The sequence below is a fragment of the Pseudotabrizicola sediminis genome (assembly GCF_004745575.1).
GTDB classification, from domain to species: Bacteria; Pseudomonadota; Alphaproteobacteria; order Rhodobacterales; family Rhodobacteraceae; genus Pseudotabrizicola; species Pseudotabrizicola sediminis.
On the sequence record NZ_RPEM01000002.1, the window covers coordinates 391,964 to 449,634 of the forward strand.

The 57,671-nt window shown below is 63.9% G+C and carries 46 protein-coding genes, 1 tRNA gene and 2 pseudogenes (1 of these 49 cut by a window edge); 20 read left to right on the forward strand and 29 right to left on the reverse strand.

Annotated features, from left to right (window positions below; translation table 11 throughout):
* From EEB11_RS04580 to EEB11_RS04595, 4 genes are all read right to left on the reverse strand, one after another.
* Positions 1–469: the 5' portion of a cob(I)yrinic acid a,c-diamide adenosyltransferase gene (locus tag EEB11_RS04580; RefSeq protein WP_135429229.1), read on the reverse strand. The gene continues 104 nt to the left of window position 1, outside the view; 469 of the gene's 573 nt are visible here — the first part of the coding sequence; the start codon lies at positions 467–469; the stop codon falls past the left edge of the window.
* A 3-nt stretch (positions 470–472) separates the two neighbouring features.
* Positions 473–679: a twin transmembrane helix small protein gene (locus EEB11_RS04585; protein ID WP_135429230.1), complete on the reverse strand. Its 207-nt coding sequence runs from the start codon at positions 677–679 to the stop codon at positions 473–475.
* Positions 680–968: 289 nt separating this feature from the next.
* Entirely contained in the window at positions 969–1,793 is an 825-nt protein-coding gene (locus tag EEB11_RS04590; protein WP_135429231.1) for an SDR family NAD(P)-dependent oxidoreductase, read from the reverse strand.
* A 91-nt stretch (positions 1,794–1,884) separates the two neighbouring features.
* On the reverse strand, positions 1,885–2,397 hold the full coding sequence (locus EEB11_RS04595) for an SH3 domain-containing protein (protein ID WP_135429232.1): 513 nt from the start codon (positions 2,395–2,397) through the stop codon (positions 1,885–1,887).
* Positions 2,398–2,592: 195 nt separating this feature from the next.
* Here EEB11_RS04595 and parC point away from each other — a divergent pair, with 195 nt between their 5' ends.
* Positions 2,593–4,896, forward strand: a complete 2,304-nt coding sequence (parC, locus tag EEB11_RS04600; protein ID WP_135429233.1) for a DNA topoisomerase IV subunit A — start codon at positions 2,593–2,595, stop codon at positions 4,894–4,896.
* Here the strand turns inward: parC and bhcR are convergent.
* Positions 4,889–5,716, reverse strand: coding sequence for an HTH-type transcriptional regulator BhcR (bhcR, locus tag EEB11_RS04605; RefSeq protein ID WP_135429234.1), 828 nt, complete (start codon positions 5,714–5,716; stop codon positions 4,889–4,891). The two genes, parC and bhcR, sit on opposite strands and share 8 nt — an antisense overlap.
* Before the next feature lie 154 nt (positions 5,717–5,870).
* Between bhcR and bhcA the strand changes: the two genes are divergently transcribed.
* From bhcA to EEB11_RS04630, 5 genes are all read left to right on the forward strand, one after another.
* Positions 5,871–7,061: an L-aspartate--glyoxylate aminotransferase BhcA gene (gene bhcA / locus EEB11_RS04610; RefSeq protein WP_135429235.1), complete on the forward strand. Its 1,191-nt coding sequence runs from the start codon at positions 5,871–5,873 to the stop codon at positions 7,059–7,061.
* A 73-nt stretch (positions 7,062–7,134) separates the two neighbouring features.
* Entirely contained in the window at positions 7,135–8,106 is a 972-nt protein-coding gene (gene bhcB, locus EEB11_RS04615; RefSeq protein WP_135429236.1) for a beta-hydroxyaspartate dehydratase BhcB, read from the forward strand.
* Between the two features lie 4 nt (positions 8,107–8,110).
* Positions 8,111–9,274 (forward strand): 3-hydroxy-D-aspartate aldolase BhcC, encoded by a 1,164-nt coding sequence (bhcC, locus tag EEB11_RS04620; RefSeq protein ID WP_135429237.1) that lies wholly within the window; start codon positions 8,111–8,113, stop codon positions 9,272–9,274.
* 93 nt (positions 9,275–9,367) lie between these two features.
* A complete protein-coding gene (gene bhcD / locus EEB11_RS04625) occupies positions 9,368–10,327 on the forward strand; it encodes an iminosuccinate reductase BhcD (RefSeq protein WP_135429238.1) in 960 nt (319 codons plus the stop codon).
* Positions 10,328–10,425: 98 nt separating this feature from the next.
* Positions 10,426–11,400 carry a type I glyceraldehyde-3-phosphate dehydrogenase gene (locus EEB11_RS04630; protein ID WP_135429239.1) on the forward strand — a complete coding sequence of 325 codons (975 nt, stop codon included), beginning with the start codon at positions 10,426–10,428 and terminating at the stop codon, positions 11,398–11,400.
* Positions 11,401–11,544: 144 nt separating this feature from the next.
* On the opposite strand, the gene EEB11_RS04635 is transcribed toward EEB11_RS04630, so the two are convergent.
* From EEB11_RS04635 to puuE, 5 genes are all read right to left on the reverse strand, one after another.
* Positions 11,545–12,780 (reverse strand): Coenzyme F420 hydrogenase/dehydrogenase, beta subunit C-terminal domain, encoded by a 1,236-nt coding sequence (locus tag EEB11_RS04635; protein ID WP_135429240.1) that lies wholly within the window; start codon positions 12,778–12,780, stop codon positions 11,545–11,547.
* A gap of 378 nt (positions 12,781–13,158) precedes the next feature.
* Complete coding sequence (locus EEB11_RS04645; RefSeq protein WP_135429241.1) at positions 13,159–14,574, reverse strand: uracil-xanthine permease family protein; 1,416 nt, start codon at positions 14,572–14,574, stop codon at positions 13,159–13,161.
* A 76-nt stretch (positions 14,575–14,650) separates the two neighbouring features.
* Entirely contained in the window at positions 14,651–15,127 is a 477-nt protein-coding gene (locus EEB11_RS04650) for an ureidoglycolate lyase (RefSeq protein WP_135429242.1), read from the reverse strand.
* A gap of 92 nt (positions 15,128–15,219) precedes the next feature.
* Positions 15,220–16,062: a bifunctional allantoicase/(S)-ureidoglycine aminohydrolase gene (locus EEB11_RS04655; RefSeq protein ID WP_135429243.1), complete on the reverse strand. Its 843-nt coding sequence runs from the start codon at positions 16,060–16,062 to the stop codon at positions 15,220–15,222.
* Positions 16,059–17,474 carry an allantoinase PuuE gene (gene puuE, locus EEB11_RS04660; RefSeq protein ID WP_135429244.1) on the reverse strand — a complete coding sequence of 472 codons (1,416 nt, stop codon included), beginning with the start codon at positions 17,472–17,474 and terminating at the stop codon, positions 16,059–16,061. The genes EEB11_RS04655 and puuE overlap by 4 nt, the downstream gene beginning before the upstream one ends.
* A gap of 154 nt (positions 17,475–17,628) precedes the next feature.
* Between puuE and uraH the strand changes: the two genes are divergently transcribed.
* Complete coding sequence (gene uraH / locus EEB11_RS04665) at positions 17,629–17,982, forward strand: hydroxyisourate hydrolase (RefSeq protein WP_135429245.1); 354 nt, start codon at positions 17,629–17,631, stop codon at positions 17,980–17,982.
* An 86-nt stretch (positions 17,983–18,068) separates the two neighbouring features.
* Complete coding sequence (locus EEB11_RS04670; protein ID WP_135429246.1) at positions 18,069–19,535, forward strand: hypothetical protein; 1,467 nt, start codon at positions 18,069–18,071, stop codon at positions 19,533–19,535.
* Positions 19,536–19,558: 23 nt separating this feature from the next.
* On the opposite strand, the gene EEB11_RS04675 is transcribed toward EEB11_RS04670, so the two are convergent.
* Positions 19,559–20,536 carry a LysR family transcriptional regulator gene (locus tag EEB11_RS04675; RefSeq protein ID WP_135429247.1) on the reverse strand — a complete coding sequence of 326 codons (978 nt, stop codon included), beginning with the start codon at positions 20,534–20,536 and terminating at the stop codon, positions 19,559–19,561.
* A gap of 115 nt (positions 20,537–20,651) precedes the next feature.
* Between EEB11_RS04675 and EEB11_RS04680 the strand changes: the two genes are divergently transcribed.
* Entirely contained in the window at positions 20,652–21,890 is a 1,239-nt protein-coding gene (locus EEB11_RS04680) for a urate hydroxylase PuuD (protein ID WP_135429248.1), read from the forward strand.
* Positions 21,891–21,942: 52 nt separating this feature from the next.
* Here EEB11_RS04680 and EEB11_RS04685 read toward each other — a convergent pair whose 3' ends face one another.
* On the reverse strand, positions 21,943–22,989 hold the full coding sequence (locus tag EEB11_RS04685; RefSeq protein ID WP_135429249.1) for a zinc ABC transporter substrate-binding protein: 1,047 nt from the start codon (positions 22,987–22,989) through the stop codon (positions 21,943–21,945).
* A 77-nt stretch (positions 22,990–23,066) separates the two neighbouring features.
* Between EEB11_RS04685 and EEB11_RS04690 the strand changes: the two genes are divergently transcribed.
* The 3 genes from EEB11_RS04690 to EEB11_RS04700 are packed head-to-tail and all read left to right on the forward strand — an operon-like array spanning position 23,067 to position 25,133.
* Positions 23,067–23,588 carry a Fur family transcriptional regulator gene (locus EEB11_RS04690; protein WP_135429250.1) on the forward strand — a complete coding sequence of 174 codons (522 nt, stop codon included), beginning with the start codon at positions 23,067–23,069 and terminating at the stop codon, positions 23,586–23,588.
* Positions 23,585–24,349 (forward strand): metal ABC transporter ATP-binding protein, encoded by a 765-nt coding sequence (locus tag EEB11_RS04695; protein ID WP_135429251.1) that lies wholly within the window; start codon positions 23,585–23,587, stop codon positions 24,347–24,349. The genes EEB11_RS04690 and EEB11_RS04695 overlap by 4 nt, the downstream gene beginning before the upstream one ends.
* The gene (locus EEB11_RS04700) at positions 24,342–25,133 is read left to right on the forward strand and encodes an iron chelate uptake ABC transporter family permease subunit (protein ID WP_135429307.1); all 792 of its coding nucleotides are present in this window, start codon (positions 24,342–24,344) and stop codon (positions 25,131–25,133) included. Before EEB11_RS04695 ends, EEB11_RS04700 begins: the two co-directional genes overlap by 8 nt.
* Positions 25,134–25,212: 79 nt before the next feature.
* Here EEB11_RS04700 and EEB11_RS04705 read toward each other — a convergent pair whose 3' ends face one another.
* Entirely contained in the window at positions 25,213–26,193 is a 981-nt protein-coding gene (locus tag EEB11_RS04705) for a PRC-barrel domain-containing protein (protein WP_135429252.1), read from the reverse strand.
* Positions 26,194–26,635: 442 nt separating this feature from the next.
* Between EEB11_RS04705 and EEB11_RS04710 the strand changes: the two genes are divergently transcribed.
* Positions 26,636–29,134 (forward strand): GcvT family protein, encoded by a 2,499-nt coding sequence (locus EEB11_RS04710; RefSeq protein ID WP_135429253.1) that lies wholly within the window; start codon positions 26,636–26,638, stop codon positions 29,132–29,134.
* 30 nt (positions 29,135–29,164) lie between these two features.
* Here EEB11_RS04710 and EEB11_RS04715 read toward each other — a convergent pair whose 3' ends face one another.
* From EEB11_RS04715 to xdhA, 9 genes are all read right to left on the reverse strand, one after another.
* Positions 29,165–29,971, reverse strand: a complete 807-nt coding sequence (locus EEB11_RS04715) for a GH25 family lysozyme (RefSeq protein ID WP_135429254.1) — start codon at positions 29,969–29,971, stop codon at positions 29,165–29,167.
* A 94-nt stretch (positions 29,972–30,065) separates the two neighbouring features.
* Positions 30,066–31,142: an NAD(P)/FAD-dependent oxidoreductase gene (locus tag EEB11_RS04720; protein ID WP_135429255.1), complete on the reverse strand. Its 1,077-nt coding sequence runs from the start codon at positions 31,140–31,142 to the stop codon at positions 30,066–30,068.
* A 134-nt stretch (positions 31,143–31,276) separates the two neighbouring features.
* A complete protein-coding gene (locus EEB11_RS04725; RefSeq protein WP_135429256.1) occupies positions 31,277–32,368 on the reverse strand; it encodes a BMP family ABC transporter substrate-binding protein in 1,092 nt (363 codons plus the stop codon).
* A gap of 51 nt (positions 32,369–32,419) precedes the next feature.
* The gene (locus EEB11_RS04730; protein ID WP_135429257.1) at positions 32,420–33,349 is read right to left on the reverse strand and encodes an ABC transporter permease; all 930 of its coding nucleotides are present in this window, start codon (positions 33,347–33,349) and stop codon (positions 32,420–32,422) included.
* Positions 33,349–34,437 (reverse strand): ABC transporter permease, encoded by a 1,089-nt coding sequence (locus tag EEB11_RS04735; protein ID WP_135429258.1) that lies wholly within the window; start codon positions 34,435–34,437, stop codon positions 33,349–33,351. The genes EEB11_RS04730 and EEB11_RS04735 overlap by 1 nt, the downstream gene beginning before the upstream one ends.
* Before the next feature lie 59 nt (positions 34,438–34,496).
* Positions 34,497–36,023, reverse strand: coding sequence for an ABC transporter ATP-binding protein (locus EEB11_RS04740; RefSeq protein ID WP_135429259.1), 1,527 nt, complete (start codon positions 36,021–36,023; stop codon positions 34,497–34,499).
* Positions 36,020–36,952, reverse strand: coding sequence for a xanthine dehydrogenase accessory protein XdhC (xdhC, locus tag EEB11_RS04745; RefSeq protein ID WP_135429260.1), 933 nt, complete (start codon positions 36,950–36,952; stop codon positions 36,020–36,022). The genes EEB11_RS04740 and xdhC overlap by 4 nt, the downstream gene beginning before the upstream one ends.
* Positions 36,945–39,395 carry a xanthine dehydrogenase molybdopterin binding subunit gene (gene xdhB / locus EEB11_RS04750; RefSeq protein WP_135429261.1) on the reverse strand — a complete coding sequence of 817 codons (2,451 nt, stop codon included), beginning with the start codon at positions 39,393–39,395 and terminating at the stop codon, positions 36,945–36,947. Before xdhB ends, xdhC begins: the two co-directional genes overlap by 8 nt.
* Positions 39,392–40,807 carry a xanthine dehydrogenase small subunit gene (gene xdhA, locus EEB11_RS04755; protein ID WP_135429262.1) on the reverse strand — a complete coding sequence of 472 codons (1,416 nt, stop codon included), beginning with the start codon at positions 40,805–40,807 and terminating at the stop codon, positions 39,392–39,394. The genes xdhB and xdhA overlap by 4 nt, the downstream gene beginning before the upstream one ends.
* Positions 40,808–41,030: 223 nt before the next feature.
* Between xdhA and dnaE the strand changes: the two genes are divergently transcribed.
* Positions 41,031–44,462, forward strand: a complete 3,432-nt coding sequence (dnaE, locus tag EEB11_RS04760; protein ID WP_135429263.1) for a DNA polymerase III subunit alpha — start codon at positions 41,031–41,033, stop codon at positions 44,460–44,462.
* Positions 44,463–44,578: 116 nt separating this feature from the next.
* On the opposite strand, the gene EEB11_RS04765 is transcribed toward dnaE, so the two are convergent.
* Positions 44,579–44,956 (reverse strand): ACT domain-containing protein, encoded by a 378-nt coding sequence (locus tag EEB11_RS04765; RefSeq protein WP_245298771.1) that lies wholly within the window; start codon positions 44,954–44,956, stop codon positions 44,579–44,581.
* Between the two features lie 192 nt (positions 44,957–45,148).
* Positions 45,149–45,580, reverse strand: coding sequence for a DUF1489 family protein (locus EEB11_RS04770; protein ID WP_135429265.1), 432 nt, complete (start codon positions 45,578–45,580; stop codon positions 45,149–45,151).
* 126 nt (positions 45,581–45,706) lie between these two features.
* Between EEB11_RS04770 and EEB11_RS19490 the strand changes: the two genes are divergently transcribed.
* Both EEB11_RS19490 and EEB11_RS04775 read left to right on the forward strand, forming a co-directional pair.
* A tRNA-OTHER gene (locus EEB11_RS19490) sits at positions 45,707–45,818 on the forward strand.
* Positions 45,819–45,859: 41 nt separating this feature from the next.
* Entirely contained in the window at positions 45,860–48,133 is a 2,274-nt protein-coding gene (locus EEB11_RS04775; protein WP_135429266.1) for an adenosylcobalamin-dependent ribonucleoside-diphosphate reductase, read from the forward strand.
* 156 nt (positions 48,134–48,289) lie between these two features.
* Here the strand turns inward: EEB11_RS04775 and EEB11_RS04780 are convergent, their stop codons facing one another.
* Together EEB11_RS04780 and EEB11_RS04785 are read right to left on the reverse strand one after the other, a co-directional pair.
* Positions 48,290–48,853 (reverse strand): transposase, encoded by a 564-nt coding sequence (locus EEB11_RS04780; protein WP_135429267.1) that lies wholly within the window; start codon positions 48,851–48,853, stop codon positions 48,290–48,292.
* Between the two features lie 244 nt (positions 48,854–49,097).
* Positions 49,098–49,460 carry a bactofilin family protein gene (locus EEB11_RS04785; protein WP_135429268.1) on the reverse strand — a complete coding sequence of 121 codons (363 nt, stop codon included), beginning with the start codon at positions 49,458–49,460 and terminating at the stop codon, positions 49,098–49,100.
* A 307-nt stretch (positions 49,461–49,767) separates the two neighbouring features.
* On the opposite strand from EEB11_RS04785, the pseudogene EEB11_RS04790 reads away from it, so the two are divergent.
* The 3 genes and pseudogenes from EEB11_RS04790 to EEB11_RS04800 all read left to right on the forward strand — a co-directional run bounded on the left by EEB11_RS04790 (position 49,768) and on the right by EEB11_RS04800 (position 53,124).
* Positions 49,768–50,969 (forward strand): annotated as a pseudogene (locus EEB11_RS04790) (MFS transporter).
* A gap of 305 nt (positions 50,970–51,274) precedes the next feature.
* Positions 51,275–51,484, forward strand: coding sequence for a hypothetical protein (locus EEB11_RS04795; protein ID WP_210134373.1), 210 nt, complete (start codon positions 51,275–51,277; stop codon positions 51,482–51,484).
* A gap of 377 nt (positions 51,485–51,861) precedes the next feature.
* Positions 51,862–53,124, forward strand: coding sequence for an autotransporter outer membrane beta-barrel domain-containing protein (locus tag EEB11_RS04800; RefSeq protein WP_135429270.1), 1,263 nt, complete (start codon positions 51,862–51,864; stop codon positions 53,122–53,124).
* A gap of 136 nt (positions 53,125–53,260) precedes the next feature.
* Here the strand turns inward: EEB11_RS04800 and EEB11_RS04805 are convergent.
* Positions 53,261–54,413, reverse strand: a pseudogene (locus EEB11_RS04805) (IS3 family transposase).
* A 485-nt stretch (positions 54,414–54,898) separates the two neighbouring features.
* Positions 54,899–55,990, reverse strand: a complete 1,092-nt coding sequence (locus tag EEB11_RS04810) for a HupE/UreJ family protein (RefSeq protein ID WP_245298774.1) — start codon at positions 55,988–55,990, stop codon at positions 54,899–54,901.
* Between the two features lie 58 nt (positions 55,991–56,048).
* On the opposite strand from EEB11_RS04810, the gene EEB11_RS04815 reads away from it, so the two are divergent.
* Positions 56,049–56,858 carry a DUF4198 domain-containing protein gene (locus tag EEB11_RS04815; RefSeq protein WP_135429309.1) on the forward strand — a complete coding sequence of 270 codons (810 nt, stop codon included), beginning with the start codon at positions 56,049–56,051 and terminating at the stop codon, positions 56,856–56,858.
* Positions 56,859–57,075: 217 nt separating this feature from the next.
* Here the strand turns inward: EEB11_RS04815 and EEB11_RS04820 are convergent, their stop codons facing one another.
* Entirely contained in the window at positions 57,076–57,558 is a 483-nt protein-coding gene (locus tag EEB11_RS04820; RefSeq protein WP_135429271.1) for a fasciclin domain-containing protein, read from the reverse strand.
* Positions 57,559–57,671 lie beyond the last annotated feature (113 nt).

Genomic DNA, 57,671 nt, shown 5'->3' on the forward strand with positions numbered 1-57,671 from the left:
CCGCTTCGGCGTTCACCTCTTCCAGCGTGCCCAGTTCCACCACCAGCCGCTCTGCCCGCCGACAGATGGTGCGGCACAGGTGCAGCTGGGCGGCCAAAGCACTGCCGCCCGGCAGGATGAAGCTGCGCAGCGGTGTCAGGCGGGCATTATAGGCGTCAATTTCATGCTCCAGCCGGGTGACCTGGCTCTCGATCATCCGCAGTGGCGTGTAGGACAGATCCTTGTCCTTGTGCATGTCGGGCGTGCACAGGTCGGCCCCCAGATCGAACAGGTCGTTGGAAATCCGGGCCAGCGCCGCATCCATGTCGGCATCCGCGTGCAGGCGGGCAAGGCCGACGGTGGCATTGGTTTCATCCACCGTACCATAGGCCGACACCCGCAAACTGTGCTTGGCGACCCGCGCGCCATTGCCCAGCGCAGTTTCCCCGGCATCGCCGGTCTTTGTGTAGATTTTCGACAGAACGACCAATGCCTAGCTCCCTTTGCTGCGCAGATAGGCGAACCCGACAATCAGCAAAACCGCAACCGCCTGCGCCGCGATACGATAGCGCATCAGCCGGTTGGCATGTTTGCGGTTGAAATCACCGCCTTTGGCAAAGCCTCCGATCCCGATCATCAGAATGATCAGAACCCCAAGGCTGGCAAAGGCGGCCAGAATGAACAGCGGATCATCAAGCATGGGTATCCCCTTCCTGTCCGCATGACTTAGGCGTCAATCGCGCAAAAGCGAAGGCCAATTTTGCACGCGGGGCCACCCGCAGTGACACTCTGCAGAAAGTATCCGGAAAAGGTTCACCGGCAAAGGCCCGTAACCTGTATTGGCAGCTTTCAAAATACGCCCCGCGGAGCATCCGCCGTCACAGCCGCGTCACGCCAAAGACCTGTCACCGACCTCCCCCGCATTCCGTGGCAACGCCACCGAGCGGGGGCTCGATGCCCCCCGAGGTGGCCCCTTTGCCCCGGTCACATCACCCTTTGGCAATCAGCCAGTCCAGCGCGCGGGTTGGCAGCACCCGCCGCAAGAACCCCATCAGATGGGTCGGCGTTGTGACATAATACCGCGCCCGGGGGCGGGGGCTTTCCAGCGCGTGGATCAGTTTTTTCGTCACCGCACTGGCGGGCAGCTCAAACCGGTCTGGCCCCCGGTCTTCATACAATCGCCCGCGCAGGCCCGTGTATTCCGCCGCGCGCGCCGAGTTTTCCCAGTCGATCCATTTTTCGAAATGCGCAATCGCATTGGTGCGGATCCGGCTTGTCACCGGGCCAGGTTCGATCAGGCTGATTGAAATGCCGGTGCCCTGCATCTCGATGCGCAACACATCGGTCAATCCTTCCAACGCGAATTTGGTCGAAACATAAGCCCCGCGCCATTTCATCCCGACCAGCCCCAGCACGGACGAGCAATTCACGATCCGCCCATGCCCTTGCGCCCGCATCACCGGAATCACCCGGCGGGTCAGGTCGTGGGTGCCGAACAGATTGGTCTCGAAAATCTCGCGCAGCGCGCCGCGCGGCAGGTCTTCCACTGCCCCGGGGCAGGCAAAGGCCCCGTTGTTGTAAAGCGCATCCAGCGTGCCGCCCGTCGCTTCCAGCACCTGCGCCAGCGCGGTCTCGATGCTGGCCTCATCGGCATAGTCCAGCCGGGGGCTGTCAAACCCTTCGGCGCGCAGCAGGTCGCAATCGGCCTGCTGCCGGCAACTGGCAAACACCCGCCAGCCCCGCGCCCGCAGCCCGCGCGCTGCATCCAGCCCGATGCCCGAAGAACATCCGGTGATAAGAATTGATTGTCCCATGCTCTGCCCGTTCGTTTTTTCCCTGCTTAGGGCGAAACGACCGGTCCGCAAAGCGGTATTGCGGATAGGTTTTGCTGACTGGGACCAGAGTCTATGGCGCGCTGTCGCTCAGGAACGACATCGACATGAACCCGTCGACGCCATCGCCTTCCAGCCGCACACGTGCCCAGCCATTGTCTTCGACCGCAACCACGGTCACGGCTTCCCCGCGGGTCAACCGGCCCAGGACATCATCCCGGGTCGACGGGCCGATGCGTACGTTCACCGATCGCCCGGTCACATACCACACCGCGCCGTCTGGGGCGGTCTCGGCCCCGGTCACGGGTGCGGCCTGCCGCATGATCGGCTGTGCCGCGCCAAACGACGCAAGCACCATTGCCTCTTCCGGGGCAGGGACGGTCTGGGGGGCACTGGCCACCGGTGCTGCAAAAGCAGCCCCTGACGGCGCATCCATCGCCATCGTTTCATCCGCAACCGGCACCACAACCCTTGCCGGTGTCCGCGCCGCCTCTGTCAGGCCAAAGCGCATTTGCCCCTTGTCCTGCCCCCCGATCTGAAGGGTCAGGAAAAGCCCCGCGCAGAGCAGCAACAGCATTCGGATCATTCGGGCACCTGAAATTCTTGGGGCAAAAAGCTGTGTGAAGGCCATCTTCACACGTCATCACACCGCCTCAACCCGCTGTGATGCAAAAAGTTCCCGACATTTCTGATATCCCCCGACGTCCCGATCCGAGAACCCCTGACATGCCGCCCGCATTTCGGTCTGGACCGGCAGCGCACTGCAGATTACACCACGCCCATGTCAGACAACACCGATCCGCCCAAGACCGAACCTGTCGAAATGGCCGAGCCGCTGAGCCGCGCCATTGGCGAGCGGTATCTGACCTATGCGCTGTCCACCATCATGCACCGTGCGCTGCCCGATGCGCGTGACGGGCTCAAACCCGTCCACCGGCGCATCCTGTTTGCCATGCGCGAACTGCGGCTTTCGGCCACCAGCGCTTTCCGCAAATCGGCCAAGATCGCTGGCGACGTGATGGGCAATTACCACCCTCACGGCGACGCCGCGATCTATGACGCGATGGCGCGTCTGGCGCAGGATTTCAACGTCCGCTACCCGCTGGTGAATGGTCAGGGCAACTTCGGCAACATCGACGGCGATAACCCCGCCGCCGCGCGTTATACCGAGGCGCGGCTGACCGCGATTGCCGAAACCCTGATGGAAGGGCTGGCCGAAAACGCGGTCGACTATCGCCCCAACTATGATGGCACGCTGGAAGAGCCTGTCGTCATGCCCGCCGCCTTTCCGAACCTGCTGGCCAATGGGTCCAGCGGTATTGCCGTCGGCATGGCCACCAACATCCCGCCGCACAATCTGGACGAGCTGATTCAGGGCTGCCACGCGATGCTGCGCAACCCCGACATCACCACGACGGAGCTGGTCGATCTGATCCCCGGCCCCGATTTCCCGACCGGCGGCGTGATGGTGGAACCGCGTTCGGTGATGCTGGATGCCTATGAGACGGGCCGCGGTTCCTTCCGCACCCGCGCCAAGTGGGAGGTCGAGGATCTGGGCCGGGGCACCTGGCAGATTGTGGTGACTGAAATCCCGTATCAGGTCGCCAAATCCAAGCTGATCGAAAAACTGGCCGAGCTGATCCAGACCAAGAAAATCCCGCTGCTGGCCGATGTGCGCGACGAATCGACCGAAGATGTCCGCATCGTGCTGGAACCGCGCGCCAAAACGGTCGACCCCGATATGCTGATGGGCACGCTGTTCCGCAATTCCGATCTGGAAACCCGCTTCAGCCTGAACATGAACGTGCTGATCGACGGCAAGGTGCCAAAGGTCTGCAGCCTGAAAGAGGTGCTTAAGGCCTTCCTTGACCACCGCCGCAACGTGCTGCGCCGCCGGTCGGAACACCGGATGGAAAAGATCGACCACCGGCTGGAGATTCTCGAAGGGTTCATCATCACCTTCCTGAACCTTGACCGGGTGATCGACATCATCCGCTATGACGCCGACCCCAAATCCGCCCTGATGCGCGAACATTGGGGCAAGCCCCATGCCCGCGCGATGTCGGAAAAGGACTACACCGCCCCCGCCCCGGGTGAGGGTGAGTTGACCGAGGTGCAGGCCGAGGCCATCCTGAACATGCGCCTGCGGTCATTGCGCAAGCTTGAAGAGATGGAGCTGATCGCCGAACGCGATGCCCTTATGAAGGAACGCGCCGGGCTGGCCGAGCTGTTGGACAGCGACCGTTTGCAATGGAAGCAGATCGGCGTCGAGCTGGAAGCCATCCGCAAGCAATTCGGCAAGGCCACGAAACTCGGCGCCCGCCGCACCGCCTTTGCCGAAGCCGGCGTGATCGAGGATGTGCCGTTCGAGGCGATGATCGAACGCGAACCGATCACCGTGATCTGCTCGAAAATGGGCTGGATCCGGGCGATGAAGGGCCATGTCGATCTGGCGGCGGAACAAAAGTTCAAGGATGGCGATGGCCCGCGCTTTGCCTTCCATGCCGAAACCACCGACAAGATCCTGCTGATCGCCGCCAATGGCCGGTTCTACACGCTGATCGGGGCCAACCTGCCCGGTGGGCGTGGCATGGGGGAACCCGTGCGCCTGATGGTCGATCTGCCCAATGACGCCGAAATCGTCTACCTTACGATCTTCCAGCCGGGGCAGAAACTGCTGGTGGCCTCCTCTGCCGGGGACGGGTTCATCGTGCCGTCCGAAGAGGTGTTGGCCCAGACACGCGCGGGCAAGCAAGTGCTTACCGTGCGCGACGGCGTGACCACAAAGGTCGTCACCGTGGCGCGCGGCGATCATGTGGCTGTGGTCGGTGAAAATCGCAAAGTGCTGGTTTTCCCGTTGTCCGAGCTGCCCGAAATGGCGCGCGGCAAGGGCGTGCGGCTGCAAAAGTACAAGGATGGCGGGCTGTCGGATGCCATCACCTTCACGCTGGCCGATGGCCTGACTTGGAAAGACCCCGCCGGGCGTACACGGTCGGAACCCGATCTGGCCGAATGGCTGGGGCCGCGCGCCGGGGCGGGCAAGATGGCCCCGCGCGGGTTCCCGCGCGACAACACCTTTACCTGACGCCTTGGGGCAACACGCCCCCGGTGGCTTGCGTCACCTGATCCGCCGCAGCCCGCACAAGCGCGCCGATCCGCGCAGTATCGTCCAGCGCCATGCGGAAGGCGGGGCCAGAGACGGAAAGCCCCGCCACCGGCTCGGCGTGGCTGTTGAAGATGGGGGCCGCCACGCAGCGCATGCCGGGCGCGCGTTCCTGATCGTCCACCGCATAGCCGCGTGCGCGGATGGCGGCCAGATCGCGCATCAGGTCCGCTTCGGTGCCCAGCGTCAGGTCGGTGAACCGCTCCAGCCCCTTGCGCTCGATCACCCGCCGCACCCGGATCTCGCCATACCAGGCCAGCAGCGCCTTGCCGATGCCCGACACATGCATCGGGGCCTTGGTGCCGGGCGGGAAAAACGCGCGGATCGCCTCGTGCGTTTCCACCTGTGACAGGAACAGAACCTCATCCCCGGCCTCGATGCCCAGATTGGCGGTCTCGCCGCTGTCGCGCATCAGCATGTCCATCGGGTGCCGTGCGCGTTCCACCACCTTGGTGCGGCGCAGGAACGTGCTGCCGACGCGGAACGCACCGGGGCCGACATGCCATAACTGCCCGCCTTCCTCGGCCTCCACCATGTCGCGGCCCTGCAGGGTGACCAGTGCGCGGAACACCGTCGCCACCGCCTCGCCGCTGGCCGCCGCCAGTTCCGACAGTGACAATCCGGGCCGCGCCGCCACCAGTTCCAACAGCGCCAGCCCGCGGTCCAGCGCCTGCACGGTGTTCTGGTCGGTCTTGTCATGAAACGCCTTGGGGCGTCCACGCGGGCGGGGGGTATTGGCCATGTCTCATCCCTTGGGGGTTGTGATGAAAAACGCTTATGACTTGATATTGCGCAAGAATAGCATGTCGGTAGAAAAATGAAAAACCTTTTCGAAAAAATTGGCGCACTGCGTTGCCTCCCCTATAGTCGGGACAACAGCGCTTGGAGGAGCCGCCATGTATTCCCAGAACCCCGTCTTCATCCCCGGCCCGACCAATATCCCCGAGGTCATCCGCAAGGCCTGCGACATGCCCACGCTGGACCACCGCTCGCCCGCCTTTGCCCGGCTGTTCCGGCCTGCGGTGGCGGGGGTCCGCCGTGTGCTGAAGATGGCCGAAGGCGAGGTCATCGTTCTGCCCTCCACCGGCACCGGCGGGTGGGAGGCTGCGATCACCAACACCCTGTCGCCCGGCGACACCGTTCTGGCCGCCCGATTTGGGATGTTCAGCCACCGCTGGATCGACCTGTGCCAACGCCACGGATTGCGCGTGCAGATCATCGAGACACCATGGGGAGAAGGCGCGCCGCTGGGCCAGATCGAAGCCGCGCTGCGGGCCGATACCACCGGCACCATCAAGGCGGTGCTGGCCACCCATAACGAGACCGCCACCGGCGTCCGGTCGGACATCGCCGGCCTGCGCTGCGCCATGGACGCGGCAGGCCATGGCGCGATGCTGATGGTTGACGGCGTGTCGTCCATCGGGTCGATGCCGTTTGAGATGGGCGCGTGGGGCGTCGATATCGCGGTGGCGGGGAGCCAGAAGGGTTTCATGCTGCCCGCCGGTCTGGCGATCCTTGGCGTCAGCCCGAAAGCCCTGGCCGCAATGGAAACCGCCACCCTGCCGCGCACCTTCTTTGACTTCCGAGACATGCTGAAAGGCTATGCCGCCGGCGGTTTTCCCTATACCCCGCCCGTTGGTCTGATCGCCGGTCTGGCCCGCGCGATCGAGATGCTGGAGGATGAGGGTCTGGACGCCGTCTACGCCCGCCACCACCGCCTTGCGACCGGGGTCCGCCGCGCGGTTGCGGCCTGGGGCATGACGCCCTGCGCCGTGGCGCCCGATCTTTACTCCGACACGGTCACCGCCGTCATGGTGCCCGCAGGCTGCTACGGCACCGATCTGGTGAAACTGGCGGCCGAGAAATACGACGTGGCCTTTGGCGTCGGTCTGGGGGAAGTGGCGGGAAAGGTGTTCCGCATCGGCCACTTAGGCATGCTGACCGATGTGATGGTCCTGTCGGGCCTTGCCACGGCCGAGATGTGCATGGCCGATCTGGGCTGGCCCGTCACGCTTGGGTCGGGCGTGGCAGCGGCGCAGGAGTATTATCGCGGCTCATCTGTGGCGATGGCCATGGCGGCGGAGTGAGGCCGAAAGGCCGGGGGGCTGTCTGCCCCCCGGACCCCCCGAGGGTATTTGAGAACAGGAGAGGGATAACAAGATGAAGGATCTGCCCCAGATGTATGTGCCGACCTTTGACGATGTGATCGCGGCGCATGACCGCATCCGTCCCCATATCCACCGCACGCCGGTTCTGACGTCGAGCTATTTCAACGAGTTGACCGGGGCCGAACTGTTCTTCAAATGCGAGAACTTTCAGAAGGCCGGGGCGTTCAAGGTGCGCGGGGCCTGCAACGCTGTGTTTGGCCTGAGCGAAGAGCAGGCGCGGGCAGGGGTTTGCACCCATTCCAGCGGCAACCATGCGCTGAGCCTGTCTTATGCGGCGGGGCGGCGGGGAATCCCATGCAACGTGGTGATGCCGCGCACGGCCCCGCAGGCCAAGAAAGATGCGGTGCGGGGCTATGGTGGGGTGATCACGGAATGCGAGCCATCCACCAGCAGCCGCGAGGCGGTGTTTGCCCAGGTGCAGGCGCGGACGGGGGGCGAGTTTGTGCACCCCTACAATGACGCTCGCGTGATTGCCGGGCAGGCCACCTGTTCACGTGAACTGCTTGAACAGGTTGAGGAATTGGACTGCGTGATCGCGCCGATTGGCGGGGGCGGCATGATTTCGGGCACCTGCCTGACCATGAGCGCGGTGGCACCCGGGGTAGATGTTTACGCCGCCGAGCCGTTGAATGCTGATGATGCCTATCGCAGTTTCAAGGCTGGAAAGATCATTGCCGATGATGCGCCCGAAACCGTGGCTGACGGGTTGAAGGTACCGCTGAAAGACCTGACCTGGCATTTCGTCTCGAAACACGTGGCCGATATTTTCACTGCCACCGAAGACGAGATCATCGAGGCGATGAAGCTGACGTGGCAGCGGATGAAGATCGTGATGGAGCCAAGCTGCGCCGTGCCGCTTGCTACCATTCTGAAAAACAAGGATGTTTTCCGGGGGCGGCGCGTTGGCGTCATCATCACCGGGGGAAACGTCGATCTGGACACTTTGCCTTGGATGAAAGGGTAACACCATGAACAAGCACGCAGATTTCGAAGGGTTTGAAGTGGGCTATGACATTCCGGCCCTGCCGGGGATGGATGAGGCCGACATCCAGACGCCATGCCTTGTGCTGGATCTGAACGCTTTGGAGCGCAATATCAAGAAGATGGGCGACTATGCCCGCGCCCATGGCATGCGCCACCGGGTGCATGGCAAGATGCACAAATCGGTCGATGTAGCCTTGCTGCAGGAGCGGCTGGGCGGGTCGGTGGGCGTGTGCTGCCAGAAGGTATCGGAGGCCGAGGTCTTTGCGCGCGGCGGCATCAAGGATGTGCTGGTGTCCAATCAGGTGCGCGACCCGGCCAAGATTGACCGGCTGGCGCGGATGCCGAAATTGGGTGCAAGAACAATTGTTTGCGTGGATATGCTGGACAATGTGGCCGACCTGTCGGCGGCGGCGGTGCGGCATGGCACGACCATCGAATGTCTGGTGGAAATCGACTGCGGCGCGGGGCGATGTGGAGTGAAGACCACGCCGGAAGTGGTGGCGATCGCGCAGGCGATTGATACGGCACCGGGGCTGAAATTCGCAGGGCTGCAGGCCTATCAGGGCGCGATGCAGCACATGGACAGCTATGAGGACCGCAAGGCCAAGATCGGCCTAGCCGTGGCGCAGGTGAAGGACGCGGTGGACGGGCTGAAGGCGGTGGGGCTGGACTGTGACATTGTCGGCGGTGGCGGCACTGGCAGCTATTATTTCGAAAGCACTTCAGGGGTTTACAACGAATTGCAATGCGGCAGCTATGCGTTCATGGATGCCGATTATGGCCGGATTCTGGACAAGGACGGCAAGCGGATTGATCAGGGCGAATGGGAGAATGCGCTGTTCATCCTGACCTCTGTGATGTCGCATGCCAAGCCCGACAAGGCGATTGTGGATGCCGGGTTGAAGGCGCAATCGGTGGATTCGGGCCTGCCGGTGATCTTTGGCCGGACGGATGTGAAATACGTCAAATGCAGTGATGAGCATGGCGTGGTGGATGACCCGGCGGGGGTGCTGAAGGTGAATGACAAGCTGCGGCTGGTGCCGGGGCACTGCGATCCGACCTGCAATGTGCATGACTGGTACGTGGGCGTGCGGGGCGGCAAGGTCGAGGTGGTCTGGCCGGTGTCTGCGCGGGGCAAGGCGTATTGAGATGAAAATCGAACATATGGTTTGGGTCTGGCCCGCGTATGGCGCGCGTATGGCAAACGTCATGACGCTGGTGCGGGCAGGTGGGGTGCGGGCATGAGGATTGTGCCGGAAGCGTTGATTGCGGGGCTTGTGTCCCCCGAGGATGCCTTTGCGGCGGTCGAGGCGGTGTTTGCCGCCATGTCGCGCGGCGAGGCCTATAACTTCGACGTGGTGCGCGAGGCGCTGGGCGAGGGGCGTCAGTACGGCTTCAAGTCGGGCCTTGACCGCGCGGGCGGGCAGCTGGGGGTGAAGGCCGGGGGGTACTTTCCGGGCAACGCGGCGCGGGGGATCATCAACCATCAGTCGACGGTGTTCCTGTTTGACCCCGAGACGGGGCGGCCCACGGCCATGGTGGGTGGCGGGTTGCTGACGGCGCTGCGCACGGCGGCGGCGTCGGCCATTTCCATCGACCGGCTGGCACGGCGGGATGCGCGCGTGCTGGGCATGGTGGGGGCCGGGCATCAGGCCGGGTTTCAGCTGCGCGCGGCGGCGCGGGTGCGGCAGTTTGATCGGGTGATCGGCTGGAACCTGCACCCCGAGATGCTGGACCGGCTGGGCGCGATTGCTGCTGAGCTGGGGCTGCCGTTCGAGGCGGTGCCACTGGAGCGGATGGCGGAGGCGGATGTGATTGTGACCATCACCTCGTCCCCCGCTGCCAGCCTGCTGGAGGCGCATGTGTCCCCCGGCACCCATCTGGCCTGCATGGGCACCGATACGAAGGGCAAGCAGGAGGTGGAACCGGCGCTGCTGGGCCGGGCCTCGGTCTTTACCGATGAGATCGCGCAATCGGTGAGTATCGGCGAGGCGCAGCATGCGGTGGCGGCGGGCCTGCTGGATGCGACGGCCATCACGCCTTTGGGCGATGTGATCACCGGGGCACATCCGGGGCGGCGGTCTGGGGATGAAATCACGCTGTTTGACGGCACTGGTGTCGGCCTGCAGGATCTGGCGGTGGCGGCGATGGCTGTGCGCCGCGCGGAAGAGCGCGGGCAGGGGATGGTGGTTGAGGTATAGGCCGGGGTCAGGGTCGGAAACCTTGTCCGGGTGACAAAGCCGCGCTTGCGCGCGCGGCAGGGGCGTGCTGATCCTGCCGCTTGAAAACGGAGGGCGGCATGCGGGTCTTCATCAACGGATTTGGCCGGATCGGGCGGTCGGTTCTGCGGGCCTGGGCGGCTGACCCGGCGCAGTGGCCGGGGCTGGAGGTGGTGGGGATCAATGACATCGCCGCTGCAGAGATGTGCGCGCATCTGTTTGAGTATGACAGTGTGTTTGGCCCGTGGCGCGGCACGGTGGGCCTGGAGGCCGGGGCGCTGGTGGTGAACGGGCGGACGATTCCGTTGCACCGGGTGGCGGATCTGTCGGGTCTGGATCTGCAGGGTGTGGATGTGGTGATGGAATGCACCGGGCGGGCGGACAGCCGCGAGGTGGCTGCGCGCGGGGTGCGGGCCGGGGCGCGGCGGGTGCTGATCTCGGGTCCGTCGCAGGCGGCGGAGGTGACGGTTGTGCTGGGGGCGAATGACGATGCGCTGGCGGATCAGGCGATCGTGTCGAACGCGTCCTGCACCACCAATGCGCTGGCCCCCTTGGCGCGGTTGATCCACCGCGAATGGGGGGTGGTGACGGGGTCGATGACCACGATCCATTGCTATACCGGCAGCCAGCCGACGGTGGATGCCCCGGCCGCGGATTATGCGCGGTCGCGGGCGGCGGCGCTGTCGATGGTGCCGACCACCACCAGCGCGTCGCGCCTGCTGGATGCCGTGCTGCCCCAGATTGCCGGGCGGATCGAGGGGTCGGCGGTGCGGGTGCCGGTGGCCAGCGTGTCTTGCGTCGATCTGGCGGTGATGACCGAGCGCCCGGTGACGGTTGCCGGGGTGAATGCGGCGTTTCATGCGGCGGGCGGGGTGATTGGGGTGACCGACCGTGCGCTGGTGTCGACCGATCTGCGCGCAAGGGCGGAAAGCATTGTGATGGCCACGCCGGAAACGCGGGTGACGCAGGGCGGGCTGCTGCGGGTGTTCGGCTGGTATGACAATGAATGGGGATTTTCCAACCGGATGCTGGATGTGGCCTTGCGGATGGCGTGATCTGCCGCGCGCGTGATCTGCCCGGAGCGTGATCTGCCCGGAGCGTGATCTGGTTGAGCACCTTCGGTGCACGGTTTTTGTGTCGCCTGCGGGCATTCGCCCTTCGGCTCCGCTGATGGGGGCGCTGCCCCCAAACTCCTGCCGTCAGGGGCGGGGGGGACGGGTTTCATCTGTGCCGGGCGTCAGGCCGTAGCGGGCGGCGATGGCCCAGACGTGGGATGGGATCATGTTTTTCATCCGCGCCGGGTGGGTGCGGCGCAGGTGGAGGATGGTTTCCACCGCCTTCATCTCGACCCGCGCGCGGGCGAATTCCAGGCCCTTGGGGCCGAAGCGGCGTTGCAGCACGCTGACCAGCGGGCGCAGCCAGTTGGGCATGCGGCGCAGCGGCAGGCCGCCGGCGGCGCGGGCGGTGTTTTCCATGAAGCCCTTCACCGCCGCCTCGCGTTTGCCGGAGGAGGTGAGCGGCGCGGTGGTCAGCTGGCCTTCGATCAGTGCCAGCAGGGCCGCGCCGCGCGGGTTGCGCGCGATGATCCATTGGTCACCGTCGCCGCCCATGTAGCCAACCGTGATGTCGGCCAGACGGTTGGTGTAATCGACACAGGTCTTGCATGTCATCGGGAAGAAATCGGCGGGCAGCTGGCTGATGGGGAGTTGCAGGAAGGGGATGAACCGGGGTTTGCGGCCATCGTCAAAGCGCAGTTCGACCCGGAAATCGGCGCGGAATTCGAGGTAGCTGATGGTTTGGGGGGCCGCGTCCAGCAGGTTCAGGAAGGTGTGGAAGTTCGCGGTGGTGGTGTTGTCGGAGCACGGGGTGCCGATGATATAAAGGGCGTCAAGGCCCAGTTCCGCCTCGAGCGCGCGCAGGGCGTAGGTCTGGCAGGGGATGCCGATCATCGCCAGCCGTGTGTGGCCAGCGGCGCGCGCGGGTTCGAGCAGGGCCAGCGTGGGGGCCCAGCCCATGCGCATACCGCGCGCCTGTGCCATATCGGCGGGGTTGGTGATGATGGCGGGGAGGGGTTTCCAGCGGTCTGCCGGGTCTGGCAGCACGGTCAGGACGGCATCGACCAGCCCGCGTTCCAGCAGGGTGGCGGCGAGGGTGGTGGTGATGCCGGTCCATTGTGCGCCGGGGGCGGGGGGCGTGAGACGGGCGCGCAGCATGGTGTGGGTGACGCCGAAAAACGCCTCGTCCGTTTCGGGGTTGGCGGCGCGGCCATGCGCTGCCTGTTCCAAGCCTTGGTAGTCGGGGGCGATGAACTGGCAGGCGCGGCCACAGGCGCGGCCATCGCCAAGGCGCGAGATGCCGCAGTCGGTGCACAGCCCGTCACGCGGGCCACCGGGGAGGGTGGGAATCTGCGGGCCGGGGTTGGTGTGGTCGAACATGGGGCCTCCTTCGCGATGGGGGGAGAATAGATGTGTCAGGAAAAAATGACAGTGCCTTGTGTGCGCCGGGGCGGTGTCAAGGCTGTGGCAAACGGAAGATGTGATGCTGGTACGATAACCGCAGGCGGCTGATCTGGCCGCGTGGTCGCCGCTGTAGGCCGGGTATGCGGCGTTTTACCGGATGGACCAGACCGAGACGATGCGGAGCCGCGTCTGGGGGTGGACCCATGATCCGGCAGGTTTCTGGATGATCTGTTTGTCAGCGCGCGGGCGCGCGGGGTTTATGACCGGGTGGCGCGCCGCACCCCTTGGGTGACCTGTGATCCGAAGCTGTGGCGGGGGTCACAAGCCGCAGGGGCGGCTTGTGACAGGCTGGCGTTACTCGCCCGCGGTTTCGGGCAGCACCAGATTGAGGGTGATGGCGATGGCGGCTGCGGGCAGCAGGCCCGAGGTCAGCAGGATCTGCGCCGTTTGGCCCATATGTTGCAGCGCTTCGGGCACCAGTTGCAGGCCAAGGCTGACCGACAGGGCGGTGGCGAAGATCACCATGTTGCGGCGGTTCCATTGCACATCCGACAGCATGCTGACGCCTGCGGCGCAGACCATGCCGAACATCACGATGACGCCGCCGCCCAGCACATTGATTGGCACGGTGTTGATGGCGGCGCCGATCTTGGGCACCAGACCGCAGACGATGAGGAAGATCGCGCCGATGGTCACGACATGGCGGCTCATCAGCCCGGTCATGGCGATCAGGCCGACATTCTGGCTGAAGGACGTGTTGGGCAAGCCGCCGAAGATGCCGGCGATGGCAGAGCCTGCGCCATCGGCGAAGGTGGCACCTTCGATCTCCTTGTCGGTCGCCTCACGCCCCGCGCCGCCTTTGGTGATGCCCGATACGTCGCCCACCGTTTCGATGGCCGAGATCAGCGCCATGAAGCACATGCCGATGATGATGGCGGCGTTGAACTCCAGCCCCCAGCGGAACGGGTTGGGCAGGGCGAAGAGGCCCGCACGTTCCACGGCGGTGAAGCTGACCTGCCCCATGAACAGGGCCACGACATAGCCCGCAAGGATGCCGACCAGCACGGCGGCCACCGCCATGAAGCCACGGGTGAAGAATTTGATGGCGAGGGTGACGCAGATCACCACCAGCGCCGGGAACCATTGGTTGAGGCTGCCGAAGCGGATTGCATCCATGTCCACCGGCACGCCTGCGGCCTTGGCTTCGGCGATGGCGCGCATTCCGGCGTCCATCGCGGGGACGCCGCCTGCGGCGTACTGGATGCCGACCTTGACGAGGGCCAGACCGATCATCAGCACGATCAGCCCGGTGACCAGCGGCGGCAGGGCATAGCGGATGCGGCCGATCAGGAAGCCGAGGAAGAAGTGAAAGATGCCGCCCAGCACCACCCCAGTCATCAACCCGGCCAGCCCTGCCGAGCCGAGACCCGCGACGGCAGGGATCATGATCGGCACGAAGGCAAATGAGGTGCCCTGCACGATCGGCAAGCGCGCGCCCATGGGGCCCACGCCGATGGTCTGGAACAGGGTGGCGATGCCGGCAAACAGCATCGACATCTGGATCATGTAGGTCATGTCCGGAAAGCCGAGTGCTGCCTGATCGGACCCAAAACCGATGCCCGCCGCCCCGCAGACGATGATGGCGGGGGTGACGTTCGAGACGAACATCGCCAGCACGTGCTGAATGCCCAGTGGTATCGCCCGCCCCAGTGGCGGCATGTAGTCGGGATCGCGGAGTTGCTCCGGCGTTCCCATTGCGGAACTTGTCATCTGTTATCTCTCCCTTGGGCTTTGGTCGACCCGTCGGTGCGGCCCTGTGGCACGGACGGTCAGAGGCGCCCCCTCCTCAGGGCGCGCGGACCGTCCAGCTTTCGCGGTAACGGTGTTCTTCGAGGTTCGGCGTGGGGCCGATGCGGTCGACCACGGCGAAAAGGCCCGGCGCGTGCAGCGGGGTCAGCACGCCGTGCCAGACGCCACGGTGCAGGTTGATGCCTTGGGTGCCATCGGTCAGGAAGGCGATGGGGGCGGCATCGGGGCCGGGGGCGACGATGACCAGAAACGGGTGCTGGCTTATCGGGATGAAGGCTTGCGATCCGTCGGGGTGACGCTCGATCAGGTCGAATGTGTAGGGCAGGGTGCGAGGGGCGGCCATGAAGACGGAAATCCCTGCGCGGCCCTGCGCGCCGAAGTCGAGCGTGGCGCGGTCATGGTGGCGCTGGCACAGGCCCGCGTTGATGAGCCGGAAATCGCCCGTCGCGTCGAGGATGTCGCCGTAGGGGGCAAAGGCTGTCGCGGTGAGGGGGGTCGGGGTGATGACCGGCATCGGGTGCGCCCTTTGGCTGGTGGAGACTGGGGGTTTCACACCCCCAGACCCCCGTGGGATATTTGGGAACAGGTAATGGGCAAGGGGTGGGATTACCTTGGCGTACCGAAGGCGCCGGGGCCGCGCAGTTTGGCGTGGCGGTTGACGTCTTTGTACAGAAGATAGCGGAAGGGGCCGGGGCCGGCCGCATAGCAGGCTTGCGGGCAATAGGCGCGCAGCCACATGAAATCGCCTGCCTCGACCTCGACCCAGTCCTGATTGAGTTTGTAGACGGCCTTGCCCTGCAGCACGTAAAGCCCGTGTTCCATCACATGGGTTTCTTCAAACGGGATGGTGCCGCCGGGCTGGAAGGTGACGATGTTGACATGCGCATCGTGGCGCAGATCGGCCGGGTCGGCAAAGCGGGTGGTGCCCCAGACGTTGTTTGTGCCGGGCATGAAGGACAAAGCGACATCGCGTTCGTTGGTGATGATGGGGTCGGGGTGGGCGATGCCGGGGGCGGGTTCATAGAGTTTGCGCAGCCAGTGGAAGCGGGCGGGGGTTTGCCCGGTCGCCTGCAGGGTCCAGCGCGTGCCTGCGGGGATATAGGCGTAGCTGCCGTCTTGCAGGACGTGGTTTTGCCCGTCGAGGGTCAGGGTCGCCTGGCCTTCGGTGAAGAACAGCCAGTGCTCGGCCCCGTCCTCGGGGTCGGGCGCGTCGGAGCCGCCGCCGGGGGCGACCTCCATCACGTATTGGCTGAAGGTTTCGGAAAACCCGCTCATCGGGCGGGCGATCAGCCACAGCCGGGTGTCGCGCCAACCGGGCAGGGCGCTGGTGACGATGTCGGAAAAGCAGCCTTTGGGGATGACGGCGTAGGAGGGTGTGAAGACGGCGCGGCCGGTCATCAGCTGGGTTTGCGGCGGCAGGCCGCCTTTGGGGGCGTAATACTGGGTCATGGCAAAAGGTCTTTCAGGCGCAGGGCGGCGATGCGTTCCACCTGGGCGCAGGCGGTGGCGAATTCGGTGGCGGTGCCATTGGCGATGCGGGCGTGGAAGGCGGCAAGGATGCTGTCCTTGGTGTTGTCGCGCACGGCGATGATGAAGGGAAAGCCGTGCTTGGCGACATAGTCGGTGTTGAGCCGTTCGAAGGCCGCGCGTTCGGCATCGGTGAGGGCGTCGAGCGCGGCGCTGGCCTGTTCGGCGGTGGATTCGGGCGTCAGCCGTTTGGCGGCGGCGAGTTTGCCTGCAAGGTCAGGGTGGGCCTGCAGCACGGCCAGCTTTTCGGCGGGGCTGGCGCTGCGGAACATCCGGGTCAGGGCGGAGTGGACCCCGGCGGCGCAATCATGCGCGGGGCCGAGTTCGAGGGCATGGGCGCGTTCGGCGATCCATGGGGAGTGTTCATAGATGCCGCCGAAGCGTTCGGTGAAGCGCGCCTTGGTCATCTGGCTGGGGCGCTCGATGCGCTGGTGCGGGTGGGTTGTGGCCCAATGGCGGGCGATGTCGATGCGGCGGGGGAACCAGACGCCGGCGTGGCCCATGGCATAGTCGAGGAAGCGTTGCAGACCGGCAACCTTGCCGGGGCGGCCGATCAGGCGGTTGTGCAACCCGATGGAAAACATCTTTGCCCGGCCTGCCTCGCCTTCGGCATAGAGGGTGTCGAACGTGTCTTTCAGGTATTGGAAAAACTGCTCGCCGGTGATGTAGCCCGGCGCGGTGGCGAAGCGCATGTCATTGGCTTCCAGCGTGTAGGGGATGACCAGTTGGTCATGGTCGCCTAGTTCCATCCAATAGGGCAGGTCGTCGTCGTAAGTGTCGGAGATCCAGGCCAGTTTCCGGGTTTCGGCGGTGAGCCGCACGGTGTTCATCGAACAGCGCCCGGTGTACCAGCCTTGCGGGGCCGCGCCGGTGACTTCCTGATGCAGGCGGAAGGCTTCGTCGATCTGGGCGCGTTCCTCATCTTGCGGCATGTCGCGGTGATCGACCCATTTCAGGCCGTGGCTGGCAATCTCCCACCCCGCCGCCTGCATCGCCGCCACCTGTTCGGGGTTGCGCGCAAGCGCAGAGGTGACGCCATAGACCGTGACCGGCAGGTCGCGCGTGGTGAACAGGCGGTGCAGCCGCCAGAACCCGGCGCGGGCACCGTAGTCGTAGATCGATTCCATGTTCCAGTGCCGCTGGCCCGGCCACGGCGCGGCCCCGGCGATGTCGGACAGGAAGGCTTCGGACTGCGCGTCGCCGTGCAGCAGGTTGTTCTCGCCGCCCTCTTCATAGTTCAGCACAAGGGAGATGGCGATCTTTGCGCCACCGGGCCATTGCGGATCAGGGGCATCGGGGCCGTGGCCACGGAAATCTCGGGGGTAGCGGGTCACCGGGCACCTCACTTTCAATCTTTGCGGAAGGATAGACGCGAAATCTGCGGCGTTTTATCAAGAAATTCGAGAAAGACATATTCTGCGCACAGGCTGTCGTATCGGGGCGCGTTTCGTGCTGTGATACAAGCCGGATCACAGGAAGGAACGGGCGATGGGGCGGCTTTCGACACATGTGCTGGATACGGCGCTGGGCAAACCGGCGGCGGGGGTGAAAATCTGGCTGTACCGGGTCAGCGGGAATTCGCACAAGAAAATTGCCGAGGTTGTGACCAATGGTGATGGCCGCACCGATGCGCCGCTTCTGACGGGCGATGCGCTGCAGGCGGGCACCTATGAGCTGGTGTTCTTTGCCGGGGATTACCTGCGCGCGAGCGGGCAATCGACGGGTGAGGTGTTGTTTCTGAACGAAATTCCGATACGGTTCGGGGTTCCCGACGCGGACCAGCATTATCATGTGCCGCTGTTGATTTCGCCCTTCGCCTATTCAACCTATCGCGGCAGTTGATCCAGTCCCGGAAAACCTGACCTTGCGTCCGAGGCCGGAAAGCGGTTTTGTCTTGCGACAACGATAGCACTTTTCTGGAGAGTGGCATGTTCAGGACCAATGTTTTGATGACGGCGCCGGTGATGGCGCTTTTGATGTGTGGCACGGCGCAGGCGGCGCTGACGGCCGATCAGGTCTGGGCCGATCTGCAGGCGGCCGCCGTTGAGGGCGGGATGAAGATTACCGTGGCGACGGAAGTGGCGGGGGATGGGGAGCTGACGCTGAACGGCGTGACCATCACCCCCGACGGCAAACCGGCGATCGCCACCATTTCCGAGGTTTCGATTGTCGAGCAGGACGATGGCAGCGTGGCGTTCTTCCCCGGTGAGATCCGGCTGGAAAACACCGGGCCGGGCAAGGTGACGATCACGCATGACGAGCTGTCGGTCAGCGCGTTCGAGGATGCGGGCGGGCTGGGCTATGGCTTTGACGCCGAAAGCCTGACCGTTGCGGTGAACATCGTCGAAGGGGCCAACCTGTTTGACGGCACCTTTGATCTGATTGCCGCCGGGGGGCGCTATACGCGCGGCACCGATGCGCTGGCGCTGGAAATGTCGGCAGACCAGCTGGTCTATAACATCACGCAGAAAGACCCGGCCCTTGGCATCGATTCTGCGCAGGTCAGCGACACCGCCGATCTGGCGCTGACCGGCGCGCTGACCCTGCCCGAGGGCATCAACCTGATGTCGCTGCAGGACACGCCTGCGTTCATCGCGGCGGTGCGCGCCGGTCTTGGCATCAGCCTCGAGGCGACGCAGGGCGTATCAACCGGCGATCTGGTCGAGAACAACCCGATGATGCCGATGAGCGTGGCGTTTTCGGCGGCACCGGGGACCACCTCGGTGACGGCGAATGCCGATGTGGTGGACATCTCGACCAGCGTCGAAGGGTTTGACGTGACCCTGCGCCCGCCGATGATGCCGATGCCGGTGAGTGCAACCGGCGGCACCCTTGGCCTTGGGCTGAGCATGCCGGTGGCCGCCGCTGCGCAAGCGGGCGACTATGGCTTGCAGCTGACGGTGGAAAATCTGGTGCTGGATGATGCGGCCTGGGGGATGATCGACGCGGGCAATGTGCTGGAGCATGGGCCGCTGGATGTGGCGCTGGATCTGGGCGGCACGGCGAAGGTCGATGTGCTGGACCTGATGCTGGCGGGGGAAACCGGCGTGCCGCCGGCCACCACGCCAGAGTTGCTGACGCTGGATATCCGCACGCTGGCGGTTCAGGCGCTTGGGGCCGTGGCCAACGCGACGGGGGCGTTCACCTTCGACAATGCGATGGTGGCCATGGGTGGCCCGCCGATGCCGCTCGGCACCGCCGATGTGCGGCTGGAGGGAGGCAACAAGCTGATCGACGGGTTGATCGCGATGGGTGTGATGACACAGGAAGACGCGATGGGCGCGCGGATGATGATGGCGATGTTCGGCCAGCCTGCCGGGGATGACGTGCTGACATCGAAGATCGAGGCGCGGGCAGGCGGGTCGATCTTTGTGAACGGCCAGCAGATCCAGTAAGCGGCTTGCCCGGCAAGTGACGATCAGACGCCCGCGCCATCCCCGGTGCGGGCGTCTTGCGTTGCGTTGTCTTGCGGTGCGTCGGGGCCATCGGTCGCGCGGCGCAGTTCTTCCTTGATTTTGGCCGCCATGTAATCGGTGAACAGCCGCACCTTGGGGTCTTTGAGCCGTCGGTGCTGGCTGAGGCTGGACAGTTGCACCGGGATCGGGGGCGTGGCGGCGGCCACGGGCAGCAGGGTGCCCGCGCGCAGATGATCGGCCACTTCGAAGCGGGGTTTCATCACGATGCCGCGCCCGGCCAGCGCCCATTGGGTCAGCACATCGCCGTCATCCGATTCGTAGGGACCGGTGATTTCAAACCGGCGCGGGCCGTCGGGGGTGATCAGGGTCCACTGAAATTCCTTGGCGCCGGGGTATCGCAGGTTCAGGCAATCATGCCGGTCGCGCAGCAGGGCGGCGCCGTCTTCGGGCATGCCCCGGCGCGTGATGTAATCAGGGGCGGCGCACAGCACCCGCTGGCAATCGGCGATCAGGCGGACCTTGAGCGTGCTGTCGTCCAGAATGCCCTGATGAAAGGCCACGTCGATGCCTTCGCTGACCACATCCACCCCCCGGTCAGACAGGCGCAGGCGCACGTCGATCTGCGGATAGAGATCCTTGAACGTGGGCACATGCGGCGCGATGAAGCGCCGGCCGATGCCAAGCGGGGCCGCGACAAAGATGGTGCCGCGCGGGTTTTGCGTGACATCCATCACCGCGGATTCGGCATCCTCGATCGCCTCCAGTATGCGGATGGCACCGTCATAGAAGATGCGGCCGTTTTCGGTGGGTTGCAGGCTGCGGGTGGTGCGGTTGAACAGGCGCACGCCAAGGTGCTTTTCCAGTTCCGATATCCGGGCCGAGGCCACGGCGGGCGAGGTCCGCTGATCGCGGGCCGCCGCACTCATGCTGCTCAATTCATAGACACGGACGAACATGCGGATGGTGTTGACGTAGGACATCTGGGCACATCCCATTATACGGCGGCATTTGAAAGTGATGCGGTATTTCGCAGGATTAACAGAAGATGCAGCCTTGGTATAGCGTTTGCACCAAGAACAGGCAGGAGGGCGTGCGATGTATGATCTGGCGGTGATGTGGGAATGGGTGGAAATCGGCGTGCGCTGGCTGCATGTGATCACGGCCATCGCGTGGATCGGATCGTCGTTCTATTTCGTGGCGCTTGACCTTGGGTTGCGGAAAACCCCCAGCCTGCCGCCGCTGGCGCATGGCGAGGAGTGGCAGGTGCATGGCGGGGGCTTCTATCACATCCAGAAATATCTGGTGGCCCCGGAAATGATGCCCGAGCATCTGACCTGGTTCAAATGGGAGAGTTACGCCACCTGGCTGTCGGGGTTCGCCATGCTGGTGCTGGTCTATTATCTGGGGGCAGAGATGTTCCTGATCGACCCGACCGTGATGGATCTGGCGGTGTGGCAGGCGGTGGGCATCTCATTGGCGTCGCTGGCCTTTGGCTGGCTGGTCTACAACACGCTGTGCCGGGTGTTCGTGAATGCCGATCAGACCGTGCTGATGGTGGCGCTGTTTGTGGTGCTGGTGGGGATGTCGTGGTTTTACACGCAGGTGTTTTCGGGCCGCGCGGCGCTTTTGCACCTTGGCGCCTTCACCGCCACGATCATGTCTGCCAATGTGTTCATGGTGATCATGCCCAACCAGCGCATCGTGGTGGCGGATCTGAAGGCCGGACGCAAGCCGGACCCTAAATATGGCAAGATCGCCAAGCAGCGCAGCACGCACAACAATTACCTGACGCTGCCGGTGATTTTCCTGATGCTGTCGAACCATTACCCGCTGGTGTTTGCGACCGAGTATAACTGGATCATCGCGTCATTGGTCTTCCTGATGGGGGTGACGATCCGGCACTGGTTCAACACACAGCACGCGCGCAAGGGCAACCCGCATTGGACATGGGGGCTGACAGCCATCCTGTTCCTGATGATTGCCTGGCTGTCCACGGCACCCCTGCGCACGGTGCCCGAGCCGGAGGCGGCGCTGTCGGGCGCGGCGTTGCAGCACGCGGCTGCGGCAGGGTTTGACGATGTGGTGGGGATTGTGCAGGGCCGGTGCAGCATGTGCCATGCGGCAGAGCCGTCGTGGGAAGGGATGGTCTGGCCGCCCAAGGGCGTGGTGCTGGAAACGCCGGCGCAGATCGCGCATGAGGCGCGGCGGATCTACATGCAATCGGGCGTCAGCCATGCCATGCCGCCGGGCAACCTGAGCTATATGGAGCCGGAAGAACGGTTTGCGATCATCCGCTGGTTCCGTGCGGCGGGCTTGGGCGGGGTCGAGGGGTGAGTGGCAAAAGGGCCGGGGGTGACCCCGGCCCTTTGCCTGTGTCAGGGCAGGATCAGCCGTTCAGGCAGTCTGCCAGAGTGGTCGCCAGGGCCCGCATCATTGTGGCGTAGGCGTCTGGGCCGGGCTCTGTCGTGCTGCCCTCGGGGTCCAGCGCCGCGCCGACGCGGGCGCCCGAGCCATCTGCCATCTGGGTGACCAGTGCGGGGTCGTGCTGCGCTTCGGGGAACAGGCACAGGGCACTGCCTGCCGCCACGGTTTGCGACAGGTCGCGCAGCCGCGCGGCACCGGGCGAGCTGGCATCGCCAAGCGCCACCGATCCGGCCACGGTCAGCCCGTAATGGCTGGTGAAATAGCCGTAGGCGTCGTGATAGACGACAAAGGGTTTGCCCGCGACGGGGGCCAGCGTTGCCGCCAGTTCGGCGTCGAGTGCCGCAAACCCGGCCTTGGCCGCTTCGGCATTCGCGGCATAGGTCGCCGCATTCTCAGGGTCGATCCGCGACAGCTCTGCCGCGATCAGACCGGCCCAGACCTGCGCGTTGGCCGGGTCGAGCCAGGCATGCGGATCGGTGCCGGCATGGTCGTGGCCTTCGTGGTCATCCTGCCCGGCGTGGTCTTCGTGATCGTGCTCATGGGTTTCGGCGCTGGCCTCTGTGGCGTGATCATGCGCGTCATGGTCGTGCCCGGTGTGGTGCGCGTCGTCATGGTCGTGTGCTTGGGCACCTGCTTTGGCGGCGTGGTTATCATGATCATGCGCGCCGGTGTCGCCGTAAATCTGGCGGTGCGTGCCCGTCGCCGCCAAGAGGCCAAGGCGTGGCACATCTGGCGACAGGCCGTCGAGTGCGCGTTCCATCCAAGGCGACATCTCTGGCCCGATCCAGACGATCAGGCCTGCACGCGCCAGGTTTGCGGCCTGACTGGGGCGCATCTGGTAGTTGTGGGCATTGGCACCGCGGTCCAAAAGCAGGTCCGGCTGGCCGAGATTGCCCATGACCTGGGCGACAATAGAGTGGACCGGCGGCATGTCGGTCACCACGCGGGGCACCTCGGCCAAGGCGGGGAGAGCGGTGCTGGCCAAGAGAAGGGATATGATATAACGCATGCGGGGGCCTTTCTGGATGTCTTTATGGGCCTTATGTATGTTATATCATAACTGGTCAACCCAGCAAGGAACCCGTCATGCCGCATGACCATACCGACAGCGATTGTCCCGGCTGTGCTGCCCCCGATCTGGCCTTTGCCGCACATGACCACGCCCATTGCGCCGCCGATGTGCTGGCGCGGGCCGAGGCGCTGACCACCGCTTCGGGTGCGCGGCTGACGCCGGTGCGCAGGCGGGTGCTGGAGATCTTGCTGGAGAACCACAAGGCGATGGGGGCCTATGATGTGCTGCAACGGCTGGCGGCGGATGGCTATGGCAACCAGCCGCCGGTGGCCTACCGCGCGCTGGAGTTTCTGGTGGACCATGGGCTTGCCCACCGCATCCGCCGCCTGAATGCCTTTGCCGCCTGCATGCATCCGGGCGAAGAGCATGCGCCGGCCTTCCTGATCTGCCGCGCCTGCGATGCGGTGGCCGAGGCCCCGGCGGCCCCGGTGCGCGCGGCGTTGGACAGTGCCGCCGCTGCGCTGGGCTTTGTGATCGAACGGTCGAACGTCGAGGCGCTGGGCCTGTGCCCGTCCTGTCAGGACGCGGCAGCATGAGCCTGATCGCCGCCGAGCGGATCTGCGTGGGCTTTGGCGGGGCCGAGGTGCTGCACGACGTATCGGTTGCCGTGCAGCAGGGTGAGATTGTCACCATCGTCGGGCCGAACGGGTCGGGCAAATCCACGCTGTTGCGCGCGCTGTTGGGGATTTTGCCGGTGGCGCGGGGCCGGGTGAGCCGTGCGCCGGGCTTGCGGATCGGCTATGTGCCGCAGCGTCTGGCGCTGGACCGCAGCTTGCCGATGACTGTGCGGCGGTTCTTGTCGCTGCCGGTGCGGGTGAGCGACGGGGCGGCGGGGGCGGCGCTGGCCCGCGTGGGCGTGCCGGATGTGGGGGCGTTGCAGATGGCGAGCCTGTCGGGCGGGCAGTTGCAGCGGGTGCTGCTGGCGCGCGCGCTGCTGTCCGACCCGCAGCTTCTGGTGCTGGACGAGCCGACCCAAGGGCTGGACCAGCCGGGCGAGGCAGGGTTCTACCAGTTGATCGCGGATGTGCGGGGCAGCACGGGCGTGGCGGTGCTGATGGTCAGCCATGACCTGCATGTGGTGATGGCGGCGAGTGACCGGGTGATCTGCCTGAACGGCCATGTCTGCTGTGAAGGCACGCCAAAGGTGGTGTCTTCGGCCCCGGAATACCGCGCGCTGTTCGGGCTTGGCACCCAAGGCGCGCTGGCGCTGTACCAGCATGTGCATGACCATGATCACACGCATGATCATGACCACAGCCACGATCACCCTCATGAACACGATCATACCCATGCTTGATGATTTTCTGACCCGTGCGGCCCTTGCCGGGGTTGGCCTGTCGCTGGCCACCGGTCCTTTGGGGTCTTTTGTGGTGTGGCGGCGCATGGCCTATTTCGGCGATGCCACGGCCCATGCCGCCATTCTGGGGGTGGCGCTGGCGCTGGCGAGCGATCTGCCGGTGGGCTTCGGCATCATGGTGGTGTCGCTGGCCATGGCGGTGACCGTGGCCACGTTGGCGGCCAAGGGCTGGGCGATGGATACCACGCTGGGGGTGCTGGCGCATTCGGCGCTGGCCTTTGGTCTGGTGGCGGTGTCTTTCGTGCCCGGCGTGCGCACTGATCTGTCGGCCTGGCTGTTTGGCGATATTCTGGCCGTCAGCCGGGGCGATCTGGCCTTTGTCTGGGGCGGGGCGGTGGTGGTTCTGGCGCTGCTGGCCTGGCGCTGGCAGGCGCTCTTGACCGCCACGTTGAACGAGGATCTGGCGCATGCCAGCGGGCTGAACCCCGACCGTGAGCGGTTGGTGCTGACGGTCGCCCTGGCCATTGTGGTGGCGGTGGCGATCAAGGTGGTGGGGGCGCTGCTGATTGCCGCCATGCTGATCGTGCCTGCCGCCGCCGCGCGCGGGCTGTCACGCACGCCCGAGGCGATGGCAGCGCTGGCCATTGTGATCGGTGCGGTGGCGGCGCTGGGCGGGCTGCATCTGTCGCTGTGGCAGGATACGCCTGCGGGCCCGTCGATCATTGTGGTGGCCGCGCTGATCTTTGCCGCGACAACGGCGCTTGGCCGGCGCTTTACCGGCTGACCCGCACGGCAAGGGCGGCGCATGAAAAAGGGCGGGATGGCTTTCGCCACCCCGCCCGTCACTCGTATACAAAACCGGATCAGCCTTCGTAGGTCGGCAGCGATTCCAGCTGTTCCTGCGTCATCGTCACGCGGAAGTGGTCAAGGGTGCCATCGGCATTGCGGACCATGGTCAGCGCATCCGAACCCAGCGAGACGCGCTTTTCGCCCATCCCGAGGAAGCCGCCGACATCAACCACAGCACCTTCGATGGCACCGTCAGCGGCAATGGCCACTGCGCTGATTTCGCCGACATCTTCATTGTTGGCACCAACAACGCGCATGCCGATCAGATCGGTTTCGGTCATCGTGGCCAGATCGACCATTTCACCGTCGTTCATGGTCGCACCGGCAGCATTCGTGCCGTCAGCCGCCATCGTTCCGTCGGTCGCCATCGAGCCGCCAGCCGGAGCGGTGCCCGTGGTGTTGCCGAGCGGGGCGGTGGTGCCCATGCCGTCGGAGCCTGCGACCGTGCGATCGGTGGCTGCCGCTTCGAACACCATGTCCTCGTCGAACTCTGGCGCTGCTTCCAGCTCGGCCTTGTTGCCGTGGAACACGATGAAGTAGTCATCGGGGCTGTTCGAATCGGGCACCATCACCAGATTGTCGATCGACAGGGCAACGGTCTTTTCGCCAATTCCAAGGAAGCCGCCGAAATCGACCAGAACCGCCTGTGCATCACCGTTCAGCGAAATGATCAGATCGGAAATCTCACCGGCATCATCCCAGTCAGCATCGGCTGTGCCAATCGCTTCGACCTGCATGGACGAGGTGTCCTGCTCGGTCACATAAACGCGCTTGCCGATGAAGTTGGAGGCACGCACGCCCCGGTCGATGCCTGCAAAGTAGGGCGAGGTAGCATCCATGGCGTTGGTGCCGGCCATCGTGCCGGCTGGGGCGGCGGTCGTGCCGTCCATCATGGTGCCGGCCGGAGCGGTGGTGTCAGCTGGCGGGGTCGTCTGGGCGAAAGCCGGCATGGCAAGGGCCATCACCAGCGCGGTCGTTCCAAAAAGCGTTTTCATGGTCGTCTCCTGTTCATGCGATGACGGAAGTGGGGGGGGCGAAACTGGCCGTCCTCTCTGCCGTCGGTATGAACTACAAACACCCGCGCACAGGATATGTTCCCAAATGCGCCCTTAATTTGTTTTGGATTTTGCAGGGAACCCAAGGCGGAAACGCGCGTTTGCCTGCCCGGTGCCGCCTTGGTCAGGACAGCGCCTGCTGCAGGGCGGGCAGATGGCGCAGCGTGGCAGGCGATGCCCCAGGCCAGGACCTTTGCATGGGCCGGGCAATCGGCGGTGTGTGCCGCGCGCGAACGGTCAAGCGTGTGCCGCCTGCGGCCAATGTCGTTTTCGTCTGTCAAAGGTCGGGGGATCTTGCCCGTCTGCGTGCCGATCAGGCATTGATGGCGCACACCTCAGCGTCCCGACGCTGTGCCCCACACCCTGTCCCGGAGTCGTCCCGATGAAAACCCATGTCAAAGCCCTTGTTGTCGGTGGTGGTGCCGTTGGCAACGGGATTGCCTACCATCTGGCACGCGCGGGCTGGGACACCATGCTGGTGGAGCGCGACGAGCTGACGGCAGGGTCGACCTGGCATGCCGCCGGTCTGCTGCCGCTGTTCAACATGTCTTATGCGACGACCCATATCCACAAATACTCGGTCGATCTGTACAAGGGGCTGGAGGCGGAAACCGGGCTGAACGCCGGCTTTGCCGTGGTGGGCAACCTGCGCATGGCGCAGTGTCAGGCGCGGATGGATGAATACATGCTGTATTCGTCGGTCGCAGAAACCGCCGGGGTCTATCATGAATTCCTGACGCCCGCGCAGATGAAGGACCGCTGGCCGCTGTTGCGCACCGAAGATCTGGTCGGCGCGCTGTATCATCCGCAGGACGGCTATATCAATCCGGCCGATGTGACCCAGGCCATGGCCAAGGGCGCGCGGCAGTTTGGCGCGACCATCGAGCGGCGGATTCAGGTCAACGGCTATCGCTGGACCGGCAGCGAGTGGATTGTGTCCTGTGCCCGCATGGTGGAGCAGGGCGGCAATCTGGTTGTCAGCGACGACACCTTCGAGATCACCGCCGAGCATGTGGTCACCGCCACCGGCAACCACGCGCAGCGCACGGCGCGGCTGCTGGGGGTAAAGCTGCCTGCGATTCCGGTGGAGCATCAGTATATCGTCACCGAACCCGACCCGGCGCTGGTGGCGTGGCGCAAGGCCGGCAACCCCGAGCACCCGGTGCTGCGCGATGCCGATGCCAAGTGGTATGTGCGCGAGGAGCGCGGCGGCTGGATTCTGGGGCCCTATGAGCGCAATGCGCCCGCCCGGTTCCTGTATGATGTGCCGCAATCGTTCCGCGCCGACCTGTTCCCGCTGGATCTGGAGCGGATCGAGGCGGAATACATGTCGATGATCCACCGCCTGCCGTCATCGGAAACCGTGGGGCTGAAGGATGATTTCAACGGCCCGATCTGCTATACCCCCGATGGCAACCCGTTGGTCGGCCCGGTGCCGGGCCTACGCAACATGTGGATCGCCGAAGGGTTTTCGTTCGGCATCACCGCGGCTGGTGGTACGGGGCATTACCTTGCGCAGTTGATGACCGAAGGCGAGGCCGAGATCGACATGGCGTCGCTTGACCCCCGCCGTTATGGCCAGTGGATCACCACCGAATATTCGGCCCGCAAGAATGAGGAATGCTATGAGCATGTCTTCATCCTGCACCACCCCGATGAAGAACGCGAAGCCGCCCGCCCGCTGCGCACCGCACCCGTCTATGACCGGCAAAAGGCGCTGGGCGCGCAGTTCGGGCAGGTGAACGGCTGGGAGCGCCCGATCTATTACGGGCCGAAGGACGCGCCCGAGGATTTCGACCACAACGCGCGGTCGTTCCGGCGTGGTGCCTGGTGGCAATATGCGGTGGATGAGGCACGCGCGATCCGCGAGACTGCCGGGCTGATCGACGCCACGGCGTTCACCAAGCATCTGGTGCGCGGGCCGGGGGCGACGCAGTTCCTTGACTGGTTCACCTGCAACAAGCTGCCCGCCGTGGGGCGGATCAACCTGACCTATGCGCTGACCCCTACCGGCACGACGCGCACCGAATACACCATCGTGCGGCTGGCGCAGGATGAGTATTATCTGGTGTCGGCGGGCGCATGGACCGATTACGACGGCGACTATCTGCGCAAATGCGCTGAGGATAAGGCACCCGAGTTTGGCCATATCGACATCCATGACGTGACCACGCAATGGGGCGTCTTTGCCCTTGCCGGGCCGAATGCGCGGCGGATTTTGGCTGAGATCGTCAAGGATGCAGCACCCGAAACCGTGTTGTCGAACAAGCGCTTTCCCTGGCTGACCATGCGCAACATCGAGCTTGGCATGGTGCCGGTGCGCGCGATCCGCGTGGCCTATACCGGCGAGCTGGGTTGGGAGTTGCACCATCCCATCGAGATGCAGCGCCACCTGTGGGAGCTGCTGCTGAAAGCGGGCGAGAAGCACGGGATGAAGCTGGTCGGCGCGCGGGCGCAGAACTGGCTGCGGCAGGAAAAGTCCTATCGCGCCTTTGGCAACGAGTTGGGCCGCGATGCGACCCCGCTGGAGGCCGCGTTGGACCGTTTCGTCGACCTGTCAAAGGCCTTTCAGGGCAAAGAGGCGATGCTGGCACACGGCATCCGGTCGAAATGCTGCACGCTGCTGATCGACGGCCCCGAAGACTGCGACCCCTGGGGCAAGGAGGCGCTGCTGCTGAACGGCGAAAAGGTGGGTCGTCTGACGTCGGGCGGGTATTCGGTAGCCTTTGGCAAGCAGATCGGCATGGGCTATGTGCGCCCCGATCTGGCCGAGGTGGGCACGAAGCTGAAGGTCAAGATGATGCTGCAGGAATGGGATGCGGTGGTGGTTGAGGACAGCCCCTATGACCCGTCCAACGCCCGCATCCGGATGGACGGCTGACACCCCGGAGGTGATGGATACGGGCGTGGCCTATGGATGGGCGCGGCGGGCCAGCCAGGCCTGCCACTCTGCCGGTGATCCGGCAAACACGTTCAGATCGCCATCGCCCGCCTTGCCGGGGATTTGCCCGGTGCCGGAATATTGCCAGAACGTCCAGCGGGTGCCGGGATAGACCTTTGACGGGTGGTTCGCCACCGAGCGGACCCAGAATTCCACCCCCCGCAGCCGCCACAGCTCATGCGAGGCGAAGATGTCGGGGCTGACATAGACCAGCGGCATCTGGCCATAGTGCCGCGCGACGGTGTCGATGAACACCTGCGCCTCTGACAGCAGTTCGGCCTGCGGCGGGCGGCGGGTGCAGGTGGGGGAAAACGGGGTCCATTCCAGATCGAGCACCGGGGGCAGGGCGCCGCTGGCCTTTGGCACCCGGCGGATGAAGTTCTGCGCCTGCGACCGGCCCGGCGCGCAGTGATACCAGAAGTGATAGGCACCCGTCGCCACCCCGGCGGCGCGGGCGGCGTTCCAGTGGTCGCGGAACATCGGGTCGGCGTCATCGGCACCTTCGGTGGCCTTGATGAAGGTGAAGTTGATGCCATTCGCCCGCGCCGTGGCCCAGTCTACCGGGGTCTGATAGCGCGAGGTGTCGGTGCCATGCACCGCGTAAGCCGACGGCGCGCGCCCGTCCCATGGATGCGGCCTGCGGTCGCCGAAGCTGGGCGCGGTGACCGCCCCGGAAAGGGCTGCGGGGGTTGGGGCGCGCTGCTGCATGGTGGCAAGGCGCGGGCTGCCACAGGCGGACAGGATCAGCGCGGCGACAAGAAGCAGGGTGTATTTCATCGCGCAAGCTTGCCGGAACGCAGAGGCGGTGTCATCCCTGCAAATCTGTGAACCGCACCTGCCCGTGGCCGAAATCCGCCGACGTGATCCGCCCCTACCCGAACCGCCCCGGCGACAGCGCCTGTACCAGATCGGCCCCGAGGTCCGGCGTGCGCCCCGTGATCAGATCGGCGGCAAGCTGGCTGGCCGCAGGGCAGGACTGGAAGCCTTGCCCGCCCTGACCCGCCAGCCAGAAGAACGAAGACTCACGCGCGTCGGCCCCGATCACCAGCGTGCGGTCGGGGGCAAAGGTGCGCAGGCCGGCCCAGTTTGACAGCAGCCGGGTGACCGGGGTGGTTACCATGTCCTCGTACCGCGCCAGACCTTCGGCCAGCACCATATCGTCGGCCCAGGCATCCTGCGGCGTTGACGCATGCTCTTCGGCAGGCGACACGATCAGCGCCCCGGCATCGGGCTTGGCGTACCACGCCTCACCGGCGCCGAACATCATCGGCCAGCGGCTGACATCCAGACCCTCCGGTGCCGGAATGCGCGCCATCGACCGGCGATAGGGGGTGAATCCCAAGGGTTGCACGCCTGCCATCTGCGCCACAAGGTCTACCCAGGCCCCGGCGGCATTGACCAGCACCCCGGCCGTCACCGGACCTTGCGCGGTGGTCAGCTGCCATCGCCCTGCCATGTGCGCGATGGCCGTGACCGGCGTAGTGGTTTGCAGCACGGCCCCCGCCGCGCGGGCGGTGCGGGCAAAGCCCTGCAGCAGCAGGTCGGTGTCGATATCCCATGCCTCAGGCGAAAAGGCCGCCATGGCCACGGTCTCCGGGTTCAGCACCGGCACCATGGCGATAGCCTCGGCCAGCGTGACCGGGTCCAGCGCCATCGCGCTCGATTCCGCCGCAAAGCAGGCTGCATCATCCGCCTTGCCCACCATCAGCAACCCGCGTGGCGACAGAACCCCCGGCGTGTCGCGGAAAAACGTGCCGGAGGCGAGGGACAGCTCCACCACCGCCGGGCTGCCATAGCGTGGTTCATACAGCGCCGCTGACCGGCCCGAGGCGTGATGCGCCAGCACAGGCTCTGCCTCCAGCAGCAGCACCGAGGCGAAGGGGGCCAGCCGCGCCGCCAGCGACACCCCGGCAATGCCGCCGCCAATGATCACCACATCTGCATCCATCGCCCGCTACCTCTTTCAAACTGTCATGCCGCACAGATACCGGGTGCAGCGGCCAGAAGGCAGCCCCGCAGCGACGGATTGCACAAAAAAAGGCCCGCGCAACGCGCGGGCCTTTCCAAGGTCTGTTCAGACCGTCACTTCGGAATGTCGCCGGTGATGCCTTCGACAAAGAAGTTCATGCCCAGAAGGTCGCCATCGGGGGCCACCGCGCCGTCGGCCAGCCATTCAGTGCCGTCCTGCTTGTTGATCGGCCCGGTGAACGGGTGATAGGTGCCTGCCGCAATCGCATCGCGCATCGCTTCAGCCTCGGCCTTCACATCGGCGGGCACGGCATCGGTGATCTCGCCGATTTCGACCTCGCCTTCCGGGATACCCGCCCAGCTGTCGATCTGTTCATAGGTGCCATCCAGCAGGGCGCCGACGCGCTTGATGTAATAGGGGTTCCAGTTGTCGATGATCGACGCCACCCGTGGCGATGGTTTGTAATCGGCCATGTCGGAGGCCTGACCAAAGCCGATCACGGTACCATTGGTCTTGGCCGCTTCGGCCAGCGGGGCGGTGGAATCGGTGTGGGCGGCGATGACATCGACGCCCTGATCGATCAGCGCCTTGGCGGAATCGGCCTCTTTCGCCGGGTCGAACCATGTGAAGGCCCAGACCACCGAAAGCTGCACATCCGGGTTCACCTTCTTGGCGTGCAGGTAATAGCTGTTGATGCCCATCACCACCTCGGGGATCGGGAAGGACCCGATATAGCCGATTTTGTTGGTCTTGGTCATCTTGCCTGCGATATGGCCCTGCACCGCGCGCCCCTCGTAGAAGCGGGCGTTGTAGGTCGAGACGTTGGGATGTTCGCGCTTGTAGCCGGTGGAATGTTCGAACTTGATGTCGGGGAACTTGGCCGCGACATTGTTGGTCGGGTCCATATAGCCGAAAGACGTGGTGAAGATGATGTTGCAGCCCGACAGCGCCATCTGGGTCAGCACGCGTTCGGCATCGGCCCCTTCGGGCACGTTTTCCTGATAGGCGATCTCGACCTTGTCGCCAAATTCCTCTTGTACGGCCAGCGCGCCCTGATGGTGCTGGTAGGTCCAGCCCAGATCGCCGATCGGCCCCACATAGATGAAGCAGGCCTTGACCTTGTCCATGCCCTGCGCGCTTGCGCTGCTGCCAAAGGCAAGGCCAAGACCCAGCGCTGCCGTGGCGAGAAGTGTTCTTCTGTTCATTGTCGTCTCCCTGATGGGTGCCGTTGACCGGCCCCGGTTTGCATTATGCCCCTAGCGTGAGGCGTGAAAATTCTGGCCAAGGTTTGCGGGGGCGCTCAGCGCCGCCTTCCCCTTGCCCGATGACATGATGACCAACACAAGGATGGTTATCACATAAGGGGACATCGACAAGTATTCGACCGGAATACGCGCCCCCGCCGCCTGCAGATTAAGCTGAAGCACCGAGATACCGCCAAAAAGATAGGCGCCGATCAGCGCGCGCCACGGCCGCCACGCCGCGAACACCACAATCGCCAGCGCGATCCAGCCCGCGCCTGATGTGATGCCATCGGTCCACTGCGGCACCCGCACCATGCTGATATAAGCGCCGCCCAAGCCCGCCATGGCCCCCCCGAACAGGATCGCCAGCATGCGGATGCGTCGCACCTTGTAACCAAGCGCATGCGCCGCATCATGGCTCTCCCCAACTGCGCGCAGGATCAGGCCGGTGCGGGTGGCTTTGAGCACCCACCACGTTGCCGCGACGGATGCGATAGAGGCGTACACCACCCAGTCATGGCTGAACAACACGCGGCCAAAGAACGGAATATCGGCCAGCGGGCCAAGCGGCACCGCGCCCGTGCTGGGCGGGCGGATGCCGACAAAGCTTTGCCCCATCAAGGAGGACAGCCCCAGCCCGAACAGGGTCAGCGCAAGGCCCGAGGCCACCTGATTGGCCAGCATGAACTGCGTCAGCAGGCCGAAGATCAGCGCCATCGCCGCGCCGCCCAGCGCCCCGCCGACAAAACCCAGCACCGCACTGCCGGACTGCACCGACACGATGAAGCCGCAGACCGCGCCCATGATCATCATGCCTTCCACCCCAAGGTTCAGCACCCCGGCGCGTTCCACCACCAACTCGCCGATGGCAGCGAGGATGATCGGCACCGAGGCCACCATCAGCGATGCGATGAGCAGCGCCGGATCAATGCCTCCGAACATCAGATGGCCTCCTTCTTGTGGGCAAGGCGGATGCGGTAATTGCTGAGCAGATCGACCGCCAGCAGGAAGAACAAAAGCATCCCCTGAAACGCCTGAATGGCGGCGGCAGGCAGGCCCAGCATGAACTGTGCAAGCTCGCCGCCGATATAGGTCAGCGCCATTAACAGCCCCGCCAGCAGAATGCCGATGGGGTTGAGACGGCCAAGGAAGGCCACGATGATCGCGGTGAAACCGTAGCCCACGTTGAAATCAATGCTGATCTGCCCGGCGGGCCCCGATACCTCGAACAGGCCCGCAAGCCCGGCCAGAGCGCCGGAGATGCCCATGCACAGCAGGACCAGCCCGGTCGGGTTGACCCCGGCATAGCGCGCGGCGCGCGGGGCTTGCCCGGCCAGCTTGATGTGAAAGCCAAGGATGTGGCGTTGCAGCAGGATATAGGCCGCGATCACCGCCATGAAGGCCGCGATCACCCCCCAATGCATGCCGGTGCCGGCAATCAGCTCGGGGTTCGAGGCGGCGGGATACTGGCTCAGGTTCCGGCTGCCCGGAAAGCCGCCGCCTTCGGGGTTGCGCAAAAGGCCCAGCGACATCGACGACAGGAAGTTCTGCGCGATATAGACCATCAGCAGGCTGACGAGGATTTCGTTGGTGTTGAACTTCGTCTTGAGAATCGCCGGGATCATCGCCCAGATCCAGCCGCCAAAGGCCCCCGCAATCACCATCAGCGGAAAGATGAACCACAGATCGGCGGGATAGAACGCCAGCCCCACCCCTGCGCCGAACAGCGCGCCCATGATATACTGCCCCTCGGCCCCGATGTTCCAGATCCCGGCGCGGAACCCCAGCGACAGCCCGATGGCGATCAGGATCAGCGGACCCGCCTTCACCAGCAGTTGTGGCCGTGAATAGCTGGCGAATTGCGGGTGAAACAACGGGTCCCAGAAAATCGTGCGGATCGCCTCGAACGGGTTCTTGCCCAGGGCGGCGAACATCAGCCCGCCTGCGATCATCGTCAGCACCACCGCCAGAATGGGCGTCGCTCCTTGCCAGAACCGGCTGGGGGAGGGTCTTTTTTCAAGCCTCAGCATGGACCCGCCCTTTCATCTTGGCAGAAATACTCATCTTGTTGCCGCCTGCGGCGCTGTGGTCAGTGACCATGATGCGCCACCTCCATGCCATGCGCCCCGCCCATCATCAGGCCGATCTCGTCTATTGTAAGCCCCGCCACCGGGCGCGGCGTGGTCAGCCGCCCTTCGTTCAACGCGGCAAAGCTGTCGGCGATTTCCAGCAGTTCATCCAGATCCTGGCTGATCACCACCACTGCCGCCCCCCCTGCGGCCCGGTCAAGGATCGCCTGCCGGATGCTGGCCGCGGCGGCCGCATCGACGCCCCATGTCGGCTGGTTGATGACGATCACCGTTGGCGTCTGGCTCAGCTCGCGCCCCACCACGAATTTCTGCAGGTTGCCCCCCGACAGCGCCCGCGCCGCCACATGGGTGCCCGGCGTGCGCACGTCGAAATCCTTGACGATTTCGGCGGCAAAGGCCTCGGTCGCGGCCCAGTCGATGAAGCCATTCTTGGTCAGGCCTTTGCGCAGGGCGCCCGACAGCAGGGCATTTTCCACCAGAGACATGTCGGGGGCCGCCGCATGGCCCAGCCGTTCTTCGGGTGCTGCCACAAGGCCAAGCGCGCGGCGGTCGTTTGGCCCCGTGTGCCCCACGCCTTTGCCGTCGATTTTCACCGCGCCCTGCGCCGCGCGCACCTCGCCCGACAGCGCCAGCAGCAATTCGTCCTGCCCGTTGCCCGCCACCCCGGCGATGCCCAGCACTTCGCCTTTGGCCACCGTGAAGCTGACGTTCTTGAGCGAGGTGCCAAAGGGGATGGGAGAGGCGACCGACAGATCCACCACCTCCAGCGCGGTGGCCCCCTTGGTGCCGCCCGCCCGTTCCGGCGGGGTCAGGGTGGCCCCGATCATCAGTTCCGCCATCTCGCGCGCCGACCGGTCGCGCGGGGTACAGGTGGCCACCACCTTGCCGCGCCGCAGGATCGTCGCTTCGTCGCACAGCGCGCGGATCTCTTCCAGCTTGTGGCTGATGTACAGGATCGCGGTGCCTTCCGCCGACAGCTGTCGCAGGGTGCGGAACAGGATTTCCACCTCTTGCGGGGTCAGGACGGAGGTCGGCTCGTCCATGATCAGCAGCTTGGGGTCCTGCAGCAGACAGCGCACGATTTCCACCCGTTGCCGCTCCCCCGCCGACAGATCGCCGACCATGCGGCCCGGGTCCAGTGGCAGGCCGTATTCCTCGCTCACCGACCTGATCTTGCTGGCCAGTTCCTTCATCGGCGGCGGGTTTTCCATGCCGAGTGCGACGTTTTCGGCCACATTCAGCGCCTCGAACAGGCTGAAATGCTGGAACACCATGGCCACACCAGAGGCCCGCGCGGCGCGCGGCTCTGCCGGGGTATAGGCGGTGCCGCGCAGCGTCATCCGCCCCGAGTCGGGCTTCACCAGCCCGTAGATCATCTTGACCAGCGTGGATTTTCCCGCGCCATTCTCGCCCAGCAGGGCGTGGATCTCGCCTTCGGCAATCGCAAAGGATACATCGCTGTTAGCAACCACGCCGGGATAGGCCTTTGTTACCCCCTCGACGCGCAGCAGGTCTGGCCGTGTCATAGGGCGGTCTCCTTCATCAGGGGGAGGACTGTGTGCGACAGCACGGCCTGCGCCACGCCGATGGCGATGGCCTGAGGATGTTTGCCGAGCGTTGGGTCACCGATGGGGCAATCAATGCGGGCGATTGCGGCGGGCGCATGACCAAGTGCTGCCAGCCGCGACCGGAACCGCGCCCATTTGGTGGCCGAGCCGATCACCCCGGCGCGGGCAAAGCCATGCCCCAGCAGGCGGTGACACAGATCAAGGTCCAGCGCATGGGAATAGGTCAGCACCAGATGCTCGGCGTCGCGGGGCGCATGCGCCACCAGCCGCGCTGCATCAACGGCAGGAAGGGCGGTCACGCCATCGGGGATGGTGCCCGGAAAGCGGTCCGCCGCCACATCGACCCAAGTGATCCGCAGCCCCGGCAGGGGGGCCAGCACCCCCACCAGCGCCCGGCCTACATGGCCCGCGCCCCAGATCCACAGATCGCGCGCGGGGGCTGCCACGGGCTCGATGAACCAGCCCTGCACCAGCTGCGGCTCTGGCATGACGCCTTGCGCCCGCGCCCGGTCCAGCAGGCGTTTCACCGCCAGCGGCATCGCCCGCCCGTCCGTACTGCGCGCCATCACCCCAGCTTCGGCCACGGGCACGGCGGCATATACTTCCGTCAGCAAGGTCACCGCGCCACCGCAGCACTGGCCCAGCGCCGGCCCCAAAGGCACCCGCCGCACCCGGCTGCCACCGCCTGCCGCCAGCATCGCCCGTGCGTCAGCCGCTGCTTCCCATTCCAAAGCACCGCCCCCGATGGTGCCCGACTGGCCACCCTCCCAGACCAGCATCGCCGCTCCGGTTTCGCGCGGGGAAGACCCGTCATGCGCGGCAATCACCACCCGCGCCACGTGGCCATGGGTGGCCAAAGCCGACGCCAGACCGCCCGGATCAAACATGCGCCCGCACCCGCTGCACCGCCGCCAGCACCCGTTCGGGCGTGGCCGGTGCGTCCAGCGCCGGATAGCCCGGCCCGCAGGCCGCCACCGCATCCGACAGCGCATAAAGCGCCGAGATGCCCAGCATGAACGGCGGCTCGCCCACCGCCTTGGACCGGCCCACGGTGTCTTCGCGGTTGGGCCGGTTCCACAGGTCCACGTTGAACACGGGCGGACGGTCTGAACAGGCCGGGATCTTGTAGGTGCTGGGGGCATGGGTCGTCAGCCGCCCCTTGCCGTCCCAGACCAGCTCTTCGGTGGTCAGCCAACCCGCGCCCTGAACGTAAGCCCCCTCGACCTGCCCGATATCCAGTGCCGTGTTCAGGCTGGTTCCGGTGTCATGCAGCAGATCGGCGCGCAGGATGCGGTTTTCGCCGGTCAGGGTGTCGATCACCACCTCGGTCACCGCTGCGCCATAGGCGAAGTACAGGAAGGGCCGACCCTTGCCGGCCTTGCGGTCCCATTGCAGCTTTGGCGTGGCATAAAAGCCGGTCGAGGACAGGCTGACCCGCGCGAGGTAAGCCCAGGCGACGACCTGCGCAAAGCCGTAAACCTCGCCCGCAACCCGCACCGTGCCATCCTGAAACCGGACGGTGTCAGGCTTAACCTGATGCTTGCCGGCGATGAAATCGGCCATCCGGTCGCGGATGATGATGCAGGCCGCGCGCGCCGCCATGCCGTTCAGGTCTGACCCGGAACTGGCGGCGGTGGCGCTGGTGTTGGGCACCTTGGCGGTATCGGTCGCGGTGATCTTCACGCGCCCCGGGTCCACCCCGAACACCCCCGCCGCCACCTGCGCCACCTTCTGGAACAGGCCCTGGCCCATTTCTGTGCCGCCATGGTTCAGGTGGATGGAGCCGTCCTGATACAAATGCACCAAGGCCCCGGCCTGATTGAGATGCGTCAGGGTGAAGGAAATTCCGAACTTCACCGGCGTCAGCGCAATCCCGCGCTTGAGGATCGGCGACCCGGCATTCCATGCCGCAATCGCCGCCCGCCGCGCGGCGTAATCCGATGTCTTCACCAGCCGCGCCACCAGCTCATGCCCGATGAAGTCCTCAACCGGCATGACATAAGGCGTGGTCTGCTCGCCCGCCCTCATCTGTTCAAAAATATCCTCGGGGGGTCCGGGGGGCGAAGCGCCCCCGGGGGGGGCCGCAACCGCCCCGCGTGAGGTCAGATCCACCTCGTCATCCACAGGCGGACGGTCGGGAGCCGTTTCGGCCAAGCCGACTTCGCCGCCTGGCAAAGCCCCGCCTGCCATCGCGGCGTAAAAATTCGCCCGCCGCACCTCAAGCGGATCGCGGCCCAGCGTGTGCGCCACATGGTCCATCACCCGCTCGATCCCCACCATCCCCTGCGGCCCGCCAAAGCCGCGGAAGGCGGTGGCGCTTTGGGTGTGGGTTTTCAGGCGGTGGCTTTCGATGCGGATGTGGGGCAGGTGATAGCAGTTGTCGGCATGCAGCATGGCCCGGTCGGCGACCGGCAGTGACAGGTCCTGCGCCCAGCCGCAGCGGAGCAGGTGGGTGAATTCCAGCCCGGTCAGCTGGCCCCGGTCGTCAAACCCGGCGCGGTAGAGGATGCGCAGGTCGTGGCGCTTGCCGGTGATCATCATGTCGTCGTCGCGGTCATAGCGCATCTTGGCGGGGCGACCGGTGCGGGCCGCCACCACCGCGCAGGCGATGGCCAGCGCGTTGCCCTGGCTTTCCTTGCCACCAAAGCCGCCGCCCATCCGCCGCACCTCGACCCGCACCGCGCTCATCGGCAGGTGCAGGGCGTGGGCGACCTTGTGCTGGATCTCGGTCGGGTGCTGGGTGGAGGAATGGATCAGCAGGTCGCCGCCTTCGAGCGGCAGGGCTGCCGCGACCTGACCTTCCAGATAGAAATGCTCTTGCCCGCCGACGTCGAACCGGCCTTCGACCGTATGAGGGGCGGTTTGAATCGCGTGGGCGGCATCGCCCTTGACCCAGATCACCGGCCCGTCTTCGAACCTGCTGTCGGCCAGCAGCGCATCATCCACCGTCAGCAGGGCTGGCTTTTCGGCATAGGTTACCTTTGCCAATCGCGCAGCCTTGCGGGCTGCCAGATGGCTGTCGGCCGCGACCAGAAACAGCGGCATCCCGAGGTAGAGCACCGGCCCGGTGGAGATCATCGGCTCGTCATGCGCCGAAGGGCTGCAATCGGGCACCTCGTCAAAATCCTCCGGCCCGTAGACCGCCACCACACCGGGGGCGGCGCGCACGGCCGACAGGTCCAGCGACGTCACCTCGCCATGCGCGATGGTCGACAGGCCAAAGGCCAGATGCAGCGCTTTGGCGGGCAGGGGGATGTCATCGACGTAGCGCGCCTGTCCGGTCACATGCAGCGGGGCCGCGTCATGCGGCAGGGGTTTGCCCATGCTCATGCCCGCACCTCCAGAACGGACACCGGAACACCGGCCAGATCATGGGCGTAGCGGCGCAGCATGTTTTGCGCGGTGGTCAGGCGGTAGGCTGCACTGGCCCGCATGTCGGACAAGGGCGCGAAATCCTGCGCCATCAGCGCTGCCGCCGCGTCTGCGGTGGCGGGTGTCAAGGGGTGGCCGATGAGGGCTGCCTCAACCGCCGCGGCCCGTTTCGGCGTGCCCGCCATGCCGCCAAAGGCGATGCGGGCCGATGTGATGGTGCCATCCGTCACGGTCAGGTTGAAGCAGCCGCAGACGGCGGAGATGTCCTGATCGAAGCGTTTCGACAGCTTGTAACAGCGCAAGTTCGGGGCAGTGGCGGGAATGGTCACCGCCTCGACAAATTCGCCGGGCTGGCGGTCCTGCTTGCGGTAGGCGATGAAGAAATCCTCCAGCGGCATGTCGCGCCGGGTATCGCCGCGCCGCAGGTGCAGGGTGGCACCAAGGGCGATCAGCGCCGGGGGCCCGTCACCGATGGGCGAGCCATTGGCGATGTTGCCGCCGATGGTGGCCGCATTGCGCACCTGTTCGCTGGAATAGCGGCGCAAAAGCTCGCCGAAAGACGGAAAACGCGGGGCGAGTGCCGCGCGCAGATCGGCAATGGTGACGCCCGCCCCGATGCGCAGGGTGTCGCCGTGATCTTCGATCTGTTGCAGATCGGTGATGCCCGACAGGAAGGCCACCGGGGAGAGATCGCGCAGCTGTTTGGTCACCCACAGGCCGACATCGGTGGCCCCGGCGATCAGGGTGGCATCGGGATTGGCGAGGTACCACGCGGCGAGGTCGTCACTGGTGCGCGGGCGGAAGCCGGGCAGGGGGGCTGCCTGCCCCCCTCGGGCTTCGCCCTCACCCCCCGGGGATATTTGGGAACAGATGATGTCACGATCGGTTCTCATCCAGTCTGGCACCGGGGCGGTCTCGGCGGTTTTGGCCGCGCGGATGATCGGGGCGTAGCCGGTGCAGCGGCACAGGTTGCCGGCCAGCTGGTCATCATGGTCGGTGGCGCCGTTCAGGTGGGCGGTTGCCATCGACACGATGAACCCCGGTGTGCAGAAGCCGCATTGCGAGCCGTGATGGTCGATCATCGCCTGCTGCACCGGGTGCGGCTGGCCCTGCGGTCCGGCGATGCCTTCGACGGTGCGCACGGCCTTGCCGCCCAGTTGCGGCAGGAACAGGATGCAGGCGTTGAGCGCGCGGCTGCCGGTGGCATCGGTGACCATCACCGTGCAGGCCCCGCAATCGCCTTCGTTGCAGCCTTCCTTGGTGCCGGTCAGCCCGCGGGTGTCGCGCAGCCAGTCCAGAAGCGTCCGCGTGGGCGCCTCGGCGGACACGCGGACAGGCGCTCCGTTCAGGTGAAACGCAATCTGCGACATATATGTTTCGTCCGCCGCCTTCTCCCCGTTCGAGGTTTTTCGCATACCCGCCCGATGCGGCGTAAAACGGGCATGCACCCCTTATGTCCCTGTCAGATCATCAAGCAAGCCGAAGGGCTACAACGCAAGATATATATCATGGCCCGCATTTGAAGCACCATCGGGATTTGCCGAAGAATGAGGCGCCCTTTCCCCCGCCCGGATGCTTCGCTAGGCTATGGCCATGACACAAGCATCGCGATTCATCCACCTTCGGGTGCACACCGAACACTCCTTGCTGGAAGGGGCGGTGCCGGTCAAAGCGCTGGTCAAGCTGGCGGTGGCGGCGCAGATGCCTGCCATCGCGGTGACCGACACCAACAACATGTTTGCCGCACTGGAGTTTTCGGTGACGGCGCAAGGGGCTGGCGTGCAGCCGATTGTGGGCTGTCAGGTCAGTCTGGCGCATGACCCCGCCCAGCCGGGGGAGCGGCCGCGTGCGCCTGCGCCGGTGGTTCTGCTGGCGCAGAACGATGCGGGTTACATGAACCTGATGAAGCTGAACTCTTGCCTGTATCTGCGCGGCGACGGGCAGTTGCCGCATGTGACGATGGAGGATCTGACCACTCATGCCGGGGGGCTGATCTGCCTGACTGGCGGGCCGGATGGGCCGCTGGGCCGGTTACTGCAGGCCGGGCAGATGGCACGGGCGCGCGCGCTGCTGGAGCGGTTGGCGGCGGCGTTTCCGGACCGGCTGTATGTGGAATTGCAGCGCCATCCGGGCGAGGGGGGCAAGCTGCCGCCCGCCGAGGCCGGGTCGGAGCGGGGGCATATCGAGCTGGCCTATGACATGGGCCTGCCGCTGGTGGCGACCAATGACGTCTATTTCCCGAAAGCCGAGATGTACGAGGCGCATGACGCGCTGATCTGCATTGCCGAGGGCGCTTATGTCGATCAGCAGCAGCCGCGTAGGCGGCTGACCCCACAGCACTACTTCAAGTCCGAAGCCGAGATGTGCGCCCTGTTCGCCGATCTGCCCGAGGCATTGGAGAACACGGTGGAAATCGCGCGCCGCTGCGCCTTTGCCGCCTACAAGCGCAAGCCCATTTTGCCGAAATTCGCCGATGACGAGGTGAACGAGCTGCGCCGTCAGGCCAATGAGGGGTTGGCAAGGCGGCTTGCCATCATCCCGCATGCGGTGACGGTGGAGGAGTATCAGGCGCGGCTCGACTTCGAGCTGAACGTGATCGAAGGCATGGGCTTTCCCGGCTATTTCCTGATCGTGGCCGATTTCATCAAATGGGCCAAGGATCAGGGCATTCCGGTGGGGCCGGGGCGGGGGTCGGGGGCCGGGTCGCTGGTCGCCTATGCGCTGACCATCACCGATCTCGACCCGCTGCGCTATGCGTTGCTGTTCGAGCGGTTCCTGAACCCTGAACGGGTCAGCATGCCCGATTTCGACATCGACTTCTGCATGGACCGGCGCGAAGAGGTGATCCAATACGTGCAAGCGAAATATGGCCGCGACAAGGTGGGGCAGATCATCACCTTTGGCGCGCTGCTGTCAAAGGCCGCCGTGCGCGATGTAGGGCGCGTTTTGCAACTGTCTTACGGGCAGGTGGACCGGCTGTCGAAGATGATCCCGGTCGAAGGGGTGAAGCCGGTTTCCATCACCAAGGCGCTGGCGGATGAGCCGCGTCTGCGCGAGGCCGCGAAGGAAGAGGTGGTGGGGCGGCTGCTTGGCTATGCCCAGCAGATCGAAGGCTTGCTGCGGAACGCATCGACCCATGCTGCGGGGGTGGTGATCGGCGACCGCCCGCTGGACGAGCTGGTGCCGCTGTACCGCGACCCGCGGTCGGACATGCCGGCCACCCAGTTCAACATGAAATGGGTCGAGGCCGCGGGGCTGGTGAAGTTCGACTTTCTGGGGCTGAAGACCCTGACCGTGATCCAGAACGCGATGGACCTGCTGGCGCTGCGCGGCATTGCGTTCGACATCAACCTGATCCCGTTGGACGACAAGCCCAGCTATGAGCTGTATGCCGCGGCCAAAACGGTCGCGGTGTTCCAGGTGGAATCCAGCGGCATGATGGACGCGCTGCGCCGCATGAAGCCCACCTGTATCGAGGATATCGTGGCGCTGGTGGCGCTGTACCGCCCCGGGCCGATGGAGAATATCCCGGCCTATTGCGAGGTGAAGAACGGGCTGCGCGAGATTGAATCCTTGCACCCCACCATCGACCCGATCCTGAAAGAGACCCAAGGCATCATCGTCTATCAGGAACAGGTGATGCAGATCGCGCAGGTCATGGGCGGCTATTCGCTGGGCGGGGCTGACTTGCTGCGCCGCGCGATGGGGAAAAAGATCGCCGAGGAGATGGCCAAGGAACGGCCCAAGTTCATCGACGGGGCCAAGAAGACCCACGGCATCGATGCGAAAAAGGCGGGCGAGGTGTTCGACCTTTTGGAGAAATTCGCCAATTACGGCTTCAACAAATCGCACGCTGCCGCCTATGCGGTGGTCAGCTACCAGACCGCCTATCTGAAAGCCAATTACCCGGCCGAATTCATGGCCGGGGTGATGAACTGCGATATCCACCTGACCGACAAGCTGGCGGTGTACAAACGCGAGGTCGACAAGTTGGGGCTGGCCATGGTGGCGCCTTGCGTGAACCGGTCGCTGGCCACCTTTACCGTGCGCGATGGTGCGCTGGTCTATGCCCTTGGCGCGCTGAAAAACGTCGGCGTCGAGGCGATGAAACTGATCGTCGGGGCGCGAGGCGACAAGCCCTTTGCCAGCCTGTTCGATGTTGCCCGCCGGGTTGACCTGAAACGGGTGGGCAAGCGCCCGATGGAAATGCTGGCCCGCGCCGGGGCGTTTGATCAATTGGACCCCAACCGCGCCCGGGTGTTTGAGGGCCTTGATGCGCTGGTCGCCTATTCCGCCGCGATCCATGAGGCGAAATCCAGCAATCAGGTGTCGCTGTTCGGTGAGGCCGGGGCCGACATTCCCGAACCGCGCCTGCCCTACCGCGATGACTGGCAGCCGGTGGAACGGCTGGGGCATGAGCATCAGGCGGTGGGCTTCTACCTGTCGGGTCACCCGCTGGACGACTACATGGGACCGTTGAAGCGCAAGGATGTGAAGACGCTGACCGAGATCACGCAACTGGCCCAACGTGGCCCGCTGATTGCGAAAATCGCAGGCTCGGTCGCGTCAAAGCAGGAGCGGAAATCGGCCAAGGGCAACCGCTTTGCCTTTGTGCAACTGTCGGACCCGACCGGTCTCTATGAGGTCACCGTGTTCTCAGACGTGCTGGAAGCCGCGCGCGAGTTTCTGGAGCCGGGGCGCAATGTGGTGCTGACGGTCAAGGTCGACCCCGATGGCGATGGCGTCAAGCTGCTGGCCAATGCGGTGCAGCCCATTGACGCAGTGGCCGATCAGGCGGGGGCCGCTGACCTGCGCATCCACCTGAACCGGGCCGAGGCGGTGCCGTCGCTCGCTGCCCTGCTGGGCCGGGTCGAGGGCCGCAACCGCGCCCGCATCACGCTGTGCGTGCCCGACGATCAGGGCCGCGAGATCGACCTGATCCTGCCGCAACCCTATCCGGTGACGCCACAGATCAAGGGGGCGATCAAGGCGATGCAGGGTGTGGTGATGATTGAGGAGGTGTGAGGGGGCGGGAGGCTTTGCGTAGTGCGGAACGTGGCGGGCCAAATCGCGCAATGCGGATGTTCCGGCACCTTGGTCGCCGTGGTGACCAGATACGCTGCCCGAAGGTCAGGCATGGGTTAAAGGAAATCGCGCGCCCGGCTTTGCAGTTGCGCCAGCACGTCCAACGCGTTTTCACACTTGTCAGACGGCACAAACACATGGTCGTGATGAAAGGCTGCGATCATGTTGCAAGGGATATCCGCGTCACTCAGCGCCTTGGACACTGCCGCAGTGAGCCCGACTCCGTCCAGTGAAGAATAAACGTTGAGGGTAATGCAGCGCATCGGCTGGCTAAGCTCGGCCCCTGATCTTTCAGCCAGGCCCATGGGAACCAGCAACGAAAGTCCTTCTTCTTCCCTGAAAGTCGCAATTGCATGGGACGACAGCGAACCAATGAGCGCGGGACTGGTCGTCGATACAAAAGCAAAGACGCCGGGGATCAACGTCGGCTTCATGTCTGCGATCATTGCGTAGGCTGAGTGGGCTATGTCTGGCATCCATTTTCTCCCGACCCGGACAAATCGAAACCATCGCATCGCCTGTCAAAAGCCGCAAGCTTCCAAAGTCTTCCTTGGGGCTTTGTGAGGTATCTAAGCGGTGCCGCGTTTACTCTTCCGGGTGCACCGACACGCGTGCGCCGTAACCCCTCACCGCAACCCAAACTCCGCCATCGCTTCGGCCAACCCCGGTGGCAGCGTCTCCTCAGCTTCCCGCCCCGGCAGCAGGTCGGGCGGGGCGTCTTTCGGGTCCAGATAGCGCCAGCCCTGGAACGGGCGGCGGGGGACGGCTTGGGTGCGGGTGACTTCGGCGTCCAGCACGATGGCGCAACGGGAAATGCCGTCTTCGCCCGTCACCTGCTCCAGCCCCACAATCCGCTGCCGCGCCAGCACCACACTTTTGATCACCCAATACAGCGAGCCGCCGGCCAGCACCTCGTCTGCGCGCTTTGGCCACATGCGGGTGACATGGACTGCACAGCCCTTGGGCCAGCGCGCCCGCTGGCTGCGCTGCCAGTCCAGCAAATCCTCGACGGAATCGGCTCCGACGCAGAGTTTCAGGATGTGAATATGGTCTGTCACCGACTCGGTCCCCGTTGAGAAGGGCAGAGCATAGGCCACCGGATGGCGAGGGCAAGGCGTTGACCGCCGCGTAATAGGGGCGTATTTTGTGTTTATGGCTTTGTGACGACACATCGCCTAGAATGTCATGGAGTAGCTCAATAGGAAGAGCGCCCGTTGTCGAGTAGTGTTGTTTGCTTGCCGGCAATTCAATATTACGGCGGGAAGGTTGCGGGTTCAAGTCCCGCCTCCATGCCCATCACATTGCAAAACTTGCTGAAATTAAAGGACATCCTGACTATGTCTCGATTCGCTGCGCCCATTGCCGAACAGATCTGGGACATGAAATACCGGCTGAAAGCGCAGGACGGCACGGCGATCGACACCACGGTGGAGGATACCTGGCGCCGGATCGCCCGCGCCATGGCGGCGGTCGAGAAAGATCCGGCCAAGTGGGAGGCAAAATTCTACCACGCGCTGGAGGATTTCAAATACCTGCCCGCAGGCCGCATCACCGCAGGCGCGGGCACCGGGCGGGCGGTCACGCTGTTCAATTGCTTCGTCATGGGCACGATTCCTGACAATATGGGCGGCATCTTCGACGGGCTGAAAGAGGCCGCGCTGACCATGCAGCAGGGCGGCGGCATCGGCTATGATTTCAGCACCATCCGCCCGCGCGGGGCCGAGGTGAAGGGGGTGGCGGCCGATGCCTCTGGCCCCTTGTCCTTCATGGATGTCTGGGATGCGATGTGCCGCACCATCATGTCGGCGGGCAGCCGGCGCGGCGCGATGATGGCCACCATGCGCTGCGACCACCCCGATATCGAGGCGTTCATCGAGGCCAAGAAAGACCCGGCTCGCCTGCGCATGTTCAACCTGTCGGTACTGGTGACCGACCCGTTCATGGTGGCAGTGAAGGCGGATGGGCCGTGGGAGCTGGTGTTCGGCGATAAAGTCTACAAGACGCTGCAGGCGCGCGATCTGTGGAACAAGATCATGCGCAACACGTTCGATTTCGCGGAACCGGGTGTGATCTTCATCGACCGCATCAATGCGATGAACAACCTGAGCTATTGCGAAACCATCGCCGCTACCAACCCCTGCGGCGAACAGCCCCTGCCGCCTTATGGTGCCTGCCTGCTGGGCAGCATCAACATGGCGGCGCTGATTGCGAACCCTTTTGCCGCCGATGCAGCCCTTGACCTTGAGGCGCTGGATGATCTGGTCCGCACCGCCGTGCGGATGATGGACAACGTGGTGGACGCCAGCCGCTTCCCCCTGCCGCAGCAAGAGGCCGAGGCGCAGGCCAAGCGCCGCATCGGCCTTGGTGTCACCGGGCTTGCTGATGCGTTGCTGATGATCGGCGCGCGCTATGGCAGCGCGGAGGCCGCCGCGATTACCGAGCGTTGGATGCACGCCATTGCGCGGTCGTCCTACCTTGCCTCGGTGGACCTTGCGCGCGAAAAGGGGGCCTTCCCGCTGTTTGACGCCGACAAATACCTCGCCTCGGGGGCGCTGGCCGACATGGACGCCGATGTGAAGGACGCGATCCGCCAGCACGGCATCCGCAACGCGCTTCTGACGTCGATTGCGCCCACCGGCACCATCAGCCTTTATGCCGGCAATGTGTCGTCAGGGATCGAGCCGGTATTCGCCTATGCCTATACCCGCAAGGTGCTGCAAAAAGATGGCTCGCGCACCGAAGAAGAGGTGGTCGATTACGCCGTGCGGCTTTGGCGCGAAAAGTTCGGTGATGCGCCTCTGCCGGACCATTTCGTCAACGCCCAGACCCTGCCGCCGCTGGACCATGTGCGCATGCAAGCCGCCGCGCAAAAATGGGTCGACAGCAGCATTTCCAAGACCATCAACTGCCCGGAAGACATCAGCTTTGACGATTTCCAGCAGGTCTATATGGCTGCCTGGGATCAGGGCTGCAAAGGCTGCACCACCTACCGCCCCAATGATGTGACCGGATCGGTGCTGACCGTGTCGGAGGCGTCGGACAAAACTCCGTCCGAAGCCCCCGCCGCGCAACAGGATGGCGAGGTGATTTACCTGTCAGAACCGCTTGACCGACCAGCTGCGCTGGAAGGGGCGACCTACAAGCTGAAATGGCCCGGCTCGGAACACGCGCTTTACATCACCGTGAATGACATCATCATCTCCGGCCACCGCCGCCCGTTCGAAGTGTTCATCAACTCCAAGAACATGGAGCATTTCGCCTGGACCGTCGCGCTGACCCGCATGGTCTCGGCCGTGTTCCGGCGCGGCGGCGATATCTCCTTTGTGGTCGAGGAACTGAAAGCCGTGTTCGACCCGCGCGGCGGGGCCTGGATGGAAGGCAAATACATCCCCTCGATCCTCGCCGCCATCGGTGGTGTGATCGAACGCCACCTGATCGAGATCGGCTTCATTGAGGGCGAAGGCATGGGCCTGAAATCTGACCCGCATGCCGAGGTCGTCGCCATCGGTGCCCCCCGCGGCAAAAGCTGCTCCAGCTGCGGCAGCTATGACATGCGCATGGTAGAGGGTTGCATGACCTGCGCCTCCTGCGGCTATTCGAAGTGCGGCTGATGTGAAAAGGGTAGCTGTCATGAAACAGCGGGCAATTGAGCGCCATTTGACCCAGAATGACGACCAATTGTTGGGTATATAAACTCCACTACTTTCTAAGGGTTTGAAATCATTGAGGTTGATAGATGCAGGTTCGAGTGGACTGGCATCCTTGTTTCAATGCCTTGTGTATTGGCGCAAAGCTTGACCAGTGCCGTCGAATGTTATCACTACGGCCCTAGCAACTGTATCTGTCAGGGCCCCGAGGCGGTCCATTTTTGACGGCTTTTTGCATAGCGCGTTCGCGATATTGACCAACTTTCTGGCGACCGCGGTGATGATGACCTTGTGCGGTTTTCCGGCTTTGCGGAGGCGTTCTGCGAAGGATTTCAGGCTCGGGTTGTGATGTGCTGCGACCAAGGCCGCTTGGAACATCACGTGCCGCAGGGCGCGACGACCACCGGCAATGGCCCGTTTTCCGCGAAGGGTTCCGCTATCGTTTGCGACCGGGGCCAAACCGGTGAGTGCGGCAGCCTGTTCGCAGGTGATGGTGCCGATCTCGGGCATTTCTGCGACCAGCATTGAACTCGCAACCGGGCCGATCCCCGGGATAGAGCGGAGAACACCGGCAGTCTCCGACAGGCGTTCATCGTTCGCGATGGCCAGGGTGATCCGGTCTTCCAGTTCCTTGATCAGGCTGTCGATCCGTTGCTTCAACTCGGTGTCGACGTCCTCAAACATCACGGCGGTGCCGAGCTTCTGATGCGCACGGCGAATTGCAATGCGGCAACAAGGTCTGGATCTACACCGCACATCGGACGTTTGAGATCAGAGAGCCAGGTTCCACCACCGCGAATCGCTTGGTTGTAAACGTAATCGGTTGGCTACCCATTGAATGGCTTACGTGATCGACCTTCTGGTATGACGCACAAGGATGCGAGGGACCCGATGCACTTCGTACACGATGGTTTGGAACTTGCCCGTTTTAGCGAATGCGCTCCAATTTTCCCTCTACTTCCGCGCCAGACTCGATTGCAATCGTCTCATGTCCAATATCGGCTAAGACGACCGCGGTATTGGTCAGCGAAACGTTTCGCGCGTTGATCGCACCCGATATTCGGCCGTGTACAGCCAGGTCATGGGCAACCGCGGTACCCTCAAGAATGCCTGTCGGCGCGATTAAGATGTCCGGCGCCCGCACTTGGCCCAAAACTTTGCCCTCCACATCGACCGGTCCAGTCGAATCGATATCACCCTCGATGATAAGGTCCGCCGCAACGATGCTGCGCCTCACACCCGACTTTGCAGGCGCAGGCCACTGCGCTGAAGTCCCAGAACTAATCATCATTATTTCACCCCGATCAAGTTGGAGCCGCGAATGGATCAGAATGACGTGTTCTCAGCAACCAACTCTCATGGGCATCGGCGGCAATTTGCAAATGCTAGTCCCGGCTGGCCGGGGATTGGTTCTGTCAGGCCGTTACCATATCGACTTGGCTGCCAGAGCCTCGAGGCAGATCGGTGCCTTGGACAGTCAGCGGCGCGGCCTTACTGCTGTGTTGCCCCTTGTAGAGATCTGCCCGGTGTGAACTTATCGCCCGGCTTGTGCCCGGCGTCCCGGACGCTGACGGCCCCTGACGCTCAAGGCTGCTGATATGACAACCATCCCCCGTTCTGGAACCTACGTCACCGTGCTGGCGGTATTGGGTCTGACACATCTTCTGAACGATCTGATGCAGTCGCTGATCCCGGCGGCCTATCCGATCCTGAAGGAGGCCTACGATCTGGATTTCGTCCAGATCGGGATGATCACCCTGACCTTCCAGGTTGCTGGAGCCTTGTTGCAACCGGTGATCGGCATGGTCACCGACCGGCACCCCGCTCCCTATTCGCCGGTGGTGGGGATGATGTTCACCCTGTCCGGGCTGGTCTGCCTCGCCTATGCGCCGACCTATGCGATGATCCTGGTCTCGGTCGCGCTGATCGGCATCGGCTCGTCAATCTTCCACCCGAGGCGACCCGGATGGCGCGCTATGCCGCCGGTGGCCGCCAGGGGCTGGCGCAGGGGATGTTTCAAGTCGGCGGACAGGCGGGCGGCGCGCTCGGCCCGGTCTTCGCCGCGCTGATCGTTGTGCCTTGGGGCCAGCCCAGCCTCGCGTGGTTCGCGCTGACGGCCCTCATGGCGATGGCGCTGCTGACCTGGATTGGCAGCAAGCAACGCCAGATCAGCGCCGAGTTCGCGGCGATGCGGGCGCGGCGCAAGACGACGGGAGCCCCGGCTCCCCGGCATGCGCCCGCGACCATTGCCGTCGGTCTCGTGGTGCTGACGTTCCTGATGTTCACCAAGAACGCTTATGGCGAGAGCTTTCGCTCGTTCTACACCTTCTACCTGATCGAGCGGTTCGGCCTGACGATTCCCGCCTCGCAGATGATGCTGTTCGTGTTTCTGATGGCCGCGGCAGTGGGTGTCCTGATCGGCGGGATCCTTGGGGACCGGATTGGCCGCTACCGGATCATCTGGATCTCGATGTTGGGACCGCTGCCGCTTACGCTGCTGTTGCCGCATGTGGACCTGTTCTGGACCGGCGTGCTGACGATCCTGATCAACCTGATCATGGCCAGCGCCTTTGCCTCGATCCTGATCTACGCGATGGACCTGCTGCCAGACCGGATCGGCCTGATCGGCGGATTGTTCTATGGGCTGAACTTCGGACTTGGCGGCATCGCGGCCGCGCTCCTGAGCGTGCTGGCGGACAGCTACGGCGTCGAGACAGTCTACCAGATCTGCGCCTTCTTGCCGCTTTTCGGGGTGCTGGCCTGGTTCCTGCCCCGGATTGACGAGGATGTGGGGACATAGGTCCGCGGTGGTGCGATGCAGATCCCCTTCTGGTCCCGATTGCCATCTGCTATCCTTCTCTAATGGATAGAACCCAGCCTGAACTTCATAGCGACCTCAGAGAGATCCTCGGTTTTCTTACATCGATAACTGGTCGCATTTTGCAGGTTTCGGACCGCAAGGCTGGCGTGGTGATGGGCGTGGCAACCAACACGCTCATGGGGTCAGCCTTCGTGACGAGTGTCATGGGTGCGGTTGGATCCCTCGGAACGGCCGGGACTGGGGCCGCCATCGCGGGTCTGTCCTAAGCCAAGACCACGATCATCGTGAGATCGTTTGTGGTGGCTCGGGACAACATGCTGGGCAACGTGGTTCAGCTCTCGATGGCCGGAGTGCCCATGATGGACATCGTCAAGGGGATGAGAGCCAAGTTCATCGAGATCACGGCCTATGTGAAGAACCGGGAGGACATCAAGAAGCTGGAGGTTGACCTGGCTGCTGCTGTGAGAAATCCAGGAGAGTACAAGAAGATCTAGGCCCCGATGCGAGTGCTTCAGGAGGCCAACGAGGCCATGAGCATCGCACCTCTGATTGAGGCAGGGGAGTTCTCGACGATCTCTGAGAACCTCACTGAAGCCGACTTGGCCACCATAGTGTCCACCATCTACAGCGGACACTATCCGTCACTCTCACATCGCGGCAGAGCGGTCAGGCCGGACGCTTACGCCTGTTTACAGGCCAGTGTGACATTTTCGTGCGGCGCGGAGTCTCTGTGGATCGGGCCACCGAAATCCGGGTGAACAATACGTTAATCCTGATTAACATGGAGTCATGAGGGCAAGCACGCTTGAGGCGATGCCACCGCAAAGACCGACCGGATTATATCGCTTCAACTCTGCTCTGGGGAACAGACATGACACTTCTCAAGACACTGCGAAACTGCTCGCTGACAGCGCTGGTGGCGGCTGCACCACTGAGCGCGCAAGCGGCCCCTAGCGATGGACAGTCCTGCGCAGGCTTCGGGTCACAAACCTATTCCAATCATGAATATACAACTGTTGCCCTGAACGCCGGGGATACACTGACGGTGTCGGTATCTGGACAGTACAGTGATGTGTACGTTTTTGCCAATTCTCCGGGTAATTTCAGCACCATTCTGAGCGGATCAACATCTGATACGGCAACTTACACTGCCCCGGTGGATGGTGTCAGCGTAAATGTCTATTCCTTTTCTATGTATCAGTCCAATCTGACCATCACCATCACCTGCACCCCCGCCGCCGCCCCCGCGTCCGACACCATCGTGTCGCAAGCCGCAACCATCAGCGCGGCCAGCCAGTCGCGGGCAATCTCCAACGGCATCGCGGCTAACACGCGCAGCCGGTTGGGGGCTGGTGGCAGCAACACAGTCAGCCGGTCCGGCATGTTCTTTTCGACCCAAAACGCGACCCGCTCGGCGCTGGAAACCGCAGAGTACAACCTTTGGGTCTCGGGCGAGCTGCGCAATTTCAACGGCGGTCTGGACGGGTTTTCGGCCGATCTTACGCTGGGTGTTGACCGGCTGATCAACGAAAACATGCTGGCCGGTCTGCTGCTGGCCTATGGCCGCACCGATCTGGACGACGGTCTGGGCGAGGCGACCGTGGACAGCCCGGCCATCGGTGCCTATTTCGCCAGTCGCTTTGCCGGGGATCTGATCCTTGATGCCTATCTGGCCTATGCGCGCCCGGAAACCGAAACGGCAGGCACAACGTTCAAATCGGACCGCGTGTCGGCCGGGCTGATGCTGAGCGGGCAATATGCGCTGTCCACGGGCACGATGCGCCCCTTTGCCCGGCTGAATGCCTCGGTCGAGGATCAGCCTGCCTACACCGGCACCAATGGGCCAGTGGCGGCCACGGATCTGCGCAGCCACACCGCCTCTGTCGGGGCGCGGTTCGAAAGTGCTGTTGCGCTGGGAAGTACCGGCCTGCTGCCCTATATCAGCGGCGCGATTGATTACGGCTACACCGACAATGGCCTGAGCGCGTCGGATGATTTCTTCTATCCGCGCTTCGGCTTCGGTGTGGCAGGCCCTGTCGGCACCGGCTATGTTGCGCTGGACGTGGATGCGGGCAAAGCCCGGTCTGACACCTATGACGTGGGTCTGCGCCTGACCTATGAGGCGAAGTTCTGAGCGCAGCATTGCGACTTTACTGCTGTCCAAAGGCCCGCTGAAAAGCGGGCCTTTAGCTTAGGATGCGGACTGGATGCTACGGCGATCCTTGGTAAGAATGCTTATACCTATTGACCTGCCCCCGGTCGTCCCTCGGTCATAACGAGAGTCCTTGGGTTTGATAGTCATCGGTTTCGGGGGTGGCAAGCGCGTCGGGCGCGGAGCCATCAAATTGCTCAAGCACCCGACGCGCTTCTGCTGGGGTTTGGTTGCCCAGCGAGGAATGTGGCCTGACATTGTTGTAGTCGTAGCGCCAGAGAGCCAGCTTGCGGCGGGCATCCGCCAGGCTGTCGAAGATCTCTTCGTTGAGACATTCGTCGCGCAGGCTGCCATTGAAGGACTCAATATAGCCGTTCTGCTGGGGCTTGCCGGGGTCGATGTAATGCCACTCGACGCCGTTCTCGTTGGCCCACTTCAGGATGGCCTTGCTGGTGAACTCGGTCCCATGTCACTGGCTATACAAGCCGGTTTGCCATAGATGCGAACCAAGGCGTCGAGTTCCCGCGCCACTCTGGCCCCCGAGATGCTGGTATCGGCGACCAGGCAGAGGTTTTCGCGGCAGCAGTCGTCGTTGACCGCCAGGATGCGGAACTTCCGGCATGCCCCGAAGGTGTCCGACAGAAAGTCCAGCGACCAGCGCTGGTTCGGGCGCAACGGCACCGGCATAGGTGTGCGGCTGCCGCGAGCCCGTTTGCGGCCACGACGGCGGCGCACCGACAGCCCTTCTTCGCGGTAAATCCGGTAGAGCTTCTTTTCATTCATAACCATGCCCACACGTTCCAGCATGATGCCGATGCGCCGATAGCCAAACCGGTGCCGCTTCTTGGCGATCTTGTTCATTTCCACACGGATCTCCGGGTTGTCGGGCGGATGCTCGCGCCGCACGGTCTTCGGATCGACACCGATCAGGACGCAGGCCCGGCGCTGAGAGATCGGATGACCCTTCATTGCCCGCAGCACCGCGTCCCGCCGCTCGGCCGGTGTCGTCAGGGCTTTCCCAGCAGGTCCTTCAGAACCACATTGTCGAGCATGACGTCTGCCACCAGGCGCTTCAGCTTGGCGTTCTCGTCCTCAAGCTGCTTCAGGCGTGTGGCGTCGGACAGGTCCATCCCGCCATACCTGGCCTTCAGCTTGTAGAACGTCGCAGGGCTCAGCCCATGCTTGCGGCACAACTCGGCCGTCAGCAAGCCAGCCTCCTGCTCTTTGATCATCCCAATGATTTGCGCTTCGGTAAAACGGCTTTTCCTCATGTCGTCTGCTCCTTCAGGTTGGGCAGACTCTACATCACAGCGAGGGAACTTCCGGGGGGCAGGTCAACTCGCGCATCATGTGCCTGGAGGTCTTCCTCGCGCTCAACATTCACATAGGCTGCGAAGTCCTTGCCCGGTCTCCTTGATGGCGAGTATTGCTCTCAAAAGACCGGAACGGAACCGCGACAGGTCCAAACGGCTTCCTCGTGACAACGCAAAGTCGCGCGTTGNACGGCTTCCTCGTGACAACGCAAAGTCGCGCGTTGCGACGCATGCGGCACCGCTTCACCTCTATGCGCGCTCAAGGGTTCCGACATCAGAGTACGCGCTGTCTTTGAGGCGCTCCGATCACCACTGATCAAAAAAGCGCGCGTACAACTATGCACTCAGTCTAAGCTAATGCGGATCTCGAGGTGGGTGCTCAAACCGTTACGGACGTCACATCTCGGGTTTCGGCGGCCTGGGGCCTGCCCTGACCTGTCGGCTTAGAGAAATACCCGCTCGAAAGTCCACCAAGCGCCGATCCCGGCGATCAGGAATGAAGCCGGGATGGCAATCACTGAACGATACCAGGGCTGCCTCCCGAAAGGCATGGCGAACAAAAGGAACGCTATGGCGATCACCGCAAGCTGGCCCAGTTCGACCCCAATGTTGAACCCGATCAGGGCGATCACAAAGCGCCCCTCTGGCAGGCCCACATCGCTGAGGACGGAAGCGAAACCGAGGCCGTGCAACAACCCGAATCCAAAGACAACAGCGACCCGCGCCCTACCAACGTTTTCGGTTTTACCACCTAAGATATTCTCTACCGCCACATAGACGATGGAGGCGGCAATCATAGGCTCGACGATGGTAGCCGGGACATTGACGATCTTCAGGCTTGCAAGCGCCAAAGTCACCGTATGCGCAAGCGTAAAGGCAGTAACCTGCCATAGGAGCGGCCCGAGGCGCATGGCGAAGTAGAATAGCCCGAGGACGAACAGGATATGGTCCAACCCCTTTGGAATGATGTGTTCGAACCCTGAGACCACAAACCGCGCGAAGACTGGAAGCGCGCCTTCGGTGGCAAAGCCTGCGCGCGGAAGGGCAGTGCTGAGGTTACCGCCCGCAAGGATGGCTGTGTAGGCATCTGCGCCACCACCCATCTGACGCACGACGACCGATCCAAAACTGGCATCCCAGCCAATCTGGACCGGCGTGCCATCCGGCGGCAGCGCTGCGGTGATGCGCAGTTCACTGTCGCGCGGCAGGCTGATGTCGCCCACCTCGGGCACGGACACGCCCGCGATCTGCGGGTCGAGCCGAGTTCCGCCCGCAAGCAAGGTGATCCGTGCGGCAATTTCAGGCCAGGCGGCACGCAAGGCTGCCTCTAGCTCGGCGGGCTCTGCGACCCTCAAGGCATCATAGCGATCAGAAAGCGGGGAAAGATTGGTATCTTCGAGCCCGGCAAGGTCCATTCCCGCGATCAGCGGCTCGATCGGGGCGCGCAAGATGATCTCGATCGTTTCTGCACTGACGGTCACGTCGGTAACTGCGGGACGAACTTCATGTGCGGTGGCAGGCAGGGCCAAACCCATTGACAGACAGACACAACGGGCCAGCTTACAAACTGACGAGAGAACGAGGGAGGGCATGATGAGGCTACCGATATTGCTGGCTGCGATGGTCACAGCATTTAGCACGGCGATGGCAAAAGCTCACGAATTTTGGCTGTCACCAGAAGATTATACTGTTGCTCGCGACGGCGTGATGCAGGTTCGGTTGCGGGTCGGGTCCGAGATGAAGGGGCATGTCCTGTCTTATCTGCCGCAAGACATTGACCGGTTCGAGGTCATTCAGAGTGACGGCGTCCGCCCGGTCGAAGGTCGCATGGGCGACAATCCGGCGCTCGTGATGGATGCCCGGCAGGATGGACTGGCCGTGGTTGTGCATGAAACCAACGACGCTGTGGCAACATATGACGATTTCGCTGAGTTTCAGCGCTTTGTCGCCCACAAGGATTTCCGCACTGCCGTCACCGACCACACGGCGCGTGGCTTGCGGAAAACGGGGTTTCGAGAAACCTACCGACGACATGCCAAGAGCCTAGTCGCCGTGGGGTCTGGCGCGGGGGCTGATCGGGCAGTGGATATGGTGATCGAGATCGTCGCTCTGGCGAACCCCTATACCGACGATCTGACGGCGGGAATGCCTTTGCTGGTGCTGCTGGACGGCGTGGCCCGCCCAGACGCACAGCTGGAGCTGTTTCAGACATCGCCCGATGGAACGGTGACCATCACGCTGCACCGTACCGATGCTGATGGACTCGTGACCGTGCCGGTACTGAAGGGAATGGAATATCTTGCGGACAGCGTCAACCTGCGGGCCTTGCCAAATGACGATGTCGATGTCGGGCCGGTCTGGCATTCGGACTGGGCCTCGTTAACTTTCCACACACCGGACTGATGGATGTCTCTGGCGAAGGGGTGGCTTAGTCGACCCCAAAATTGGCAGATCCAGGTGCTCCTGGTCCCACCTACCAAGCCAGCTTATCGCAAATCGCTCTGCAACCGGGTCACAGGCTTGTCCGTTTCTTTGTCTGTATGGCGGGCCACAGTGCTGCACCGTGAAAATAGAAAAGGGGCGGCTTTCGCCACCCCACGCTCCTGAGACCTAAGGCAGATCACATCGGCGGCATAATGACCGTGTCGATGGCATGGATCACCCCGTTCGATGCTTCAACATCAGCCGTCGAAATGACTGCGCCGTTTACCTTGGCGCCACCTTCGAGAGTAATGGTGACGTCCGAGCCTTGAACTGACGCGGCAGTCATGCCTTCGGTCAGATCGGTCGACATGACCTTGCCCGGAACAACGTGATAGGTGAGCACTGCAACCAGCTTGTCCTTGTTTTCTGGCTTCAGCAGGTCTTCCACCGTGCCTGCCGGCAATGCGGCGAAGGCAGCATCAGTCGGTGCGAAGACCGTAAACGGGCCTTCGCCCTTCAGCGTTTCGACCAGTCCAGCAGCCGTCAGCGCGGCGGCGAGAGTGTTGAATGACCCCGCGGCAACTGCGGTGTCGACGATGTCTTTGGAGTGCCCACCTGCGAAAACAGGCATTGCGAATGCGGTTGCGGCGGTCAGTGCAAGAAAGGTTCTGCGGATCATAAGGTGTCACTCCCGTGAGATCGATTACGTTGATATATAGGGCGTCTACGGACGACTGGGTCGATTGGATCACTATTAGTCTGGCTGTGTGTGGCCCTCAGGCTAAGATCGAT

Bases quoted from the DNA above. Each gene is read 5' to 3' on its own strand.
- EEB11_RS04695 (WP_135429251.1), top strand. From the start codon at position 23,585: ATGAGCCTGATCGCCGCCGAGCGGATCTGCGTGGGCTTTGGCGGGGCC.
- EEB11_RS04630 (WP_135429239.1), top strand. From the start codon at position 10,426: ATGCGGGTCTTCATCAACGGATTTGGCCGGATCGGGCGGTCGGTTCTG.
- EEB11_RS04740 (WP_135429259.1), bottom strand. From the start codon at position 36,023: ATGACACGGCCAGACCTGCTGCGCGTCGAGGGGGTAACAAAGGCCTAT.
- EEB11_RS04690 (WP_135429250.1), top strand. From the start codon at position 23,067: ATGCCGCATGACCATACCGACAGCGATTGTCCCGGCTGTGCTGCCCCC.
- EEB11_RS04800 (WP_135429270.1), top strand. From the start codon at position 51,862: ATGACACTTCTCAAGACACTGCGAAACTGCTCGCTGACAGCGCTGGTG.
- uraH (WP_135429245.1), top strand. From the start codon at position 17,629: ATGGGGCGGCTTTCGACACATGTGCTGGATACGGCGCTGGGCAAACCG.
- EEB11_RS04685 (WP_135429249.1), bottom strand. From the start codon at position 22,989: ATGCGTTATATCATATCCCTTCTCTTGGCCAGCACCGCTCTCCCCGCC.
- bhcB (WP_135429236.1), top strand. From the start codon at position 7,135: ATGAAGGATCTGCCCCAGATGTATGTGCCGACCTTTGACGATGTGATC.
- EEB11_RS04815 (WP_135429309.1), top strand. From the start codon at position 56,049: ATGAGGCTACCGATATTGCTGGCTGCGATGGTCACAGCATTTAGCACG.
- EEB11_RS04735 (WP_135429258.1), bottom strand. From the start codon at position 34,437: ATGCTGAGGCTTGAAAAAAGACCCTCCCCCAGCCGGTTCTGGCAAGGA.
- bhcR (WP_135429234.1), bottom strand. From the start codon at position 5,716: ATGGCCAATACCCCCCGCCCGCGTGGACGCCCCAAGGCGTTTCATGAC.
- EEB11_RS04775 (WP_135429266.1), top strand. From the start codon at position 45,860: ATGTCTCGATTCGCTGCGCCCATTGCCGAACAGATCTGGGACATGAAA.
- EEB11_RS04645 (WP_135429241.1), bottom strand. From the start codon at position 14,574: ATGACAAGTTCCGCAATGGGAACGCCGGAGCAACTCCGCGATCCCGAC.
- EEB11_RS04720 (WP_135429255.1), bottom strand. From the start codon at position 31,142: ATGGATGCAGATGTGGTGATCATTGGCGGCGGCATTGCCGGGGTGTCG.
- dnaE (WP_135429263.1), top strand. From the start codon at position 41,031: ATGACACAAGCATCGCGATTCATCCACCTTCGGGTGCACACCGAACAC.
- EEB11_RS04585 (WP_135429230.1), bottom strand. From the start codon at position 679: ATGCTTGATGATCCGCTGTTCATTCTGGCCGCCTTTGCCAGCCTTGGG.
- bhcA (WP_135429235.1), top strand. From the start codon at position 5,871: ATGTATTCCCAGAACCCCGTCTTCATCCCCGGCCCGACCAATATCCCC.
- EEB11_RS04675 (WP_135429247.1), bottom strand. From the start codon at position 20,536: ATGTCCTACGTCAACACCATCCGCATGTTCGTCCGTGTCTATGAATTG.
- EEB11_RS04590 (WP_135429231.1), bottom strand. From the start codon at position 1,793: ATGGGACAATCAATTCTTATCACCGGATGTTCTTCGGGCATCGGGCTG.
- EEB11_RS04705 (WP_135429252.1), bottom strand. From the start codon at position 26,193: ATGAAAACGCTTTTTGGAACGACCGCGCTGGTGATGGCCCTTGCCATG.
- EEB11_RS04635 (WP_135429240.1), bottom strand. From the start codon at position 12,780: ATGTTCGACCACACCAACCCCGGCCCGCAGATTCCCACCCTCCCCGGT.
- EEB11_RS04820 (WP_135429271.1), bottom strand. From the start codon at position 57,558: ATGATCCGCAGAACCTTTCTTGCACTGACCGCCGCAACCGCATTCGCA.
- EEB11_RS04595 (WP_135429232.1), bottom strand. From the start codon at position 2,397: ATGATCCGAATGCTGTTGCTGCTCTGCGCGGGGCTTTTCCTGACCCTT.
- EEB11_RS04810 (WP_245298774.1), bottom strand. From the start codon at position 55,990: ATGGGTTTGGCCCTGCCTGCCACCGCACATGAAGTTCGTCCCGCAGTT.
- EEB11_RS04725 (WP_135429256.1), bottom strand. From the start codon at position 32,368: ATGAACAGAAGAACACTTCTCGCCACGGCAGCGCTGGGTCTTGGCCTT.
- EEB11_RS04670 (WP_135429246.1), top strand. From the start codon at position 18,069: ATGTTCAGGACCAATGTTTTGATGACGGCGCCGGTGATGGCGCTTTTG.
- EEB11_RS04715 (WP_135429254.1), bottom strand. From the start codon at position 29,971: ATGAAATACACCCTGCTTCTTGTCGCCGCGCTGATCCTGTCCGCCTGT.
- EEB11_RS04710 (WP_135429253.1), top strand. From the start codon at position 26,636: ATGAAAACCCATGTCAAAGCCCTTGTTGTCGGTGGTGGTGCCGTTGGC.
- EEB11_RS04765 (WP_245298771.1), bottom strand. From the start codon at position 44,956: ATGAAGCCGACGTTGATCCCCGGCGTCTTTGCTTTTGTATCGACGACC.
- bhcD (WP_135429238.1), top strand. From the start codon at position 9,368: ATGAGGATTGTGCCGGAAGCGTTGATTGCGGGGCTTGTGTCCCCCGAG.
- EEB11_RS04650 (WP_135429242.1), bottom strand. From the start codon at position 15,127: ATGCCGGTCATCACCCCGACCCCCCTCACCGCGACAGCCTTTGCCCCC.
- parC (WP_135429233.1), top strand. From the start codon at position 2,593: ATGTCAGACAACACCGATCCGCCCAAGACCGAACCTGTCGAAATGGCC.
- EEB11_RS04785 (WP_135429268.1), bottom strand. From the start codon at position 49,460: ATGATGATTAGTTCTGGGACTTCAGCGCAGTGGCCTGCGCCTGCAAAG.
- EEB11_RS04730 (WP_135429257.1), bottom strand. From the start codon at position 33,349: ATGTTCGGAGGCATTGATCCGGCGCTGCTCATCGCATCGCTGATGGTG.
- xdhB (WP_135429261.1), bottom strand. From the start codon at position 39,395: ATGAGCATGGGCAAACCCCTGCCGCATGACGCGGCCCCGCTGCATGTG.
- xdhC (WP_135429260.1), bottom strand. From the start codon at position 36,952: ATGTTTGATCCGGGCGGTCTGGCGTCGGCTTTGGCCACCCATGGCCAC.
- EEB11_RS04700 (WP_135429307.1), top strand. From the start codon at position 24,342: ATGCTTGATGATTTTCTGACCCGTGCGGCCCTTGCCGGGGTTGGCCTG.
- EEB11_RS04780 (WP_135429267.1), bottom strand. From the start codon at position 48,853: ATGTTTGAGGACGTCGACACCGAGTTGAAGCAACGGATCGACAGCCTG.
- EEB11_RS04655 (WP_135429243.1), bottom strand. From the start codon at position 16,062: ATGACCCAGTATTACGCCCCCAAAGGCGGCCTGCCGCCGCAAACCCAG.
- bhcC (WP_135429237.1), top strand. From the start codon at position 8,111: ATGAACAAGCACGCAGATTTCGAAGGGTTTGAAGTGGGCTATGACATT.
- xdhA (WP_135429262.1), bottom strand. From the start codon at position 40,807: ATGTCGCAGATTGCGTTTCACCTGAACGGAGCGCCTGTCCGCGTGTCC.
- EEB11_RS04680 (WP_135429248.1), top strand. From the start codon at position 20,652: ATGTATGATCTGGCGGTGATGTGGGAATGGGTGGAAATCGGCGTGCGC.